Genomic DNA, 57,671 nt, shown 5'->3' with positions numbered 1-57,671 from the left:
TATTTGGGTGAGATAAGTAATATGTTCCGATGGCTGGGTTTAAGGTAAAACCATTTACACCGTGACCTGTTGTATATACAATCATAGTTGAAGTTCCGTAAACGATATATCCAGCAGCAACTTGATTGATTCCCGGTTGAAGAAAGTCTTCAATAGTTACAGGAGTTCCTGTAGGAGTTACTCTTCTAAAAATGGAGAAAATAGTTCCAACCGAAACGTTTACATCAATATTTGAAGAACCGTCTAAAGGATCCATCAAAACAACGTATTTATTGTCGTTTTTTTCGTTTCTGCCTTTAATTGTAATAAAGTCGTCTTCTTCTTCACTTGCAATCCCGCAAACTATTTCGCGATTTGTAAGTGTGTTTATAAAAACTTCGTTTGCAAAAACATCTAATTTCTGCTGATCTTCACCTTGTACATTATGATTTCCTGCAGTACCTAATATGTCTACTAATCCGGCCTTATTAACTTTGTGGTTTACCACTTTAGCCGCCAAACGGATTGAATTTATGAGTCGTGAAAGCTCACCTGAGGAATACTTGAATTCTTCTTGATTTTCAATTATAAATTCGCCAAGAGATTGATTTATTTTTGCCATTGTGATGTAGGGGTTCCTGAATTTCACGCAAATATCGGGATTTTTAAGAAATTGAACCGATATTTGCAAGAAGAAACTTAACTCGATTTTGAAAACGAGTAAAATAACGTGAATGGAGGTTAGAAAAGCGAATAAAATGGATATGCCACAGGTTCTAGAACTTATTAAAGAACTTGCGGTTTTTGAAAATGAACCAGATGCTGTTGAAATTTCGGTTGAAGTTTTAGAGATTAATGGTTTTGGCGAAAATCCACTGTTTACTTGTTTTGTTGCAGAAATTGATAATGTAGTGGTTGGAGCAGCGTTAATTTATTACCGTTTTTCCACTTGGAAGGGACGCACGCTTCACCTAGAAGATTTAATTGTAAAAGAAAAACATCGCGGCAAAGGTATTGGGGAGGCTCTTTATACCGAAGTTATGAAATTTGCCTACAATCAAGGGTTAAAAAGGGTTGCATGGGATGTACTAGATTGGAATACTGGAGCAATTCGATTTTACGAACGCAGTGGCGCAAATATTATGAAAGAATGGCGCGTTGTACATATGGATGAAAAAGGACTAAAAGCCTTTATTGAAAAATAATGTAGTAAACACTATTTTCAGTATTCATTCGTGTTAAAGAGATTGATATAAAAAATTTATGAGAATATTCAAGTTTGGAGGAGCATCTGTAAAAGACGCAGATGGTGTAAAAAATGTTGCTGAAATACTTAAAGCTACAGAAGAAAAGAATATTGTAGTTGTGGTTTCTGCAATGGGAAAAACTACCAATTTACTTGAAAATGTAATAGCTGAATATCTAAAAAATAACACTACTACTTGTAACGAATTTGTTGCAACGTTTAAAGAGTATCACCTAGAGATAGTTAATGGATTATTTGAGAATACAAACCACCTTATATATCAAAAAATAGCTAAGTTATTTGATAAGATGGTATCCTTTTTAAAAGTAAACAAATCTAAAAATCACGCTTTCGTTTATGATCAAGTAGTAGGATACGGAGAATTAGTTTCAAGCACTATAGTTTCTGAATACCTTACAGAATTTGGATTAAAAAACGAATTAATAGACGTTCGCAAATGCATAATTACCGATGACAACTATCGAGATGCTAGTGTAGATTGGAAATTAACGCAGCAAAAAATATCAAGAAAAGTAAATACTTCGGGACTTAGTGTAACTCAAGGTTTTTTAGGTTCAGAAAACACAAACAACTTCACCACTACTCTAGGTCGAGAAGGGAGTGATTACACTGCTGCAATTTTTGCCTATTGCTTAAATGCAGAAAGTGTAACTATTTGGAAGGATGTTCCAGGAGTTTTAAATGCAGACCCGCGATATTTTACAAAAACATTACTCTTAAATCGCATTAGTTATCGTGAAGCTATAGAGCTTGCATTTTACGGGGCATCGGTAATACATCCTAAAACCTTACAGCCACTGCAGCGCAAAGAAATTCCACTTTTTGTAAAGTCCTTTCTAAATCCTACAGCTCCGGGAACTTGTGTTGGGAAAGGAGACAGAATAGATCCAGAAACTTCTTGCTTCATATTAAAGAAGGACTTAGTGCTAATTTCCTTATCATCGTTAGATTTTTCATTTATGATGGAAGACAACATTGGCGATGTGTTTAAATGGCTTCATACCTATAAAATGAAAGTAGAGCTAATTCAAAATTCTGCTATAAGTTTTTCGGTTTGTGTGAACGATAAATTCGGTAATTTAGAAATTCTATTAGCAAAATTGCGAGAAAAATTCCGTGTGAAATGGAATGAGAACGTCACACTATACACAATTAGGCATTTTAACCCAACTGAGGTTAAGGCACTTGCTGAAAATAAAAACGTACTTTTAAAACAAGAAAGCAAAGAAACGGTGCAATTGGTAATTAAGGAGTAGTATCAATCGGTTTCGCTATATTTGTTGGATATAAACAGCTAAAATATTTCATGGGATTAGTCAACGCAAAGGAAGTTGCAAAAGCAATAAACGTAGATAAATTCGGCTTTCTAGGCACATTTATGGGCTGGTCTTTAATGAAGATTTTAAACATTACCACGCTGAATAAAATTTACGATAGAAACAAGCATCTCCAGGATCTTGAATTTGTAAATGCACTGCTTGAAGAGTTTGAAATAAAATTCGAAATTCCCGAAGAAGATCTTCGTAGAATCCCTAAAACAGGGGCTTTTATAACCATTTCCAACCACCCATTAGGTGGAATCGACGGGATTCTTCTGTTAAAATTACTGTTAGAACACCGCCCCGATTTTAAAATTATTGCCAACTTTCTTTTACATAGAATCGAGCCTCTAAAGCCCTATGTAATGCCTGTAAATCCTTTTGAAGATAGAAAGGATGTAAAGTCTAGTGTTGCAGGTTTTAAAGCAGCTATTACACATCTACGAGAAGGTAATCCGCTAGGAATTTTTCCTGCCGGAGAGGTTTCGACCTATAGGGAAGAAAAACTTTTGGTTGATAAGCCTTGGGAAGAAGCTGCGATGAAATTGGTTAAAAAAGCCGAAGTGCCGGTTGTCCCGATCTATTTTCACGCAAAAAACAGCAAGTTGTTTTACCGTATGGCTAAGATTAGTGACACCTTACGTACAGCCAAGCTTCCATCAGAACTTCTTACCCAAAAAGAGCGATTAATAAAAGTTCGAATTGGAAATCCAATTTCTGTAAACGACCAAAAAGAACACGAATCATTATCAGATTTTACCGAGTTTCTTAGGAAGAAAACCTATATGCTTTCTAATCCTTTTGAGAAGAAAAAGCTATTGGACAGCATCCCAAAAACATTAAAATTTCCAAAACCACCTAAAAAAATTGCTGGGCCAATTCCGCTGAAAGCAATGGAAGCCGAAATTGAAAAACTTCGTAATGCTGATAAACGTCTCTTAGTAAGTAAAAATTATGAGGTGTTCTTAGCGCAGGCAGATTCCATTCCTTATATCTTACAGGAAATTGGACGGTTACGTGAAATTACTTTTCGCGAAGTAGGTGAAGGAACAAATAACAGTACTGACCTCGATAAGTTTGACAGCTATTATCACCATATGTTTTTATGGGATAATGACGCTCAAAAAATGGCAGGGGCTTATCGCATGGGCTTAGGTTCAGAAATATTTTCTCGATTTGGAATTAACGGTTTTTACTTGCAGGATCTTTTCCGTTTTGAACCTGAATTATATGAAATGATGAGCAAATCCATTGAAATGGGCCGTGCTTTTGTTATTAAGGAATACCAATTGCGGCCAATGCCATTGTTTTTACTTTGGAAGGGAATTGTTCATACCACCCTGCGCTATCCAGAGCACAGCTACTTGATTGGAGGAGTGAGTATTAGCAATAAGTTTTCAGAGTTTTCGAAAGGTTTGATGATAGAGTTTATGAAATCGAACTACTACGATCCATATGTGGCGCAATACATCAATCCGAAGAAAGAATACAAAGTAAAATTGAAGGATGCCGATAAAGACTTCATTTTTGATGAAAGTGAGGCGGATCTCAATAAATTCGATAAAATAATTGACGAAGTGGAGCCTGGAAGTCTTCGATTGCCAGTTCTTATTAAAAAATATATCAAGCAAAACGCCAAGGTTGTTGCATTTAACGTGGATCCTTTGTTTAACAATGCAGTGGATGGTTTAATGTATATTCGTATTGCAGATTTGCCAGAAAGCACTGTAAAACCGGTTATGGAGGAATTTCAAGCTGAGTTAGAGAAAAAGTACTCGGAAATTACTGATAATGATGCAGGTGTTGAAACAAAAGAGAAGGAGTCAAAAAATTAGGTCATAAAAAGGCACTGTCAACAGGTTCCCAAAGTTCAATTTTATTTCCTTCAGGATCTAAAATCCAACCAAATTTCCCGTACTCGAATTCTTGCATTTCACCTACAATTGTCACCCCTTCTGCTTTTAATACTTCTAAAAGTTCTTCTAAATTTTCCACGCGATAGTTGAACATAAAGTCTTTTTCGCTTGGAGAAAAATATTCGGTATCGGCTTTAAAAGGGCTCCATTGTGTAGAGCATTTGTTGCCGTTTTCATCCGTCCACCAAAAGGTACAACCGTAATTATCTGTGTTTAATCCCAAGTGGTTTTTGTACCATTCCTTCGTTTTGTCTGGGTCTTTTGTCTTAAAAAATAATCCTCCAATTCCTGTTACTCTATTCTTCATCTCTAATTTTTAAAAGTTCTAATAATTTTTTCAGCAATTACTGTAGCGAGTTTCTCCTTGCTTTCCACCGTCCAACCCGCAATATGCGGACTTAAAATTACATTGTCCATTGCAAAAAGCTCTTTCAATGAATTTGGTAGATTATCTGAATCAAAAAGTGTTTCAAAAGAGAGTTTTTCAAATTCTAATACATCCAATCCTGCACCCAAAATTTTTCCAGATTTTAATGCTGAAACTAAATCTGAAGTAACTACACTTTTTCCCCTCGCGGTGTTAATAAGCCAAAAGGGTTTTGAGAAGGCATTTATAAACTCAGCATCAATCATTTTATCAGTTAAAGGGGTCCAAGGTGTATGAAGGCTTAGGACATCTGCTTGTTGCTGAAGTTCTTTTAATGAAACCTGTTTTGCATTATCATCCCCTACATTTTCTTTTATATCATAACAAAGTACTTCGCAATCAAAACCGCTAAGTTTTCTGGAAAATGCTTTCCCCATATTGCCATAACCAATGATACCAACAATTTTTCCGTCTAGTTCTATTCCACGATTGGCTTCTCGATTCCAAAGACCGTTTTTAACCTCCTTATCGGCCTTGTTTAAGTTATTGATTAGCGAAAGAAGCATCCCGAGTGAATGTTCGCCTACAGCGTTTCTATTGCCTTCTGGGGCGGCAATTAGCTTCACTCCGAGCTTTACTGCGTAATCGATGTCGATACTCTCAAGTCCAGCGCCAACTCGAGCTATAAATTTCAGGTTTTTGGCAGCATCGAGAAACTGCTTGTCAATGTTGAAACGGCTGCGGATTACAATACCATCATATTCTGAAATAATTTCCTCTGTATCGGCTTTAGAAATTGTGTAATTTTCTTCGTTCGTAAATCCGGCATCCTTCAACATTTTTAATAGTAAAGGATGATTGTTATCTAGGTGAAGGATTTTCATAATAGGAAGGTATTATAATTTCAAGAAGTTTTCTTTTCAGATTGGTTCATTATTGAATAGAAATTAGTGGTGTCCGGTTAACACGTAAGACCGTCTCGATAGCTATCGGGACTGAAAGACATAAGACGTAAGACTCACTCCTTAGCAGGATATAGCTATCTATTCGTGCTGATTTGGATTAGCCTGAGGATACGGAATCATATCTCTTTGCGAAATATTTCCGATTTTATAATAATTCTTTTTTCCACCATACCAATATTCAACTACCGCCTCGTTATCTTTCAATTGAAATGGAAATTCGTCTGAAATAGTGTTTTTGGCTTCTTTCATTGGGTCTGCATCCATAATTACGTCTCGTTTAGTGTTATTGTTGTGATACCCTACGAACTTATTAGGCGCGTTTATGTTTCCTTTGGCTTCTAGGATAGCATTTCTGAAGTAGATATTTTGAATCAATACATCGGCATCTTTTTCACTAAAAGTAAGGTGGATATTAACTCCCGAACCGCCTTCTTCTACTCCGGCTACCCAATTTTGGTAGAAGGCTTCAATTACTCTAAAAGGAGGGTCTTGAACAAGTTTTTTGCTGTTCGTATTCTTCATTCCTCCGCAGCTAGAAAGGCTAAAGAGAATGATTGGGAGGGTCAGTATTATAGTTATTTGCTTTATCATATTGGAAAATTACGAATTTTATTGAACAAAAAACCTACCAACATAATATTACATAGATAGGTTTAGGAAAAAATTAATATTTATGAACTAAAAAAGCCTTCCGATTTCGAAAGGCTTTTAAATAATTTATAATAACAAAGTTAGCTGAGTTTCCCGAATTAATACGGGATAAACCGAGGCTCGGTAACTAAGCGCAGCCGAAGCTATCCTGCCAATGCCTCTGCACCACCAACAATCTCAAGGATTTCATTGGTAATAGCTGCTTGACGTGCTTTGTTGTATTGAAGTTTTAATGAATCGCGAAGCTCGGTTGCGTTGTCGGTTGCTTTGTGCATCGCAGTCATACGTGCACCGTGTTCACTAGCAACACTATCACGAAGAGCTTTAAACAACTGAGTTTTTAAGCTTTTCGGAATTAAAGATTCAACAATTTCTTCTTTGAAAGGTTCAAAAATGTAAGCTGTTTCAGTTGTGCTTGCTGCTTCACCTTCAATAGCTTTTGGAGGTAAAATAGGTAAAAACTGCTCAGTCATTACTAACTGTGTAGCCGCGTTTTTGAAATGGTTATAAACCACTACAATTTTATCGTACTTGCCTTCAGAGAATAAATCCATTAGGTTTTGAGCAATTTCTGAAGAGTTTTCGAAGGTTAAGTCATCAAAAATATTGTTGTTATTTTCGATTACCGTTCCGAATTTTTTCAGAATGTCATTCCCTTTTTTCCCAAGCGTCATAAAATCTACTTGCTTCCCAGCATACGTTTCAGCTGCCAAGTTTCTAGCTTGTTTTATGATGTTTGAGTTAAAAGCTCCCGCCAAACCACGATTACTGGTAATGGCAACCACCAAAACTTTATTTACCTCGCGTTGGTCTGAATATTTGCTTCCGCTGTCTTCTCCAAGCGTTGCACTTAAATTTTGTAAAAGTTCAGTAAGTTTTTCAGAATAAGGACGCATTGCTGTAATTGCATCCTGAGCCTTCTTCAATTTTGCAGCCGATACCATTTTCATGGCACTAGTAATCTGCATCGTTGAACTAACGGATGATATTCTGTTACGTATTTCTTTTAAATTCGCCATTTTTTCAATTATGAATTATGAATTCAGAATTATGAGTTTTTTATAATCGACACTAACAATCTCATTAATTCATCACAATCTTCGTACATTCCTTTTGGAACTGGATAGATGTTTGTTTCATCAATGATATCTAACCAATATTCCGTTTCTTCAGCTTCTTTCAAAGCAATTCCCAGCTTATTTTTAAAATCTTTTGTGCTAACGCTACGTTGGGATTCTCTTACGTTTGCACCTATACTCGTTCCAGATTTTAAAATTTGATTGGCTACTTCGTAATAACGATTTGCCTTTAACTCCTCTGAATAAACAACAATTTTACAAGCAAAATAAAATGACTTGTCAACAATTGCATTATTTCGAGGCTTATACGCCATTCTATCAAATATGAATTTAGAATTCAGAATTATGAATAAATTGATAATTCATAATTCCGAATTCATAATTCTGAATTACTTTTTATATTTCGCAGACACGTCGTTAGCAACAGACACCATTACGTCAATTGCTTCGTCTGTAAGCTTACCAGCTTTTAGTGCATCTAGAGTATCTCTGTGCTTTAGGTTAAGCATTTCTAGATAATCTCTTTCAAATTCTTTTACCTTTTCTACTGGTACGTTACGCATCAAGTTTTTAGAACCTGCATAGATAATTGCAATTTGATCTTCTACTGTGTAAGGATCGTTTTCAGATTGCTTTAATATCTCTACGTTACGTTTACCTTTTTCAATTACATTTAAAGTTGCAGCATCTAAGTCTGAACCGAATTTTGCGAAGGCCTCCAATTCACGGAAAGCTGCTTGATCCAGTTTTAATGTACCTGCTACTTTTTTCATCGATTTAATCTGAGCGTTACCCCCTACACGAGATACCGAAATACCTACGTTAATAGCTGGACGAACACCAGAGTTAAACAAATCACCATCAAGGAAAATCTGTCCATCTGTAATCGAAATAACGTTTGTTGGAATATAAGCAGAAACGTCACCTGCTTGTGTTTCAATAATTGGAAGAGCAGTTAAAGAACCACCACCTTTTACGATTCCTTTTAATGAATCTGGAAGATCGTTCATTTCTTTTGCAATATCGTCATCAGCAATAACTTTTGCTGCACGCTCAAGTAATCTTGAGTGCAAGAAGAAAACGTCTCCAGGGTAAGCCTCACGTCCTGGTGGACGACGAAGAAGAAGCGACACCTCACGGTATGCTACCGCTTGTTTAGATAAATCATCAAATACAATCAAGGCTGGACGACCAGTATCACGGAAGTACTCACCAATTGCAGCACCTGCGAAAGGAGCATACACCTGCATTGGAGCAGGATCTGATGCGTTTGCCGCAACAATAGTTGTATAAGCCATTGCACCTTTTTCTTCTAGTACGTTTGCAATGTTTGCAACAGTAGAAGCTTTTTGTCCAACAGCAACATATATACAGTATACAGGCTCACCTGCATCATAAAATTCTTTTTGATTCAAAATGGTATCAATACATACTGTAGATTTACCAGTTTGACGGTCACCAATTACAAGCTCACGTTGACCACGGCCAACAGGAATCATTGCATCGATAGACTTAATACCTGTTTGAAGTGGCTCAGTAACCGGCTGACGATAAATAACTCCTGGTGCTTTACGCTCCAAAGGCATTTCATAAGTTTCACCAGTGATAGGACCTTTACCATCGATAGGCTGACCCAATGTGTTTACCACACGACCAACAATACCTTCACCTACATTAAGCGATGCGATACGCTGAGTACGTTTTACTGTTGAACCTTCTTTTACTTCTTTTGAAGGACCTAAAAGTACGATACCTACGTTGTCCTCTTCAAGGTTCAATACAATACCTTCAAGACCACTTTCAAAAGCCACCAATTCACCATATTCGGCGTTTGAAAGTCCGTATGCGCGAACAATACCGTCACCTACGGTTAAAACAGTTCCTACTTCATCCAGGGAAGCAGTTGCTTCGTAACCTGTAAGTTGTTGCTTTAAAATTGCTGATACTTCAGCTGGTTTTACTTCTGCCATTTTTATCTAGGTTTTAGGTGGTAGTTTTCAGGAATGTGGCCTTAAAAACCTGCACCAGTAAATTTTAATTATATTGATTTTGAAAATTCTCTTTTTAAATTTCCTAATTGGTTTGAGATACTCGCGTTGTATTGAATATCGCCAACCTTAAGGATAAACCCACCAATTATTGCGGGATCAACCTCACTTTTAAGTGTTACTTTATCACTACCCGTTAACTCTTTTACTTTAGCCATTACATTAGCTTCAAGTTCAGAGGTAAGTGGTACTGCTGTTATAACAGTTGCGGCTTTTACACCTTGATGGTCGTTATAAATATCTATATAGCTTTTTGCCACAGCTCTTAATAATGGTGCACGTTTATTATCCACCAATACATTAATTAGAGAGTGTGTAGCTTCTGATTGACCACTGAATATTTTTAGCAAAGCTTCCTTTTTATCGTTGGCTTTTATAACAGGACTTTGAAGTACTGTTTGCAATTCGCGACTGCCTTCAATGGTTTTATACACAGATTGCATATCGCCAAAAACAACAGCCTCGGTGTTGTTCTGGTTTGCCTTCTGCAAAATTGCTTTCGCGTATCGTATAGCTGCTCTGCTCATTGAATATTAGTTTAATTTTGCGTCACTTAACATTTCATTTACAAGCTTCATTTGCTTGCCATTGTCTGAAAGTTCGCTTTTTACTACTTTTTCAGCAATTTCTAAAGATAGTGTTGCTACCGTTGCTTTCATTTCAGCAATTGCAGCTTTTTTCTCACTCTCAATAGCTCCTTGAGCTTGAGTAATCATTTTATCTGCTTCTTCTTTAGCTTCTTCTTTAGCGTCAGAGATCATTTTTGTTTTAATCTCACGAGCTTCTTTTAGCATAGCTTCACGCTCTGTACGTGCCTCCTGTAACAATCTTTCATTGTCCGCCTGAAGGTTTGCCATTTCAAGTTTTGCTTTTTCAGCAGCATCTAGTGCTCCTTGAATTCCTTCTTCTCTTTCATTTAATGAATTTAAGATAGGCTTCCAAGCAAATTTTACCATTAGTAAAATAAGCACTATTAATAAGACTGTTTGCATCATGAACAGCCCTGGAGAAAAATCGTTTAATAATGTTTCCATAATATTATTACCCTGGGGTAAAGATTTTTGTTATTAATTTTTTCTTTTAAAATTCACTTCCTGTAACCAACCGTTACAGGAAAGTGAACTTTGGTTTTTTTGGATTACTTTCCTAAGAAAAGTGCACCGAATGCTAAACCTTCTAAAAGTGCAGCAATAATAATCATCGCTGTTTGGATTTTGTTGGCAGCTTCTGGCTGACGTGCAATAGCTTCCATTGCGCTTCCACCAATCTTACCTAAACCAAGACCAGCACCAATTACGATAATACCAGCACCTACTAAATTTGGAATCATTGTTTCCATAAAAAAATGTATATAAATTAATTAAACAAAAAAAATACGCTACTATACTACTATATAAAATTCTCTCTTATATCTTCTGCATCTGGAATTTCATTTCCATGTGCATCGTGCTCATGATCGTGATCGTGTTCCGCAACAGCCATACCGATAAACAACGCTGAAAGCATAGTAAAGATATAAGCCTGTAAGAACGCTACTAAAAGCTCGATAACAGAGATGAATAATGATAAAACAAAAGATAACGCTGTTGAACCAACAGGAGTTAAATCTGCTTTTAAGTTTATCATAATCGCAATTAAACTCATAAGGATAATATGTCCTGCTGAAATGTTTGCGAACAAACGCACTAAAAGTGAGAATGGTTTAATAATTAATGTTCCAACCAATTCGATTACCGCTAAGATCGGACGAATTAAAATTGGCACACCTGGCATCCAGAAAATGTGACCCCAGAAATCTTTATTACCACTAAATACATAAATGATTAACGTTAACACAGCTAGTGCTGCAGTTACTGCAATCTGTCCCGTTACGTTAAACCCAAGTGGAGTTAATCCTATTAAGTTTAGAATCCAAATGAAAAAGAACACGGTTAAAAGGTATCCTGTGAATTTTCTGTATTTCTTTTCACCGATGTTTGGTCTAGCAATTTCGTCTCTTACATAAATAACCAACGGCTCTAATACACGACCAAATCCTTTTGGAATACTTCTCTTTTTATATTGTCTTGCCAATGATGAGAACCACCATAACATTAATAGACCTACTACTAAAATACCAAAAACACTTTTTGTAATCGATAAATCTAAAGGTTTTGAAGCATTTACCGGATGATGCGCTTCGTCAAACACAAGCTCAGTTGCACCTTCCTCCAACTCATAAATCTTACTGTGGTAGTTTACAAAACGGCTTCCATTTTTCTCTACAATCACCTTACCTTCAGAGTCGTGGTGAAATTCAGACGACATAAATGTAGTAAAGCCATCGTTTCCGTAAACGATAACTGGAAGTGGAAATCCAACATGTACACGTTCACCTGCATCATTAGTATAAGATACTAAATGAAAACCATGTGAGTCTTTTAAGTGATGAAGAATATATTCTTCGATTTCACTCGGAGTACTTACTCTTCCGTCGTCTTGTTGCGCTTGTTCATTGCTCTGATTAGCAAAAACATTGATAGTCAACAAACAAGTAAGTAGTAATCCGAAAAATTTAATTGAATAAATTGATGTTTTCATTGCTTCTCTTGAAAAAATAATGCCTGTCTAATTCGGCGGCAAAAGTAGGGAATTTCTATTTAAAATACCCACAACAATTGCAAATTTATATTTTAGTTGTTTCTATTCAGAATTTTAACAATAATCAGAACCTCTAAAAAGAGAAACAGAAATATTGGAATTAACAAAGAAAGACTGTCTGTTTTTGACAACACTAATGATGAAAAAAGAATACTATTAAAGAATAGACAAAATAATCCAACTTTTATAGCCATTGCTGCTAAATACAAAAAGCCTAACTGATCTTTTAATTGCTGTGATTTCTGTGAAATAAATTCAAAAGAAGCACAAAGAATAAGCGTCGCTATACCTTGAAATAGGTAAATATTCCAAAGATTAAATGGGTGTTCTACATTAAAGTGGTTAAGAATGAAGTTGTGAATTGCAAAACCTGCAACTAAAACCAATCCACATAATAAGGTGTAATGAAGTATTTTTTTCTGAAGCATTTACTTATTTAATTTATTTACACCTCTAATTACACTAAAAATAGACAAGAAAATTGCCAAGATAGTGATTGTAGGCTCTAAAAAGTTTAATTCGAAAGTGCTGTCTAGCCATTTACCTAATAGATTTCCAAGGAAAATGGTAAGCCCCATCTGAATCCCAATACCCGAAAGGGCAATCCATCTATTATTATTCTTGTTATCGGCAGACATAACTATAAGAGAGGGTTAGTCTGATTTTGGAAGAGCAGACGCTTCCTTAATTTTTTGTTGTTTGTTAAAAAGACGAGGCTGCGAATCTCCAGGTAACTTCGGAGCGTTTAGTCCAGCTTTAGGCGTACCATCTAGCATAACACAAGATGCATTTAAAACCGCTCCTGGTTCTACAGATAGTTTTCCCACAACAATTTCACCTTCTACTAAGGCTGTAGATCGAAGCGTTAAGGTTCCTGAAACTTGAAGACTTCCTTCAAACTTTCCTTCTAAATCGGCATTTTCACAACTAAGTGTCCCTAAAATAACTCCTGTTTTACCTAAAACCACCTTTGAAGGTGTATGCACATTTCCTTCTATAGTACCATCAATTCTAAAAAAACCTGTTGAAGAGATATCTCCCTTTAGTTTTGTGCCTTCATTTATTCTGTTTTGAGCCGAACTTGGTTCAACATTATTTTTCTTGGCTTTTTTTTCTGAAAACATGGACTTAGGTTTTAATATTTATTATACTATAGAATTTCAGGTTCTAATTAACTATTGTGCGGATGCTTCTTGCTTTAAGTAATCATCCAAGTTTTTATGAATTTGTACGATTTTATAATTATCGCTAGAAATTTCAAAATACGGACGCTTCACCTTATACTCTTTATTTTCTTCTAATAATTCGGCAAAACCTTTCGCACCACCTTTAGTGTTTAATCCGTGAACGATTACAAATTTACTTTGCGGATTGTAGTAATCAATAGAAGCAGTCATATTAACATAACGGTGATTTTCTATCGCTTTATCTAACTTTTCTTTTAATTTTTCAGCAGCTTCGCCCTCAGTATTTTCAAACTTATAAACTAGCTTCCAAGATTTAGCATCTTCATCTTTTCCGAAGTTTTTAAATTCTAATTGAGGCAACACACTGCTGTAAATCTGCTGAGCTTGTTTCCCTTCTGCTGTACTTGGGTAGTTAAGCGCAATAAAGTTTAAAGCTTTTTTATACACTTCAAAACCTTGCTGACGCCCCAGAGCTGTAGCTTTAAGTAATTCAAATTTTGGTACAATGTCATTTCCATTATACACCATCATATACTCATCGCATTTTTCAATTACCTCAGCGTATTTTGCAGCTTCAAATTCTTTATACAATTGCTTGTATTTAAATTCTGGGCTAGATTCGTCTGTTGGTAATTGCGAATTTGGATTGCGTAATATTTCCGCATAACGCGTATCAGCATGATTTGTTAGAATATCATTCTTATACTTTTCAGCAGCTGAAGCGTTATCTAGTTCTTCATAAATTTTAACCAAGTTATATTTAGAAGGAACCACTAACCTATCTTCAGGATTGTTGGTAAGCAATGTCTCTAATCTATTTGCTGCAAGGTTGTACTCCTTGAATTTCTCCTTATAAATAAGCCCTAATTGGTAGTAAGCAAAGTTTCTATCTTTTGCTAAACTATCGATTACTTTTTCATCGGTTGGGATTAAAGCAATATAGGTTTCTGGCTTAAACTTTTCGTTTTCAGAAATTGGAATAACCTCAGCTTCAATGTCTTCATCAGAAATTAACGAAGAATTCTTACTAGAAAGTCTCCAGTTATCTTCAAGCTTTCTGTCACCCCAAATTTTTCTAAACTCTCCTTTTCCGTATGCTATAGTTGAAGTGTTGTAGAAATAGAAGGTGCTACCTTTGTTTGGACCGGCAGCTGTATTATCTTTTTTATAAAATTCGTTATTGGCAATTCTCTGTTCTGTTTTTACAGCTTCAATTGAATCTAGTCGAGCTTGTTCTTTTAAAGCAGTAGTATACGTAACGAAAAACGCTTCTTGTTCTGCTGGGCTCATTTTCACTAGCCTCAACACACTGTCGTTTACCGCAGCGATGTCTTCATATTTAATTACATCGTCAAGATTTTCACGCTTTTTTGTGATTCTACGCCATTGACGACTATTTTGTTCAAGGAAAGTTAGGGTACTATCGTAATACGCTCCTGCTTTTTTGTACTCGGCATCATCAAAATTAATTTCAGCTAGAGTTTGGTAGTTTACCGCTTGTAGTACTCTATCCTGATTAAACGCTTGAATCGATTTGTTGTAATACTCTACTGCTCTTTCGATACTATCGCTATTGCGGTAATAATCTCCAAATTGATTATAGATTTTATCTAAAAACGGACGGTTTTCACGGTTTTCTGCTAGGTCGTTTAAAAGTGTTAAGAATGCAGTACGGTCTCCACTTTCGTAATCGAAATTCTTTCCTTTTTCAAGGTAAGCGTTAATCATATAAACACGAGAAGTTTTACGATTCATTGCAATCACCTCATCGAAAGCCATATTTGCGCTATCTTTTTCTTGCAAACGGTTGTAAAGCTGACCTTTTATAAAAGTGTATCTTCCTTTTAGCTCGTTATCCTGAACGTTATCTACAGCCATCTTCATATACTCTAGCGCTGGCTCTAATGAATCAAGATTGATAAATGCTTGCGCCATCATTGCAGCACCATCTGCTAATTCTTCTTCATTAAGATCGTCATCTCGGAACATTCTTTTTAGGTTCTCGATTGCGTACTCTTCGTTTTTTAAACGAATATTCGTCTTTGCCTTCCAAACTTTAGCAATATTAATGCTGTTACTAGTAGGGTAACGGTCTAAGATAAAGTTGAAAGCATCTAGTGCAGGAACAAAACGTCCGTCGTAGTAACGTGCTTTTCCTAAAAGAATATAAGCCTCATCTATCTGTGGGTTATGCTCACGGCCATCGATATACATCGAGTGTTTTTGGATTGCCTTGGCAGCTTTTTCTTCTGCTCTATTAAAATCGCCACTGTTATTTTTCCCTGGGGCTTTAATTTCAGCTTCCTTAATTTCGATACGTTCTACCGGTAAGATCTCCCAAAAGTTATCGCGATAACCTGCTGCAAGTCTGTTCTTACCATCGGTAAACGCTAAATCTCCATTGTACAAGGTGTTGAACTCAGCAGTAACCGCGTGAACATTACGGTTTATAAAAGTGTTCTTTTTACGTGAACAAGCTGCAAAAAATATTACAGCTAGAGTGAATAATGTAATTTTATAAGTGCCTTTCAAAATGATTTCAGTTTTTATGGTATTCTAACTTAAAAGGTTCTTTTTTAGTATGTAGAATCGCTAAAGAGCGGTAAAAATACGTTTCTTTTTATTATCTGCTTAATGAAACCCTGAAAAAATACATCACTTTAAAGTGGTTGAAACTTTATTTAACTGATATCATTTGTACTTTTGCAAAAAAAATTACGATTATGAGCGAATTTCACGCGCTTACCGTTTCTGAGGTAAAAAAAGAAACTCCAAATTCAGTTTCAATTAGTTTTCAAATTCCAGATAATTTGAAAGGTACATTTTCTTTTAAAGCTGGACAATATATTACAATCAAATACCTAGCCGATGGCAAAGAGATACGCCGCGCTTATTCCATATGTTCTTCCCCAAAAAGTGGAACACTAAAGGTTGGGGTTAAAAAAGTTGAAAACGGACTATTTTCACAATATGCAAATTCAGTTTTAAAAGCTGGCGACACTTTGCAAGTAATGCCACCAACAGGTAAATTTACTTTGGAGCCAAATATTAAAAACTATGTTGCTTTTGCTGCTGGAAGTGGGATAACCCCAGTGTTATCGCTTATAAAATCTACTATGGAAGAAATGCCTCAAAGCACTTTCTTACTTATTTATGGCAATAAAACCGTAGAAGAAACAATGTTTTACGATGAAATAGTAGCGCTTAAAGACCAATATCCGGATAGATTTTATGTTGAATTTGTTTTCAGTAGAAAAGAAGAAGAAGGTGCTAGATTTGGAAGAATAGACCGATCTATCACAAATTATTTCTTGAAAAATAAATATGGGGAAGATATACACGAAGCCTATTATTTGTGTGGTCCTGAAGAAATGATTGACGAGGTTTCGGCTACATTGAAACACAACGGAGTAAATTCAAAACAAATCCACCACGAACTGTTTTCAACTGCAGAAAAAGGACTTTTAGTAGAAGCACATGACGGTAATACTAGCGTGGTAGTTATGCTTGATGATGAGGAAGAAACCTTTGTTATGCCACAAACGAAATCTATTCTTGAAGCGGCATTAGACGAAGGCTTAGATCCCCCATATTCTTGTCAAGGAGGAATTTGCAGTACCTGTATCGCTCGCTTAAAAGAAGGAAAAGCCGAAATGCGTAAAAATCAAATCCTTACCGATTCTGAAATTGCAGAAGGTTTAATCTTAACTTGCCAAGCACATCCTACAACAGCTAAGATTGTTGTAGATTATGATGATGTTTAAAGCTTGAAATCCCAAATTTTGAAATCCCAAATTCCAAAAAAAAGCGAGAAGATAGGGCTAAAGACTTTATTTTTTAAAATCAAAAGATCACTGAAACTTAAAGCCTCAACTACTGTCAAAAAATCATTGCACAGTGAAGAAATACACAAGCCGAAGTAAAGGAACCATTCGTGGAATTTAAATAAAATAAGCTATTCCAGTACCTCAACAATTTTAATGACAACAGTTTGCGGTGCAATAGTCTTTATTGCATCTTCATACCCTTTCGGAAATTTATTTCCATAAATAGAAGTTGGAATTAAAGGAAATTTTTTTCGGTCAGCAAGTAATTGATTGCTTTCTGGCTGGCCAAAAGGCACAAAACCAGCATACGGATGTGTAACGCCCCAAAGCGTAATTACTGGAATGCCATACATTGCCGCCAAATGACCATTACCACTGTCCATAGAAAGCATTAAGTCTAAATTTGAAATTAGAGCTAACTCTTCTTCAAAGCTTAATTTTCCAGCTACGTTAGTTACATTAGCGAAAGGATTTTCAAGCTTTTTAAGTTGTTCAATTTCCTTCTTTCCTCCGCCAAAAAGAAAGATACGGTATTTATTGGTTTCATCTAGCTCTTGAATAACTTCAGTCATTAAGCTTAAAGGATACATTTTTCCGTCGTGAGCCGCGAAAGGTGCAATGCCAATCAGTTTTTTTTGCTCTACACCAATTAAGCCGTTGAGCTTAGGGGTTAGTTGCTTTTTAGGTGGCGCTACATACTGACTTAAATCTAACGGAAAGCCAAGTTTTTCAAAAACATCGGCATAACGTTGATGCGTTGTTTTTAATTGCGAAATACTTTTCCCTTTAGCGTTAACCAATGCTTTTTTCTCTGCTCTGCCCTTATCAATCTTAACCGATTTAATCCATTTAAAAATCAGATACTTAGTGATTATTTTAGAGCGTATAACATTGTGTAAATCTGCCACAACCTCGACCCCATTGGCTTTTGCTTTTTTAGCAAGCTTAATTAACCCCAAGTTTTTATGTTCGCCGTAAACGTCTGCCTCAAGAAATTCTAAATTTGGTATCCCCTCAAAAAAAGGTTTAAAATGCGGTCGTGATGCTACTGTAAGCTTTATATCGGGATGGGTTTGACTGAAAACCCGAAGGACAGGCACCGTCATAGCTACATCGCCCATTGCAGATAGGCGAATTACTAATATATGTTTTGGGTTTTTAGCCATGGGAATAAAGAAACCCTAACGAGTTATTAAAACCTATTAGGGTTGATTGTTAAATTATTTCTTTCCGCGAAGAACTGGATTTAGTTCATCGTCGTTGTACATTTTCATTTGTTTGTACACTTTCATATACTTTCTACCATTAGCAATATCGTCTAGCAATTGGTTAATCGCAGTGCTTAAATCCACACGCTGCTCCAACAGCACATTCAATTTTGCTTTACAAGCCATTTGATGTTCTTGTGATGCATCTTCACGCTCAGCTTCTTCATTCATATGGTAAACTTTCAATGCTAAAATTGAAAGACGATCGACACCCCAAGCAGGACTTTCGGTGTTAATAGTAGCATCGACGTTTACCTTTACGTCCTTATATTTTTCTAGGAAATAGCTGTCGATATATTCAACCATATCGGTTCTATCTTGATTAGAAGCATCTATCTGACGCTTTAATTTAAGCGCAGCAACAGGATCGATATTTGGATCGCGGATGATGTCTTCATAATGCCATTGAACAGTGTCTATCCAACATTTGCGATATAATAGATGTTCCAGTAACTGACTGTCTTTATCGTAAGGATTACTGAAAGGTTGATCTACAGTGTTTACTTCGTGGTATTTATTTATAACTTCTGCGAAGATTTTATTGGCTTTGTCTGAAAACATATTTTTTTATTTATCTAAGGTTTTTCGAACCTTGTAGGTTTATTATTGTTACTTAACTTAATTATTACCTAAAAGGCTTTAAAGACCTTGCAGGATAATGCTAAAAACGCTGCCAGAGTACAGGTTAATATCTTCAAATAAGCTCAGACACCGAGCTTATTAGGCGGAACCTATATAGATACCATCACAGGTTTTTGCTTAAAATACAAATGTATCAAATTTTGCCTTAGGATTTAGAAAATGATGTTTAGCTTCCTATCTTGTTATGACGAATAAACGAATATCACTTTCAGTATTTATTGTACAACTGGCTATTATAAAAACATAAATACGAAGGGTAATAAAACAACCATCCAAAGCAGGGTTTCCTTAAATCTATATTCGATAACGTCTTCTTTCACAAAACCTTTTGCGCCAAAATTTTCGATATAATTGGCTGCTATTATAGAGAGTGGAGCCATTATAAATAAAACTTCAGCTCCTGTTTTTTCTGGACCTAAAAGTGCTACCACAATACTCACCATACTCACGTAAAACAGCAACAGATAATTCGGTTTACTTTTAGAAGGTATACTCGCAATTTTAGCTGTTCTAGAAATCCCTGCCCATATATAGAAAGCTAGTAATACCGTTACTGGTACTAATATAGATGCCGAATTGTAATTTGAAAAGTCTAAACTTATTTCATCCCTCCAGCTAAAAAACCAAGCAAATGAATCGTTTGTTAGCAATTGATAGGTAGTATTCAAAATTACGACTGCAAAAAAGCCAATAAAAGGAATAAGCATTTGCTTATAATTGGTGTTTGGTTTTTGGATAATCGCTATATATAAAGGAACAATAAACAGAAGGCTCCAAAAGTAGTACAGGGATGCTGCTGTAATCCAAAAACTTGAGTCTAGAATTTTCTTTTCAGAATTAGTATCACTTCGAAGACTCATTATCCTGCGTAATGCTAATAGGATTAACAAATTTGCAAGGAGTATTTCGTGATTAAGAAAAACAACAGGAAGCATCACCATAAAGCACGAGAAAAACAAAATTGCGAAAGTGTTGTTTTTTGTGAGGTGATTTTTTCGGATGATAAAATCAAACAATAGCAAACTAAACACACTTAATGCTATAAATAAGGAATGCTTAAATAGCGAAGTAGAGCTTAAGTCTATATTCGACTCAGAAAATAAACCCAATAAATATCCAAATACAATAAACACAGAGAGTATTAAATAGTTTATAGGATTAGATTTCCCGAAAAAGCTTGTTAACATAGGGTTTTTTTATATTTTTGCTTTCTAAAAGTTTAAAGATATGGCCTTGAAAGATATTTGGGAAGGAATTGCTTCCTTTTTTGAAACCGTTTTATTGAATCCACTAGATGGTATGCGTGACTTTGAATTACAAACTTGGTGGGGCGCTAATATTATGTCTTGGATATTTCTTGTAATTGGTTCGGTAGCTTTTGTATACTGGTTACTTCAATTGAAAAAATACGACGAAAATACTGAAGACACACATACTTACGAGGAAACAGTATAATTGAGGTTTATTTTTAATCCAATATTTTTAGAGATATTGGATTAAAGATCAAACCCAATATCTCTACGATAATTCATCCTATCGAAACTTAGTTTATCTATGTTTTGATAGGATTTTTTTAGCGCTTTTCTGAAGTCATTATCCATTGAAGTAATTGCTATTACACGTCCTCCATTAGTAAGTACTTTTCCTGCTTCAGATTTAGTTCCAGCGTGAAATACGATTGAGTCTTCTATATTTTCCAATCCTGAAATTTCTTTACCTTTCTCATAATCTTCTGGATATCCACCCGAAACAAGCATCACAGTTGTAGCCGCTCTTTCATCTATTTCAATATCGATAGTATCAAGCTTTTGACGATAAGTAGCTTCCAATACATCTACAAGATCTGTTTTAATTCGCGGAAGAACAACTTCAGTTTCAGGGTCTCCCATTCTAACGTTGTATTCTATTACATACGGTTCGTTATTTACCTTAATTAACCCGATAAAAACAAAGCCTTTATAGTCTATGTTTTCTTCGCTTAGACCATTAACCGTTGGTTTTACAATGCGATCTTCTATTTTTTTCATCAACTCCTCATCTACAAATGGCACTGGAGAGATTGCTCCCATTCCCCCTGTATTTAAGCCTGTGTCACCTTCGCCTATACGCTTGTAATCTTTTGCTGTAGGCAGAACTTTATAATTTTTGCCATCTGTTAATACAAAAACGCTTAGTTCAATTCCATCTAAAAACTCTTCAATAACAACTTTAGAGCTAGCTTCACCAAACTTACTATGGGTTAGCATATTCTCAAGCTCTTGCTTTGCTTCGTCTAAATCGTTAAGAATTAAAACACCTTTTCCTGCTGCCAATCCATCAGCTTTTAAAACATAAGGAGGGTTTAATTGTTCTAAAAATGTTTTTCCAGCCTCTAGGGATTCTACAGTAAAGCTCTCGTAAGCTGCCGTAGGGATGTTGTGCTGCATCATAAACTCTTTTGCGCGCTGTTTACTTCCTTCCAACAAAGCGCCACGCTTAGAAGGCCCTATAAGCATAACGTTCTTCAGCTCTGAAGTTTCAGCAAAGTAATCGGCTATTCCTTGTACTAACGGATCTTCTGGACCTACCACAACCATTTCGATATTGTTTTCAACAACATAATTTTTTATGGCTTCAAAATCGGTTACATTTATTGCTACATTTGTTGCAATTGACGCTGTACCTGCATTTCCAGGTGCAACAAAAAGATTTGAACAACGAGAGCTCTGTGCTATTTTGTAAGCAAATGTATGTTCGCGACCGCCAGAACCAAGGATTAGAATATTCATAATTGAAAAAATTTATTTCGGCATCAAAAATAAATCATTTTAAAGCTAAAACAAGGCAATAGCTGATAAAACCTACCACATTTGTATGTATTTCTTTTCTCAGGTTTATCGATTGTATTTTTATTCTAAAAAAATGAGGATAAGGGTTTCAGTATATTTGTAAATTGAGGCTCTAATATTTACAAAATGAATTTGTTTGAAAACACATTGAAGTTAAATGGCTTTCCAATTTCTAAAGCAAAATCTTTGCTTAAAGAAATTCAGCAAATTCCAGAAAATAAATATGAAAATTATATTATTAATGCTCGAGAAAAAATAGTTACATATCATATTCAAAACAATCCTTTTTACAGAAAATTAATAGGCTCTAAAAATTATAGTTGGGAAGATATCCCCGTAATGACAAAAAGCGACCTTCAACAACCATTGGAAAACCGCCTTTCAAAAGGATTTAATCAAAAAAATATTTACATTAATAAAACATCTGGATCTAGTGGAACTCCTTTTGTTTTTGCCAAAGACAAGTTTTGTCACGCTTTAACTTGGGCAAAAATTATCGATAGTTTTGGGAGTTTGGGAATTGACTTTAATTCTTCATTACAAGCTCGTTTTTATGGAATTCCTTTAAATCCTAAAGGATATTATAAGGAAAGAATTAAAGATTATTTTAGCAATCGCTATAGATTTCCAGTTTTTGACCTATCAGAAGAAAAGTTAAATGAAGTTTTAAACAAATTCGAAACCAAGAAGTTTAATTATATAAATGGCTATACAAGTTCAATCGTACTTTTTGCGAAATTCCTAAAAGGGAAAAATATTATTCTCAATCAAGTTTGTCCAACTTTAGAATATTGTATTGTCACTAGTGAAATGCTTTTTAATGATGACAAAGCATTAATGGAAGCAACTTTTGGAGTGCCTGTTATAAATGAATATGGCGCATCTGAATTAGACTTAATTGCTTTTACAGATTACCAAGATGAATTTATTGTTAATAGCGAAACACTTTTGGTTGAAATATTAGATGAAAACAACCAAACTGTTCCCTATGGGAGTTCAGGACGTATTGTAATTACATCATTATATAATAAGGCTCAACCAATGATTCGCTATGATATTGGAGATATCGGAATATTATCAAAAGCAAGTACTTACAAAAAGCCAATTTTAGAAAAATTGATTGGACGTACAAATGATTTAATTACATTACCAAGCGGTAAAACTTTAGCAGGACTTACATTTTATTACGTAACTAAGAGTATTGTTTCTGATAACGGAAATGTAAAAGAGTTTATGATTGAACAAACCAAGATAGATACGTTTAAAATTAAATATGTGTCTAACAGAGAACTCTTTCCGAAGGAGAAGATTAAAATAGAGAAAGCCATAATTAAATACTTGGAAAATGACCTTACGATTGTTTTTGAAAGAGAAAAATCATTAAAACGGAGTAAAAGCGGCAAACTAAAACAATTCGTTTCCATGGTTAAACAATAATTATTCTGTAGTGTGCAAAAAGAAATTCTCTTAATAACAAACTATTTTCCACCCGAAAAAGGAGCTGCGGCAAACCGCATGCATAGCATTGCAGAGAACTTAGGTAAAGCAGGATATACTGTAAAAGTAATTTGTCCTTTACCAAACTATCCCAACGGAGAAATATTTGAAGGCTATCGCGGGAAATTGTCAATATCTGAAAAAACTCCTTTCGGAGAAGTTTCGCGTTTGTGGACATGGCCAAGTAATTCTACAAACAAGTTTATTCGGTTGCTTTCAATGCTTTCATTTTCATTGAGCTTAGCGGTATTTTTCCTTTTTAAAAAAACTCCAAAAAAAATATTTATCCAATATTCTCCAGTATTTGTTGGGTTTACAGCAGTTTGTTTGGGAAAAATATTTTCAAAAAAGATCATTCTAAACATATCAGACCTTTGGCCATTAGCAGGTTTGGAAATGGGTATTTTAAACAAGGGGTTCTATTATACGCTACTTTTAAAAATAGAGCGTTATTGTTACAAGAAATCCGACTTAATTATCGGTCAGTCTGAAGAAATCCTCCTACATATTTCAAAACTAGAAAATAAAAAGCCACTCTTTTTATATCGGAATATTCCGAATTTCAAAATGCCAAAAATCAGTGATAGAACTACTTCTAAGGAGGTGAAAATAGTATATGCCGGCTTGTTAGGCGTGGCTCAAGGAATTTTTGAAATCTGTGAAAAAATCACTTTTCCACAAAATGTAAGTTTTCATATCTATGGAGCAGGACCCGATGCAGAAAGGCTAAAATCGTTACAATCTAAAAACGTTTACTTCTATGGGGAAGTCGATAGAGCGGTGCTACATATAGAGCTTGAAAAATACGACATTGCATTTGTTCCTTTAACAAATAGAATATACGGGTCTGTACCTTCAAAAATATTTGAATATACACGCTTAGGACTTCCTATACTTTACTTTGCAGGAGGTGAAGGAGGGAAAATTGTAGCTAAAGAATCTTTGGGTTGGGTAATTCCTGTGAATAACACTAAGAAACTTCAAGAGTTTATTAATACTATTTCCGAAAACGAATTGAATATGTATCCAAAAGAAAAAATTCAAAATACCACAGTTTCAGTATTTAATTTTGAAAAACAATTTAAGGCATTTATAAGCGCAATTGAAACTGTTTAATACGCTTTTTCTTCTCCTCTTAGGGCATTGTAAATTGTTTGAAATACAATTTTTATATCCAAGAATAAGCTCCAATTTTCAAGGTAAAAAATATCGTATTTCACGCGATTAATGATATCACTTTCACTCTCTACCTCTCCTCTAAATCCGCTTACTTGTGCTAAGCCTGTAATTCCTGGCTTAATAAAATGACGAACCATAAATTTGTCTATACGCTCTGCATACATATGTGTATGGCTCACCATATGCGGTCTTGGCCCCACAACAGACATTTCACCTTTCAGAACATTGATAAACTGCGGCAGTTCATCCATGCTCGTTTTTCTAATTATTCGCCCTACTCGAGTAACTCTCTCATCCCCTTTTTTAATCTGATGTAAATCGGCCATAGGATTTGGTTTCATCGATCGGAACTTATAACAGTAGAATTCTTTGTAATCCAAACCGTTTCTTTTCTGTTTAAAAAACACTGGACCTTTCGACTCCAGTTTTATAAATAAGCCTAAAAGTGGTGTAAGCCATGAAAGTATCCCAACAATTACTAGTATTGAAAGTACAATATCAAAACCTCGTTTTATAAACTTATTAAACGGTTCATCCATCGGAATTTTTCGCATAGAAAGTATTGGAAGCACTCCGTAATATGTGAAATCAAGTTTTTTGGTATAAATCTCCTTGTTATCCGGAAGGAACTTTAATATTTTAAGGTTGTTATCTACAAAATCTATGAGCTTTATTAAATCCTTATTCCCTATTTCTGCAACCGAAGAATACACCTCATCGATATTTTCTTTAAGAATGTAATCCATACATTCTTCTATAGAAGTTTTATTAGGTCCTTTTAAATCAAATGTTTTAACCAGTTGATAACCATATACTGGATTTTCATTAAAAAACTTTCTCAGCTGATCTGTTTTTTGGTTAAGACCGATAATCACCACCTTTCTAACGTTTCCGCCTAAATAAAGTCGGTATTTTTTTAGAAGAAAATATATTCCAAACTTCACTGTTGATATGCTTAGCATTACAACAACTATATATTTGAAAATAAGTGATGCTGAAACTTCTATATCATTATAAAACCCAAAGAAGGAGAATACGATTAACGCCAAAATTATCCCTTGCTTACCTAGCAAAGACATTATTTTTGACATATGTGTAAAACGATAGATTTCATAAAATCCTGATCGTAGCGAAAGCAATATCCAAGCGAAGGTTAGGTAAATAATAAAGTTAAATAGCGGAATGCTATTATTGAAAAACTCGAAAGCCAAAAAATAGAGTAAGACAAGATCTAGTCCGTATGAAATAGGCCTTATAAATCCAGAATATCGTCCGCTTTTAAACATACTTACCCTCTATTGTGTTTTGAAAAATCTTTGTGTTCGCTTTTAAAGAGTTCTTCTGGTGATAAATTTTTAAAATATTCAAAGGTTATTCGCATACCTTCTGCTCGTGACACTTTTGGCTCCCATCCTAGTACTTCTTTCGCTTTAGAAATGTTTGGTTCACGCTGTAAAGGATCGTCTTGAGGTAAAGGTTTAAAAACAATCTTTTGACTTGTGTTCGTAAGTTTTATAATTTCTTTTGCAAAATCAAGAATTGTAATTTCTTCTGGATTCCCAATGTTTACAGGTAATGCATAATCACTAAGCAGAAGGCGGTATAAGCCTTCAACTTGATCGTCTACATAGCAAAACGAACGGGTTTGTAATCCATCCCCAAAAACGGTTAGGTCTTCTCCACGCAGCGCTTGACCTATAAAAGCAGGAATAACACGACCGTCGTTCAATCGCATTCTTGGGCCATAAGTATTAAAAATTCTAGCAATTCGCGTTTCTAAACCATGGAATCGGTGATACGCCATGGTTAACGATTCCTGAAATCTTTTTGCTTCGTCATAAACTCCGCGAGGACCAATGGTATTTACATTGCCATAATATTCTTCCGATTGTGGATGAACCAATGGGTCGCCATAAACTTCAGAAGTCGATGCTATTAATATTCTAGCTTTTTTCTCTTTTGCTAATCCCAAAAGGTTATGAGTCCCTAATGAACCAACTTTTAAAGTTTGGATAGGGATTTTTAAGTAGTCTATCGGACTAGCAGGAGAAGCGAAATGAAGAATATAATCTACTTTTCCAGGTACGTGCACAAACTTTGTAACATCGTGATGGTAAAACTCGAAGTCTTCAAGTTTAAAGAGATGTTCTAAGTTTTTTAGATCACCAGTAATAAGATTATCCATTGCGATAACGTGGAAGTCTTCAGCAATAAATTTATCACATAGATGTGAGCCTAAAAACCCGGCAGCACCTGTTATAAGCACGCGCTTTTTCATCTGAATAAATTATTTGAGAAAAAGTAATGCTTCGATTTCGCGCTGCATAGGGATAGAATACCCCAACTTACATTTTCTGTTATATTATAATTGAATATCGTGCACATCATAAGTTCACTGCTTTTCTCCCAATTGAAACATAAGTAAACCCTTCTGCTTCCATATCGTTTACATTGTATAGGTTTCTTCCGTCGAAAATCACAGGGTTATTCAATGAGTTTTTTAATCTAGAATAATCAGGGGTACGGAAAATACTCCATTCTGTACAAATTAAAAGTGCATCTGCCCCTTCAAGTGCTTCGTACATCGATTCTGAATAATGTAATTTATCTCCAAAGCGTTTTTTGATGTTAGGCATTGCTTCCGGATCAAACACCTGAAGTTTCGCATTTAATTCCAACAAGCCATTCATCATATCGATAGATGGTGCTTCGCGAATATCGTCTGTTTCTGGTTTAAAAGCCAAGCCCCATACTGCAATGGTCTTTCCTTTTAAATCGTTGTTAAAAAACTTCTCGATTTTTGGTAGCAAAATTATTTTTTGGTCTGAATTGATTTCTAAAACTGAATTCAGAATTTTAAAATTGTAGTTTTCATCTGCTCCAGCCTTTTTTAGCGCTTTAACATCCTTTGGAAAACAAGATCCTCCGTATCCTATTCCAGGGAATAAAAATCGCTTTCCAATACGGCTGTCTGTACCCATTCCTGCACGAACTTTATCTACATCTGCACCTACTTTTTCGCAATAATTTGCGATTTCATTCATAAAGGTAATCTTAGTAGCTAAAAATGCATTAGCCGCATATTTTGTAAGCTCTGCCGACTTTTCGTCCATAACGATTATTGGATTGCCTGAGCGCACAAAAGGGCTGTAAAGTCGTTTCATTAACGCTGTAGCTCTTTCACTGCTAGAACCAATGATAATACGTTCTGGTTTCATAAAATCGTCTACTGCAAAACCTTCTCGTAAAAACTCAGGGTTGGATACTACATCAAACTCACAAGGAGCATGTTTTGCAATTATAGCATATACTTTTTCTGCAGTACCTACTGGCACCGTACTCTTATCTACAATTACTTTATAATCTGTGATTTTTTTTCCTATTTGTTCAGCTACATTTAATACATAAGACAAATCTGCAGCTCCATCTTCATTTTCCGGCGTTGGCAGGGCTAAAAAAACGATTTCAGCATGTGCTAACCCTTCATCTAATGAAGTTGTAAACTTTAATCGATTTGCTTTAATATTTCTTTCAAAAAGAAGTTCTAGGTGCGGTTCATAAATAGGCACTTCACCATTGCGCATTCTTTCTACCTTAGCCTCGTCGATATCTACACAAATAACTTCGTTACCTGTTTCGGCAAGACAAGTTCCTGTTACTAAACCAACATATCCTGTTCCTATTACTGAAATTCTCATATTTATTCCTTCCGTTGTTATTTACCCTAAACGCTTTTAATTTAAAAAAGTGCTTAAGGATATTGAAAACGGTATTTTTTTAGATTTATTAATTTGCAAAAATACTATTTGCAAATCTTTTTATTCGATTTTTGCTTTGTTGTTTTTAAGGTGATTAGCACTTGATGTTAAAGCAATAATAATATACCCCAAATAATAGGCTCCAATCTGCCTGTGAAATACATTTTCAACCATACAATACACTACCAAAATTGTAAGCATTGCTGTAGGGAAAAATTGTTTTCTAACCCTCAAGAAGCTAAAGCTTATGAAAGCTAAAAACAATAACAGCGCAATAAATCCAGCGCTTATATAAAAGTCTAGAAATTGATTATGGGTATTGTATCGTTTTGTAGTAAAGCGTTCGCGTTTTTCAGGATTTGAAATTTGCGAATCGTAACAAGACACAAGCTTTTCCTTAGTATTATAAAATCCTATTCCGTTAAATGGAACCTCATCGTTATTTATTATTTGTTGCGCGCATCCCCAAACCACTGCTCTAAGCTCGTAAGTAAGTGAGTTTTCTATAAATGCCGGCGGATTATTTTTGCTTTCTTTAATACTAGTTTCAAAATCGGTGTCACTTTTTATCATAAAAAATAGCGCCACTACTGCTGCAATAGCCCCGAGCGCAATAGCAATTTTCCAAATTTTACGCTGCCCATAAAACTGCCCTACCAACAATAATACAAACAAGGTAACCATTGCAATTTTGGAAGCCATTAATACGATGAAAAGCGCATTAACCAATATGTTTGCTAAGTAGTAATTATTGTTAGGATGATATTTCTTTTTAATTGCTTGAAAAGAGATTAATATACTGAATGTACTCAGCATGCCTAAATACAACCTGTCTATCAATAAAGATTCAACAACTTGAGGAGATTCCCCTAAGGAGAAGCTTCCCGTAGCATCAGTTATTAAAACAAAGTTATATACTGAAAAGATGATAGCCGCCAAAGCTGAAAAAATGATGGCGCTGTTAATTTTTCCAGCCCATCCAGAAGACGGATTCACATCGGATACAGGAATATAAAGAACAGCCAACCCTAAAGCAACCATTACTTTATTAATAACAGTAATATCTTCATCAAATCGACCTGCAAAATACGAGTTGATTAGCAGGTAGACTATTAACCCAAGAAAGGCAAGAATAGGAAGCGATTTAAGTTTCTTAAAATCATCTTTCTTAACTACAAATGGAAAAGCAATAACTAAAACTGCTACTAAAATGTTTGGAAGTACCCTTATATAATTATCAAAAGGGATAATGAGGTATAGCAGCAAAAAGGCAAATGGGTATATGGCAGAGAGCAGAATCCTCATTGTGTATTTTGTGTATTTTGTGTTTTCTTATTAGTGTCCAACAATGACGTACGTCGTACGACTAAAACTATAACAGCCTGATAATTAAATTACTGTAGTTTTATATACAATCAAAACGTTTAGCATAAATTATAGTTTCAAGAGCATGCCGTCAAAATTTTTAATATTTCTCTAAAAGTGTACGATAATTGAAACAAATATGTCTTTAAGCTATTTTAATGAGACACTAGTATATTTTTAAAAAATTTAGGGGAAGATAGGAAAGTCTTGGGAGAAAATAGTAGTGAGAGGTGAGTTTTTAGTGCTTAGTCCCCCTCCAGCTCCCCATAGGGGAAGCGCGAATACAGTAATGAACTTTTTAAGCTTATTTAGAAAATCGCTCTTTCATTACGAGATAGATGAACTTTGAATTGCCAACTAAGTAGCGTTTCCACATACGTTTTGGTTCTTGTAGAAAACGATAGAACCATTCGAGTCCTGCGTTTTGCATCCAAATAGGGGCTCTTTTCGTTTTCCCAGCAAACACGTCGAAACTACCGCCTACGCCCATCTTGAAATTTACAGATTTTAAAACTTCTTTATTCTCGATTAAAAATTGTTCTTGTATAGGAGATGTTATAGCTACAAACAATAGATTAGCACCACTGTCTGCAATTTGCTTAGCAATAGAAGGAGCCTCATTATGTTTAAAATATCCATTTCTATACCCTGCAAGAATGTTCTCGCTATATTTAGAAACAAACTTGTTTACTACTTCTTTAACCACTTCTTCTTGTGCACCAAAAAAGAAAACTTTATGTCCGTTATTATAAGCTTGTTTTATAAGATTTTCAACTAGATCTACACCCGCTACACGTTCTTTTAGTGGTTTTTTCAATAATTGAGAAGCCCAAATTACTGCTTGTCCATCAGCTTGAATAATATCGCTTTGATCAACATAGCTTTTAAGTTGAGCGTCTTCACGAATTTGAATAATTTTTCCCGCATTAATATCAGTCAAAGTAATATCGCCTTGGTTTTCAATTGCGTTATTTACAAGGTCGATAGTTTCTTGCATAGTTAAATTATCTATGCTTAAACCACATATAGCTACTTTTTGATGGGTGTTTTGTATCACTTTGAGGCGGATTATTCTATTTATAATTACAAAAGAGAGTTATATAATTTTTCATACATCAGAGCATTCTTTTGCCAACTCTTTTCCTGCTGTACAAACATAAGGGCATTTTCTAAAACTTGAGATTTTTCATCATCTGAAAGCTGTAAAATTCTTTTAATGGTATTTTTTAGACTTTCTTTATTTTCTGATTTAAAAACAAATCCATTCTTGTCTGGTGATATTAACGCTAATATCCCTCCTACATCACTTCCTATGAATAGCTTTTTATACGCCATAGCCTCTAAAGGTTTTAGGGGAGTGACAGATTGTGTTACGTCATTATTTAAACGTGGATTAACAATAACATCAATTCCAGAGAAAGCTTGGGGGATATCATTTGGGCTTACTTTTCCCAAATATTTAATTGTATCAATATCTGGACGACTTTTAATTACATCTATTATTGCCTCTCTGCTAATGCCATCCCCATAAATCAACAATTTATTTTTTATCCCTAAATCGTATAACTCCTGAAAACATTCTACCAAAAACTCGATACCTTCATAAGCTGTTAATGTTCCTATATAACCAAACACTAACTCTTTACGATTTTCTAATTGAGCGTTTTTACTAGTAAGTTCCTCTATATGCGCTAAGTTTACAGCATTGTTAACTACATAACTATTCTTAAATTTATTTCCTTTCGCCTCAAAATAAGTTCTTAAATCATCGTTTAAAAATACTGCTGCATCTACTTGTTTAAGTGTAAAAGTTTCTAGGGAAACTAGAAAATTTTCAATTAGAAGATCTAATTTGGTTTTTTTAGTTGTTTTATTTTGAAACATCCACAGCGACCTAAATTCATAAACCACAGGAATTCTTTTTAATTTCCCGATAAGTATTGCTGGAATACCACAATAGAACATAGCGTGTGCATGGAGCACATCAGGTTTTTCTCTTTTTACACAATGGAAGAGTTTATAGGAAAATGAAACTATCGAAAATAACTTTTTAAGCTGAACTAAAATCCCCTTTTTATTATCTGTTATTACTGTTTCTTTTCTCGAAGTGGTGCGGATATATCGAATTCCATTGATAATATCTTCTTGACCACCATCAATACTCCCTTGAAAGTCTGAAGTGATAGCAACAACATCTAATCCGATGTTTTTTTGAGACATAAGCGTATCCCTACTTCTAATACTGGATCCTGATACCTGTGGTAGCGATTGGTAAAGAATATGTAATACCTTCATATAATTATTATTGATCCAAAATATTTAATGAAATTCAAAGTTGTATTTTTGGCAAACCAATCCCTACAAGAAACAGGGCAAATATAACATTTGAGAAAAGACTATGAAAAGATTTATTCTTTCAAAACAAGAGCTTATAACCTTCATTTTAGTATTAATAGTCTGTGTTACTTTACCTGTAAAAAACAACATCAATTCGCTATCGATGATACTTTTAGGAGCGTTTGCTGCTATTGTTCTCATTTTTAAGAAACAGTTTGACTTTAAGATACTTCGAAGGTTTATTCCTTTGATTTTATTTTACATAGTATGCCTTATCAGTGTTTTTTACTCAGAAAACCAAGATTTAGCACTAAAAATGATAGGAAGATTGGTCCCCTTTCTTACTTTACCCATAATTTTTTCTATTCTACCTCCATTGAAAAAAGAAAGATATCCTAGCCTTATGAAGTTCTTTATAGGGTCAATGGTAATTGTATGTATGTTTTCTCATACTCTTGTACTAATTAAGTTGTTAAATAACAACGATAGCCTTTACAACATATTTAATAGCCATTATTCTTATTTAAGTTTGTCTGAAGATACAATAGGCATGCACTCCACCTATTACGCTTATTTAATCATTCTCGCAGTGATGTTTGTGGTTCACTTTCTTTTTAGTGAAAGAAGATGGAAGTACCGTATTCTTTACTTTTTGTTGCTAGGGTATTTCACCTTTTTTGTATTTCATCTTTCTGCTAGATTACCCATAGCCGTTTTATTTCTGTTTTATAATATCGCTCTAGTATATTACTTTGTAAAACAGAAAAAAGTATTAAAAGGAGTATTATTTCTGTTGCTTTTATACATCATCACAAGTCTTGTTATTTACAATGTTAGGATAACTAGATATCGATTTCAACAGTTGGTAGGATTTACATATTCAGATGGTACTCATTATGATGATGGAAAAGATAAAATTTTTCAATGGAAAGCAGGGGCTTCAGCAAACAAAAATGTGTTGTTTGGAAATGGCATAGGCGATGCCAACCAGAGTATTTTTGATTCTTATAATAATAGCGGGCTCCATACCTATGCAGAAAGAAAATACAACGCCCACAACCAATACATACAAACTTTTGTAGGGATGGGTGTAATAGGGCTAATAACTCTACTATTTATCTTCTTCTATTACCTTCGGTTATTTTATCAACAGAAACACTTAATTGGATTTACTTTCCTCCTTCTTACTACTATTTTGTATTTAACCGAATCTTACTTGGAACGACACAATGGTATTGTAACACTGGTATTTATTATATGTTTGTTTGTCACTCAGAGTAGTATTAAGGATAGTTTATTAATATCTAAAGAAAATTATATAAAATAAAGCGTCAAGACAAGTTAGATTTTAAACCCATTACAATCACATCTAAACTTTTCAAAATACCCTCCACAAACAACAACAAATTTTTTCATCATCTTCTCTTTTATTGTTATCTTTAAATAACTGTTGAGCATTTTAATAAAAAAGATGTGTTGTGGGGCGAATAAATTTCATTTTTTTATCCATCAGATCAAGGGGTTTGTAAAAAGATTATTGACCAATATTTAAAATACGACTAATTATCTCGCTCTAACATTTTAGTACAAGGTCTCTATTTACATCCCTAATGCGGAAATCAATTTAATTACGTTTAATTCAGTAGAATCGTATTATATAAGAGATTTTCCAACAAAACGAATAACAATCTAAGTAGGCATAGTGTTATACTCTTCTCTTTTTAGGGAGGAGATATAAACATAAAACAAAACAATAGCATAAGCTACCAAATATTCTGGTTTAAAAAACCCTCTGTGATAAATATGAAAGAACTGAGTAATTGTTAAGGCATATAAAAGTTTATACATATCACTCCCCAATGATTTTTTATATAGAAAATAGATTATGAAACTGGTGAAGAATAAAATTGGAATCAACCAATCCCTATAATCTATATACAAAGCTCCAATTACTCCAGGAGTAATACCGCCCTCATAATTAGTTTGGTATAATCTTTTAGACAACACAATTCCTGGTGACGGTTGCTCTCCAGGTAAGATTGTCATCAATTCAGAAAAAAACATTGGATAATCAAAAAATGTATTTGATACATTTTCTTTGATTATTTTTTCGGTAATACCTACTGTTTCTCTTAATGAGAAATATACTGGCATAATTAGCATATTATACCAATTATCATTTCCAAAATAACGTATTGCTAATTCAGATGGAGATAAAAAGGTTGTTGACACTAACCTTCTTGTGTAATACACTATTTGAAACAGAATCAGGCCTATAAAACACGTTAGATAAACCCAATGTTTATTATTTCTCCACGCTTTACTGTTCTTTAAGTAATATTTTTCGCCAATATTTATGTTTTTTAATAGATAAAGAACCAATACACTAATTATAATCATAATAACAGTCCCTCGACTTCCTATAAAAAAAGCAGGAAAAAGGGGGAGTATTATAAAAAGTAAAATATTCTTCTTCGTGAATTGACTGCGCTCGAAAAACAATGTAAAAAGAGGAATATAAAGTGTAGATTTTATTAAGTACGACATCATCGGGCTCATAAAAAACCTCAATTCCTGATGAACCAAAACATTCCCGACAGTTACAAAAACATACGCTACCAGTAAATAAACAATTATAGTTTGTATGATTACGACATTGACAAAAAAAGGTGTAATAGCGATTTTTTTATATTTTACTTCATTCTTTTTAAAAACGTTTTTACTAATTGTAAAGAGGAGAGGTAAAATCAATGCAAAATTAGCATAAGTATAAATTTGTAAAGTATAAAAGCTAATGGTTCCCCTATACGTGGATATATTAAAAAATGGAATGAAATAGTATAAGAATAAATAGAATCCAAAAATTTTTGTGTTTATGGATTGCCTTGTAATGGCAACAAATAATAATAATAGTGAAAAGGTAAGATGTGTAAATTCATACGATTTTAAATATAGAGCAATACCAGTCAATAATATTAAAACAAAAACAATACTATCTTTAAACGATTTTGGAATCATAATTCAACTCTTTTAAAGGCGTCCTCTCTTAAAACACTTAAAATAATTAATAAATACAGTACGATAGGGGCATTATTTAAAAAATTACCTGAGATTAAAGCAGTAAGCATCAATATTCCCATTTGAACTTTTCCAAAACGCTTCATTTTATTAAAGTTCATTATATTTTTAAAATAAAAGAATAGATAAAGAAGCATTCCAACTATTCCAAAAAACAGAAAAACATCAAAAATTTCAAACTCTACGCGATATATTTCGAAATCGGTTCCTCCAAACAAAAAATTATATAAACTCCATTTTTCTGATATAACTGGAAAAAAATTATTTCTAAAATTAACATCCCTCAACGATGTCAATGAAGATATAAGGCCGCGTTCTTCATAAACAACAAGCAGCGGTTTAAAATTAACTAATATAAATTCTGTAATCTTATCTTTTAATAAAATCAACAACACTATGAGCCCAAAGAAAAACATATAAAAGCTTTTTTTAGCATATAGCCTTTGCAATAAAGTAAAATGAAATAATGTCAAAAGAAAGAAGAAAATTAATGCTTTAGTCCCAGTTAAGAAGCATACTATACTAACCAAAATTAATTCAATTAAGTTTTTTCTTTTATTGATATACTTATGTAAAAAATAGGTAAGAGCAAAAGCATTAAAGTAGGTAATCATGCTAGGTGTCATGAATGCACCACTAGAACCAAAACGATTATAATAGGTTTTAAAAATAGGCAAGTCGAAAACAATAGTAGTGATTACAATAATACTGTTAAGTATTACTATTTTCTCATATACGTAATAAAATTTTGGTGAAAAGGAATGCTTATTATTTACTAAAAACAGCATTACAAAAAACACAAAAATATAACGCCCAAAGTAAATGCAATTTTCTAAAAAATTTGGGCCTAACGTAAAGTTGTTAAAACTTAATTGTCCTATAAAAAAAACACCTGAAATCCCTATTAAGAACAATACAATGTTTTTATGTGTTTTAAAGTTTTTTAATAAATCAAGAGCAACATACGCTATAAATAAAGCTTTAACTACAAGGCTAAAGTTGTAGAAACTCATTCTCGTATCGTATGCAATCGTCGTACTGAGTTCTGATAAAAAAAACAGTATTAATACAATTACGGGCAAGTTTTCCGCTTTGCAAAATAACTGGGTTATCGAATTGAGATCTCTACGCATATTTCAAATAAATAAATGCACCTCTAGCCGCAAAGATTATAATTAACCCTAGAACAACAAGGTTCACTGTTATTCCTAATAAAAAAAGGAGCGGCAGTAAAATAGCAAGCAAAATAAAAGTGAAAATATTTATTAAATATATATCTTGATACTTCGCCTTGGCTCCCATTAAAGCCGAAAAGAGACCATATACTAATTTAATAATCCCCAAAGCAGACAATAAAATTACTAATGTAAGATTGGTTTTAATATCTATTGTTAAAAATGTTCCGCCATCTATTTTAACTATTAAAATTACAGCTGCAACAATTAGGGCTCCACCAACAAATATTTTTAGTAGTTTACTGTGTAGTAATTTTTTATTTACTCCTTCTTTAAAATATACAAGTTCTTTAAAACCTACGTAATATTGTAGTAAGGTTAAGGGGAATAAAAAGATTGTAGAATAATAAAAATAATTTCCAAAGACTTCTTCTCCCAACTCATTGGCAATTAAAATCCGCTCCCCATAGGAAAGTGCAGTCAATAAAGCCATATTAATTGAAAAGGAGAAAAAATAATTCAAAAGAGAACTAGTTCTTTCTTGTGAAATACTGATATTTTGATAAATATTCCAAAATGCCAATATTCCAAAAACAAAAAGTATAGCGGTGGCAACTAAAACAATATAATCTACTTTGAATGCTATAAAAAAATATAACATAACAAAAGTTAATAAAAACACCACTTTGTACCCATTGTGAAAAAGTTGCGATTTTAAAAAGTTTTTATTTAACCTCAACGTATTATAGGCTAGTATCATTGAGTTTATTGACAGTCCAGATATGGTTAAGAATATAAAGTGAAGGGATTCATATCTTAAACTGAAATAATACGAAATAACTATAGGAGCAACTACCCCACAAACTAAAATAGAAATAAAAACATCCTTTGATATTACTGTTTTTTCTGCCTCAATTTTGGACAACCGTAACATAATTTGATCAAACCCTACTAGCCCAAATGAAACTATTATTGATAAATAAGTTATATAAAGTGAATACGTATTAAAGGATTCTGGAATGAATTTCTTTATAAATAAAATCAATACAAAGTTACTCAACGCACCCAATACCACTACAAGTAGAGAAACATTGTTAAAAATTAGGGGTTTTATTCTACCTATCAGTTTCAAATTTCAAAACCTTTAATGTTTGTAGTGTGTTTTATCATCAAAAAGAATGTGTTTAACCTACTTATGCGTTATTACACACAAGGTTTTGGTACTAGAACATGTTGTGAACTTATATAATCACTATAAAAAGATAATAGTATAAATTAACACACCATTCATCTTAATAATTTAAAATTGAAAGCAATTAAACTTTAAACTACCTTTTAATTACACTTTAGTTATTTAAGACAGTAATGGGTTACAAAACTATGTAGCCAAAAGCTTTTACCTTCTAAACAGGTATTATTTATTAATATACATTTTACTCTTGTTCCGCGTACTGTCGTAAGTATTTAAAAGCATAAATTATAAAAGCTCCTAAAGAAAATAAGAAAATAAAAATTATAGGATATTTAATTTTATTTGAAAAGTGGTGTATTTCTTTATTGTAATCCATACTTACCAATCGAACAATATCTTTGTAATCAACCCTTTTCTTTTCGGCTTCTAAAACCTTATTTAGCATTTCTTCCTTTCTATCGAATAAGGCAAATAGACTACTATTTTCATTTATAACAACACCTGAAGAATTTACATTTTGGTTACTGTTAACAACACTTGACATGATAGAGTCGATTTGTAAATTCATTTTATTATATTCCTTAACTTGAAAAATAGCATTTTCCTGATATAAAGCACTATACTCATCGTATAACTCGTTGCTATTCCAATATTTTAAAACTTTTTCAATTACATTTTTCGAATTAACTTCTCCCCTTGTAACGATATTTAATTTGTGATATTTAAAATACTTACTATTTGAAATATCCTCAAAGAATTTATCTAAGTCCTGATTTTGAAATAAAATTCTAAAAACATCTATTTGTTCACGTGACTTCGTCATCGTATTATAAACATCAGAAATTGGTTCTATTTCAATTTTCTTAATTGCTTCAAAATCTTCTGCAAGAACTTGTTTTAAGAAAACAGTATCTCGCGTTTTAATCTTGTTATTAATGTATTCTATATTGTTATATAAATAATCAACACTTTCAAAGTTTGGAATAATAATTCCTTGGTTTTCATATTCTTTTTTAGCATTACTATCTAAATAGAACCCATAAGCCACCCCTAATAGAATTAAGGCTAATACAACTATCCAAAATTTTAAATAAAAATCTAAAACTTTAAAGACGAGTTTAATTAAATTTTTTGAGGTCTCTTTAAGTTTTTTAAACAGATATCCTAAATCTATTTCCTCTACTGATTGTTGCTGCGCCATAAAATATAATATTATGAATTATTTCGACTTAAAATATTTAAAACTGATGCAAATCTATCGCATAAGTTTCTATATGATATTAAATATTAAACTAAACCCTTTTAACAATGTTTCTTGAATTGTAAAATTAGGGTAAGATTTGCATTTAACAAGAAATCTTTTTTAATGATTACAACTAGACTCAAATTAAGTGTTTCTTGAGAAATAAATGTTAACTTCTAATCCCACAAAAATCTAAAACCTGCATATCTATCTCTCCATTTAAACCTTTAAACTCGTTGTGAGCTACTAAGAATACCATAATATCACATTTCTTCTTTGCATCTGATAAAGATGTCAATTCGTATACACTATGTTCCCTTAAATTTGGTTCAACAAATAAAACATTAAACCCGTCTGTACTAAGTTGATCTGCTACATGCAACGCTGGCGATTCTCTTAAATCGTCAATATTAGGTTTAAAAGCAAGGCCCATACAGGCTATTACTGCATCTCTTCCGTTATCAATTTTAAACTGAAGTGCAGCATTTTTCACTTTCTCTATCACCCACTCAGTTTTGTAGTTATTTATCTCACGTGCAGCGCGTATCATTTTTGCTTCTTCAGGAAATTCTGAAACAATAAACCACGGATCTACTGCAATACAGTGACCTCCAACCCCTGTTCCTGGTTGAAGAATATTTACTCGAGGATGTTTATTGGCTAATCGGATTAATTCCCAAACATTGATGTCTGCTTTATGACAAATCATTGATAACTCATTTGCAAATGCTATTTGAACATCTCGAGATGAGTTTTCAACCAATTTGCACATCTCTGCAGTTTGTGAGTTAGTTTTATGTAATTCTCCTTTTACAAAGTTTTTATAGAAACTTACAGCTTTATCCGTAGAAGCTTCATCAATTCCCCCTATCGCGCGATCATTTTGCTCAAGTTCATAAATTACATTCCCTGGCAATACGCGTTCTGGACAATAAGCAATGTAGATTTCATCTTTTAAGTCAGGACGTTCCTCGTAAATTATTTCTCGAATTTTATGAGTAGTTCCTACCGGACTAGTAGATTCTAAAATTACCAAGGCACCTTTTGTAAGGGTAGGTATTATATTCGTTACGGCACTTTCAACATAAGCGAGATCAGGCACGTGTTTTCCTTTAAATGGAGTTGGCACTGCAATCAAATAAACATCTGCCGTTACAGGCTCTGTAGATGCCTTTAATAGGCCATTCTTCACTACGTGATGCACTAATCCGTCTAATTCAGGCTCAACAATATGGATTTTACCTTCATTTATTGTATTGACTACACTTTGACTTACATCAACACCTGTCACATTTATTCCTCTACTAGCTATTAAGGCTGCTGTTGGCAACCCTATATAACCAAGTCCCATCATTACTACTGTGGGTTTATTATCCATATTATTTCTTTTCAATAAAATTAACGATTCTTTCAGATGCCTTTCCATCTCCATAAGGATTGTGCAACATACTCATCTCGTTATAGTATTCTGTATTATTTAATAGTTTATTCGATTCTTCAACAATTCTATCTGTATCGGTTCCTAATAAAATAACAGTCCCTTCTTCAACCGCTTCGGGGCGTTCTGTTGTTGTTCTAGTAACTAATACTGGTTTACCAAGACTAGGTGCTTCTTCTTGAATACCACCACTATCTGTAATAATTAAATACGATTTTTCCATCAACCAAATAAAAGATGGATAGGCTAATGGTGGCACTAAATAAATATTAGTAATTCCAGAAAGAAGTTCGTTTACAGGTCCCTTTACATTTGGATTAAGGTGAACTGGGTATATTATCTCTACATCGGGATTATTCTCTGCAATTGTTTTTAACGCAGAACATATTTTTATAAGCCCATCTCCATGATTTTCTCTTCTATGTCCTGTTACCAGAATTATCTTTTTCTGAAAGTCTAAAACTGTTTTTAAGTTCTCGATTTCATCATCCTTAAAATCGGCTGCATTTACCTTTTCGATTCCGTAAAGCAGCGCATCAATAACAGTATTCCCTGTTACTAAGATGTTTTCTTCTTTAGTGTTTTCAGCTAATAGGTTGTTTTTTGAAAGCGCTGTTGGAGAAAAATGAAAATCTGCAATTTTTCCTGTTAACTGACGGTTAAACTCCTCTGGGAAAGGATACTGCCTGTTAAATGTACGAAGTCCAGCTTCTACGTGGCATATTTTTGCGCCGCTATAAAATGCTGCAATACCAACTGCCATAGAGGTGGTTGTATCTCCATGAACGTAAACATAGTCTGGCTTTAACTCATCTAGAACAGGCTTCATATTTTCTATTATGGAAGCCGTTAAAGTATAAAGGTTCTGATTAGGGCGCATTAAGTTTAAATCGTAATCAGGTTTAATTTCGAAGAATTCAAGTACCTGATCTAGCATTTCACGATGTTGAGCCGTAACGCAAACAGTTGTTTCAAAATTGTCGTTTTTTAAAAACTCCTTAACTAACGGAGCCATTTTTATAGCTTCTGGGCGAGTTCCGAATACTATTAAATTTTTTATCTTCATTTAAATCTATCTCAAAATTATTACTAATCATCATTTTTCTTGTTAGCGTTTGCAAGCTTTCCTGCCAATTTGGTTGTTTTAAATTCAAAACATTTTTTGCTTTTGTATTGTCTAAAACACTATACGCTGGCCTTGCGGCAAAAGTACTGTAATGGTTGGTTTTTGCAAGATTTGTTTCTTCTAATTTTTTGGTTTGCAGTAGTATTGCTTCTGCAAAACCATACCAAGTTGTTTCACCTCCATTGCTGTAATGATAAACGCCATACTCTGTGGAATCTTGTGCAATTATTTGCAATAAGGCTTCCGCCAAATTATTTGCATTGGTAGGGGTTCCCATTTGCTCTGTGGTTATGGTGAGTGGTGTACCTGCTTCAGTGTATTTCAAAATAGTTTTAAGAAAATTATGGCCATATTGCGAATAAAGCCACGAAGTGCGTAGAATAAAGAATGCACTACAGATTTCTTGTATATACCTTTCTCCCTTCAGCTTTGAAGCGCCATAAACATTAATCGGGTTGGTAACATCATTCTCTGAATACGCTTTGTTTTTTTTGCCATCAAAAACGTAATCTGTAGAAATGTGCAATAAAACAACATTGTGCTTTGTGCAAATTGAAGCTAAATTTTTAACAGCTTCTGCATTAACAGTAAAGGCTTTTTCGGCCTCGCTTTCTGCTTTCTCTACATCGGTGTATGCTGCTGTGTTTATGCAATGAGTGAAGTTATTTTCGCTAAAATATTTCTTCAGCAACTCTGGGTTTTCAATATCTAATTCTTGCTTAGTAACAAAGACAAATTCAAAGTCGGAAAATTCGGCTGCCGCATCTTGTATGCATTTTCCCAATTGTCCGTTTGCGCCTGTAACCAGTATTTTTTTCATGAAATAGCTTCCTTAAAACTAGGAAGTTCTTGATCTTTTGATGAAACAATAAATTCTTCCTTTGGAAGATGCCAATCTAGCGCTAAGGTTGCGTCGTTATAGATAATTCCACCTTCCGAAGCCTTGTCGTAAAAATTATCGCATTTATATGAAAAAATCGACTGCTCCGAAAGCGTTATAAATCCGTGTGCGAAACCTCTAGGTACGAAGAGTTGTAAGTTTTCAACATCGTCTAATATTATTGAAAATGACTTACCAAAAGTTTCAGAGTTTTTTCTGATGTCCACAACTATATCTAACACTTTCCCCTTAGCCACCCGAACCAACTTTGCTTGAGCCATATCACCTCGTTGAAAATGAAGTCCGCGTAAAACACCTTTTGATGAAATAGACTGATTATCCTGAACAAAATCAATGTTTAATCCGGTTATTTTCTGAAATAATTTTTGGTTGTATGTTTCATAAAAGAATCCGCGTTCATCTTGAAAAACGCTAGGTTTCAATATAAAACAATCTTTTAAAGGGGTTTTTAGTAGTTCCAAAGTTTAATCTAGTTGAAGTAAATGTTTTCCATAGCCGCTTTTAAGTAAAGGTTTTGCTAAGGCTATTAATTGTTCTTTTGAAATATATCCCATTTCGTAGGCAGCTTCTTCTATGGCGCCAATTTTTAAACCTTGACGTTCTTCTATAACCTCAACAAATTGTGCGGCTTGCATTAAAGAAGCAAATGTTCCTGTATCCAACCAAGCGGTACCCTTATCCAGAATACTTACGCTTAGTTTTCCCTGTTTTAAATATTCGTTATTAACATCGGTAATTTCTAATTCGCCGCGGGCACTAGGCTTTATATTTGCAGCAATTTCAACCACACTATTGTCGTAAAAATAAATTCCAGGAACAGCGTAATTCGATTTTGGAGATTTTGGTTTTTCTTCTATGGAAAGCGCTTTTCCCGACTTGTCGAATTCCACAACACCATAACGCTCGGGATCTAAAACGTGATACGCATAGATAACGCCTCCATCAGGATCATTGTTTGATTGTAAAAGTTCTTTTAATCCTGAGCCGTAAAATATATTGTCACCCAGGATTAAGGCAACCTTGTCGTTTCCTATAAACTCTTTTCCTATAATAAAAGCTTCTGCTAGTCCATTTGGATTGGCTTGTTCGGCATATTGAAAGTTACATCCCAGTTTTTTACCGTCCCCTAACAATTGCTCAAAAAGAGGAAGGTCTTGTGGCGTAGAAATAATCAAAATATCTTTAATTCCCGCAAGCATTAAGGTTGATAACGGATAATAGATCATCGGTTTATCATAAACAGGCATAAGTTGCTTGCTTACAGCCAAGGTTATAGGGTGTAACCTTGTTCCTGAACCACCTGCTAAAATTATTCCTTTCATATATTTTTCTTTATTAAAACAGATCGGAATGAAACCGAGTAATTTGTTCTAAGATATTTTTTTAAAAATTACTATCGCTCTTCAAATTTAAATAAGTGAAAAACATTAGACCTCTAATTCCCTTTTTTTAAGGATTTTATCCATTTATCGTAACTCTGCACCGCATTAATATCCGCATCATTCTCTGAGTCATAGTTAGATTCTTCAGGAGCGTTGTTCAAATAGTTTTCCAAATCCTTGTGCAGTAATACCTCAATATAATTATTTAAACTTCTTTTTTGAGATTTTGCTTTTTTCTTAGCCGCATCAAGTAACTCTTTATCCAATCTGAATGCTGTTTGAACTCTCATACTTAATCATATTTTCACTTGAACTGTCAAAACTACCAACTAACAGAGTGTTATACAAGTGTTATTAAAGTCTGTCTTGATTGTTTAAATACCAAGCAATTGTTTTTCTAATCCCTGTTTCAAAATTTTCATCTGCTTTCCAACCTAGCTCATTTTCAATTTTTGAAGCGTCAATTGCATACCTAAAATCGTGGCCTGGCCTATCGGTTACAAAAGTAATTTGTTCTTTATACGAAAGATTTCTGGGACGCATTTCATCTAGCAATCCGCATATTACATTGGCTATATACAGATTTTCACGTTCGTTGCGACCTCCAATATTATATGTTTCCCCGAGTTTTCCATTTTTTAGCGCTAAATAAATTCCGCTGCAATGGTCTGTAACATACAACCAATCCCGCACGTTTTTACCGTCTCCATAAATTGGAATTGGCTCTCCTGAAATTGCCTTGCGAATAATTGTTGGAATAAGTTTTTCTTTATGCTGATTCGGGCCGTAATTGTTAGAGCAATTTGTGGTTACTACTGGCAATCCATAAGTGTGAAAGTAGCTGCGAACTATAAAATCGGAAGAAGCTTTAGACGCACTATATGGGCTATTTGGTGCATAAGGTGTTTTTTCGGTAAAAAGTCCCGTTTCTCCTAAGGTACCGTATACCTCATCTGTGGAAATGTGAAGAAAACGTGCATTATCAAATCCATCCTTAAATTCGTTTGGGCTAAACATCCAAGTTTTGTAAGCACTTTGTAGCAAATTAAAAGTGCCTACAATGTTTGTTTGAATAAACGCTCCAGGACCAGAAATTGAATTGTCCACATGACTCTCTGCTGCAAAATGAACTACCTTATTAAACTGATATTTTTCGAATAAATCATGAACTAATTTGGCATCACAAATATCGCCTTCTATGAAGGTTATTTTTTGTAAAACACTCTCCAAATTCTTCAAATTTCCGGCATAAGTTAGCTTGTCCAGCACGAAAATTTTGTCTTCTGAATTTTTTAGGACGTATTCTACATAATTAGAACCTATGAATCCTGCACCACCGGTAATCAGTACTTTATCGTTTATCAAAATTATTTTTTAGGAGTGTCTAATATTTGTTTTAACATTTTTTCGGTGATTAAATACGTTGGTTTTACACCAGTTGTACCCAAACCACCAGAAGCTAAAGTACTTCCAGTTTCTAATGGATTATCTGAAGCATAATACGCATATCTAACCTGTACTTTTGAACTAATACTTCGCCTAATTTTTGCCGCTGCTTGAATAGCTTTTTGGTAATGGGCACCTTCCATTTCTAGACCAATAACATTCCAAGTTGAGTTGTGAAAAAATTTAAGTACATCTCTATTTTGAAGTGAAGTTCCCAACACCGAAATCATCGTTCCTGTGTACACATTTACATCGTGATTTTTAAAATCGGACTTGTCTAGTCTGTTTTTAAATGGATAATTATCTGCTGTTCCCTCGAAAACGTGCGCAGAAGGAATCATAATATCTCCTTTTCCGCCTTCAAGAATTCCTGCTTTCCCCATAATAGAAACAGAAACTACATTCAATAAATGACGAATATTATTAGCGTCTTCAAATGGTTTAAGCAACTCGTCCATCGTTTCATAAGCCTGCTCGCCAAAAGCGTAGTCCATTACAACAATTACAGGTTTCTTATTATCAACAACATCGGCTAATCCCTCAACATATGGGCTATTCTTGATTTTGGCAGTGTCTATAATCTGAACATCTATATTGGTACCACTTTGATCTTCAATAAAAATCATGCCTTCAGAAAGTGCTGTTTTGTTTACTTTCTCCCGCATTTTGGTATTAATAGGGCTACTTAAAGCTTCGTAAACCTGTAGTGGCTTTTTCTTTGAAAACTCGGTAGGCAGTGCTTTTTCGGCATATAAAGTGTTCATTACACTATGCATATTTGCACTTATTATGTGAACAGGACGCTCTAAAAGACCTTCCTTTTGCAGCACTTGCTTAATTTTATAAGCCCATTCTTCACCGTGTATATGATGCCCTAAGCGTTCACGCAATACAGGACTAAATGTGATAAGACGTTTATTGTTTTCAGTAACCTCTTCCATCGCTAATTTCCCCATAAAGTAAATTATGTTGAAAAAGCGATTCTCGTTGCTTTCAGTGGCAAAATATGGGAAGATGTTTTTTACTTCTTCAAAAGTTCTTCCTAAGAAGTTTGCAGTATGTGTAAGTGTTACTTCTTTTTCTTCTTGGGTAAGTTTACCTTTTTTAAACACAGCTTGCTCTAGCTTCTTCCAATCGCGAATTACCTCTCCAGAATGTTCAATAAGCACTTGCTCCATTATTTTGTGCGATTCAATAAAAAGGAAGGTTAAATGCGTTAGAATATCGTAAATCTCCGACCTACCTCGGGTAATTTCTATATTCATCTGTTCATCGTCTATGCGATAACAGTTTCTACGACGTTTTAACGGAATTATGGGCTTAAAATGTGAGTCTTTGTAGCCTTCATCGCTAGTAAGATTAATAAATCTACATTCTTCAATGCCTTCAGGCAAACGATCCATAATGTAGAGCAAACCTTGTAATTCGGTTTTTTCTTCTGTTAACGATCCATAAATTTCGGGACGTAGTGTTAACAGTGACTCTCGAAGCGATTCTCCCGATACGCCCATTGGTTTATAAAAACCTCTATTAAAGAGGTGGCGCATTGTTATATATAGCCTCTCGATGGCTCCTGTGCTTTCTTGAGCACGTGTTCTAGTATGTGATTTTAATTTATTCATTTAGAGCAAATATAAGACTAATTTTAAGGTTGAATTTCGAGCAAAGCATCTGCTATTTTACGATCGTTAGAAAGGCGAGGCACTTTATTTTGACCGCCTAGCTTTCCCTGAGATTTCATATAAGCTTGAAAACTATCTTTTGTAAGTGAAGATACTTTTAAAGGTTGAAGAATTTTTCCTTCAATTAAATCGAAGTAATACGAATTTTGACGTTGCATTTCAGCATCTAAGAAAGCAACAACTTTCTCAGTATTTTCGGGGGGTTCAGAGAATTCTACCAACCATTCGTGATAGGGTAACGACCCGTCAGGAGGTGTAATTTGTGGGGCTACAGTAAATTCAGAAATGGAAAAATTAAACTTTGCAATTGCTTTGTTCATCGCTTCTTCTACTTCTTTTCCAATCACGTGTTCGCCAAAAGCAGAGATAAAGTGCTTAATTCTACCAGACACAATTACCCTGTATGGTTTTGTGGAAGTAAATTGTATAGTATCTCCCAAATTGTATCCCCAAAGTCCCGCATTTGTTGAAATTATCATTACATAGTTAACGCCAATTTCAACTTCACCAATGGTAAGCCTTTTAGGGTTTTCATCAAAGAATGTTGAGGCTTCTATAAATTCATAAAAAATACCTGAATTAAGGAGCAGTAACATACCCTTGTCGTTTTGACTGTCTTGATAAGCAAAAAAACCTTCACTTGCGGGGAATAGCTCTATACTATCAACTTTTCGTCCGATTAAAGTTTCGAATTTTGCTCGGTAGGGCTTAAAATTTACCCCTCCATAAATAAAGAGGTTGAAGTTTTTGAAGAGATCGCCTACTTTTTTCCCCGTATTGCCTTGAAGCTTTTCAAAATACATCTGAACCCAAGAAGGAATGCCGCTAATTACGGTCATATCTTCATTCTTGGTCTCTTCAACAATAGCATCTACTTTCGACTCCCAATCTTCTATGCAATTAGTTTCCCAACTTGGCAGACGATTTTTTTGAAGGTATGCCGGTACATAATGCGCAACAATTCCTGAAAGTCTTCCTAGTTTAATCCCATTTTTTTCCTGCATTTTTGGGCTACCTTGAAGAAAAATCATCTTCCCATCTACAAAATCGGCTTTTCCAGTTTCGTTTATATAGCACAGTATAGCGTTTCGAGCCGCCTGAATATGAAATGGCATAGACTCCTTTGTAAGCGGAATGTATTTGGCACCAGAGGTTGTTCCTGAAGTCTTTGCAAAATACAACGGTTTATTGGGCCAAAGTACATCTGCTTCCCCAGAAACGGTTCTATCTACATAAGGTTTTAGTGCTTCATAATCTCGCACAGGAACTCGAGTGGCAAAATCCTGAAATGTTTTGATATTCCCAAAGTCGTGGTCTTTTCCAAAGGCTGTGTTTTTTGCCTGAGATATCAAACTATTAAAAACTTTTTGCTGTGTTTCAACAGGGTTTGACGCCCATTTCTTTATTTGAAAAACAACAATCTTTGAAAATATTTTAGCAGAAAATGATTTTATAGACATAGGAAATTAATCAAAATCGATGAAACTTGTTGGATTAATTGGAAAACCGTCTCGCCACAATTCAAAATGCAGGTGTGGTCCAGTGGTCAGTTCGCCTGTATTACCTACAATGGCGATTACTTCACCACCCTTTACAACTTCCCCCTGCCCTTTGGTTAACAATCCGTTGTGCTTGTAAACAGAGATTAAATCGTTGCCGTGTTTAACGATAATCACATAACCTGTGGCAACAGTCCATTCGGCAAAAATAACCGTACCGTCTGCTACCGCTTTTACGGGTGAGTCTTTTATAGTAACCACATCCACAGCATAGTGTTTTGCCTTAGAATCATATGGCTCTGTTATGGTTCCTTTTACAGGGGCAAATAGCACGTATTTCTGAACTTGTTGAGCAGCTAGAGGGTTGTATTTATCTTCCTTTTCAACTTGTTCCCGTAATAGAGAATCTTTTCTAGATATACGAACCAATACCGAAGGGTCTGTTTTGGCAACTTCAATAATTGAATCCTTATTAAACTCAACCGTTTTTACGTCTCCTGTTAGCACTTTTTTTATCGAAGCAAGGTATTGATCATTTACGCTAATAACTTGCTGTAGCGAGTCTGTTTGATATGCTAGCTTTGCAGCCTTCTTCTTTAAAGTGGTAGAAGAATAACCAGGTATATATTCACGTAAGGGAGTGAAAGCGATAATTACTGTTGTAGTTATTATTAAGAAAAGAGAAGAGAGCACAGTAAAGATAAATACGTTTAGTCTATTAAGCTTAAATGAAAAGCGCTCTTCAAATGTTTCTTCATTCAAGATTACCAAACGGTATTTATGTAACAGTTTCTTCTTGAACTTCTTGGTTCTTTTTTCTTTTATGGACATATTTTTTATTTGTAATTGCCTTTAAATCCTTTAAAGGAATGACGAGTTTAAGGTTCTTATAACGCAAGGCTAATCCTTTCAATTATCTAAATCTACAAATCATTTTTAATCTTACGTCTTATGGCTTTATAGTCATATTTCCCATAAAGGAATTTTGAGAGTACAATCCATTTGCTTTCTACAAATATAAATTATTATAAGGACGTATAATCTTTAGATAAGGGATATAAGGTTAAATTTAAATATAAGAGGGCTTTTAGAAATTGGAAAGTAAGAGTAAACAAACACTATTTAAACAGAGTTATATCGAAGTTGCCCACATATTTAGATTACTATAGAAGTTTATTAGCTCTTTACTTTACACATATAAAGAAAATATAAGCCAATGATGCTAAAATTGGATTGAAAACGTTCTATCTAAACAATTCTTGTTACCTTTGCCAAACTAAAATCTATGAATTATGACTAGTTTATTTTTACCTTTTATCGCTATAGGGCCTTGGCAGATTGTATTGATTGTTGTGATTGTACTACTGCTTTTTGGTGGAAAGAAAATCCCAGAGCTTATGCGCGGTTTGGGTAGTGGTCTTAAAGAATTTAAAGACGCTTCCAAAGAAGACGAAACTCCAGAGAAAAAAATTGACGAAACCAAATAACTTTCGTTGTTATATTTAATAAAAAGAGCCTTTCAGTTTAAAATTGAAAGGCTCTTTTTGTATTTATGCTCTTCCAGTGTTTTTAATACAGGAAGCGTTTTAATTTTTTACTCAAACTTAGCTGTATTTAAAATAGATTCTAGCTCAAATTGTAGATCTCTCTTAGATGCTCGAGGCGCATAGGTAAAACCTTCTAATATTAAATAGCGATTGTTCTTTTCATCTTTAACCGCATAGTTAATAAATGGCCCGCCCATCCAAGCATCTTTCACCTCCCAAGTTCCCTTGGTCTCATAAGCAAATTTGCCGTCAATAGTCGTTTTAAACAAATATGGGGCGTAAGCATCTTCGGTAATAAAAGCACTATCGTCTTCAACAGGTAGTAATTTACTTCCTATCGAATCGCGAATGTTTATAATATCTCCTACAGCCGTACTGTCGTTCTTAATCATATCTAACGGTACAGGATAGATTAATATGTTGGTAGTTCCATCTTTTAAATCCTTTCGAAGCCAGAAAAACTCATCTGTTGCTTTTGCAATGCGATATGCCGTAGGAACTTTTAAACTAACCCCCATCAAACTCTTTAAAGTGTCTAATTTTAGCAATGAAATTGAGGTTCTTCTTTGACGTTCTTTTATTTCGGACTTATAAAAAGATTCGATAATCTTATCGGCGTTTTTATTGATAAGCTCTACCAATTTTTCTTCTGAAGTAGCCTTTATTATGGCCCCTGTTTGCGGCTTGGCATATTCATTAGTAGCAAGTGTAACCTTATCCTCATTTCCTAAGGTAACATATAGAAAAAGCCTGTTACTACGTGCAAAACCAGTAAATATTTCAGGCTGCAATTGATTCATTGAAAACAATGGCTCATCTTGAGGAAGGCCATCTGCAGGAGCTGCAAAATGTTTGCGAATTGCCTCCCCTGTTGCACCATTCCACAAGTCGTTAGGAGTTATAACTTGAAGAGCGTTTATATTCCCAACAGAATCAGGAACAAGGGATTTGTCTTTCTTTCCATTGTCGGTACAAGAGGTAAAAACAAATAAAAACGAAAGCAGTAATACGAATGTTGATCTCATTAAAAGGATATTTTAGGGAACTATCCTTTATAAATTTTAAGTTTAGTTCCGGGCTTTATATTATTACCACTAATATCGTTCCATTTTTTGAGGTTCTGTACTGAAACACCAGGAAATTTTTGAGAAATAGTCCATAATGAGTCACCACTTCTAACTGTGTAAGTTTTTTCGGCCGTGTTAGTTCTTTTTGCAGGCGCATTGCTTGCTATGTCTTGAGGGTTCTTTTTAGGATAAATAATTAAATTTTGACCTACTTTCAAGTTGTTGCTTCGCATCCCATTCCAATTCTTAATTTGGCTAACTCCTACACCATATCGCTGGGCAATTTTTCCTAAGAAATCTCCTCTTCGTACGCGATAACGAACCTTTTCAGGTTGATCGTACATTTCTGGAGCCTCTTCTTCTACATTTTCCTGTTCTTTATTAAGATGTGCATAAATAGCATCTTCATTGTTTACAAACGTACCAACTGATGTTAATGGCAATCTAAGAGTATAGTTTTCTCCTTTAACTACAGGAATAATCCCTAGTTTATAGGCAGGATTTAAAAACTCCAATTCTTCTATGTCTAGGTTTGTGAATTTTGAAACTTGATCTAATGTAATTTGTTGCTTTACTCTAATAGTATCTGTAGCTACGTATGGTATCCTCGCTGCTTGCTTTTTAAAACCGTGTTCTTCGGCATATTCAAAGATGTACATTGTCGCTAAGAAAGCAGGGACATATCCCGCCGTTTCACGTGGAAGAAAGCTGCGTAAATCCCAATAGTTTGTTCTTCCGCCAGAACGACGGATTGCCTTTGATACATTCCCAGGTCCTGAATTATAAGCTGCAAGTGCCAAATCCCAATCATTAAAACTGTTATTTAGGCTTTTTAGGTATTTACAAGCTGCCTCGGTAGAACGAATAGGGTCTGATCGCTCATCTACGTATGAATTTACATCCAATCCAAACATCTTTCCTGTAGGATACATAAACTGCCATAACCCGGTTGCCCCAACCCTAGACTTAGCCGATGGATTAAGCGCAGATTCAACAATTGCTAAGTATTTTAATTCTAACGGAAGATTGTGCTTGTCTAATTCCTGTTCAAACAGTGGGAAGTAGTACTCACTTAAACCCATTAATCGCTCAATTCCGCGACGTCTGTTTTTTAGGTATTGCTTAATCACACTTTCTAATGAAGGGTTGTACTCAACATTAAAAGGTGTGCGAGCATCTAGCTCTTTTAAACGTTGCTTTAAGACTTCAGTAGGAAGTTCTTCGTATTCAACAGGCTCGTATTCTTGGTTTACAATGCTATTATAGATATCGTCAAAAAGATCGGATTTGTAAAGCTCCTTAAGCCACAAACTATCCTTTTTTCTGGCCAATGCCATATCTTTTAGATTGTATACAATACTATCTTTAACTCCTGTAGCAACAATTGTGGTTGGTAAATCACTAGAAATTTTAGTGACTTTAATAGAGTCAACAACTTTGATTTTTTTAGTATCAATACTTTTGCTCTGTTTCTTTCCTTGTTGTGCAAAACTCATACTGAAGGCTAGCATCAACATGAGTGGAAGGATTTTATTAACTTTCATTAGCTTGGTGCAATAATAATTTCGGCAAATTTGCCTGATTAATTTTTAAGCAGAATTGTTTATCAATACTCAAGTATAGATAACGCAAATTATGCCATTTAATTATTTCAAAAATAACGTTTTTGCGAAATTATGCAATTTTAGCGTTTCGAGCTACTAAGTATTTGATATTTAACGTTTCTACATTAAAGCTTTTATACCCGGTAAACTCTTACCTTCAAGCATTTCTAACATTGCTCCACCTCCTGTAGAAACATAACTTACTTTGTCACTTAATTTAAATTTGTGAACTGCAGCAACAGAATCACCTCCTCCAACTAATGAAAAAGCACCGCTTTTTGTTGCTTTGGCAATATTAAAGCCTAAGGTTTTAGTACCTTCTTCAAATTTTTCCATTTCAAAAACTCCTACAGGACCGTTCCACAGTATCGTTTTTGATTCAGAAATTACGTTACCAAATAACTCATTGGTTTTAGGACCAACGTCTAACCCCATCCATCCGTCAGGGATATTGTTTACTTCTTCAATTTTAGTATTGGCAAATTCAGAAAAACTATCAGCAATTACAGCATCTACAGGTAAATGCACTTGTACCGATTTACTTTTTGCCATTTCTAAAATTTCAAGGGCAAGGTCTTGTTTGTCTTCTTCTACTAAAGAGCTTCCAATTTTTCCACCCTGCGCCTTTATAAATGTAAAAGCCATACCTCCACCAATAATCAAATGGTCGATTTTATCTAGTATGTTTTCAATAATTGTAATTTTTGAGGAAACCTTAGCACCACCAATAACCGCTGTTACCGGTTTTACATTTGTTTCTAATACTTTTTTCACGTTTTCAACTTCGGAAGCAAGTAGTAGCCCAAAACATTTATTTTCAGGGAAAAAATCTGCAATTACCGCTGTTGAAGCGTGAGCGCGATGCGCAGTTCCAAAGGCATCATTTACATAAACATCGCCAAGCTTTGACAACTTTTCAGCAAATTCGCGATCGCCCTTTGTCTCTTCTTCATAATATCTAAGATTCTCTAACAAAATAATTTCGCCAGATTTACAGTTATTAACCGCTTCCTCAGCTTTTGGACCTATACAATCATCAACAAATTGAGCTTGTACTCCAAGAATTTCAGATAAGGTTTTTACGATATGTTTTAATGAAAACTCCTCTTCTCTATTTTTTGGTCTTCCTAAGTGAGACATTAAAATACAACTTCCACCATCTTCCAATATTTTTAATATAGTTGGTTTTGATGCACGAATACGTGTTGTATCTGTTACATTGAAGTTTTCGTCGAGTGGTACATTGTAGTCAACTCGAATTAATGCTTTCTTTCCTTTAAAATTGATATCGTTTACAGTTTTCATAAGCTGAATTTTGAAATGCAAATATACCCTTTTAGAAGATTTATGCGGAACGAATTACTTTCATTTTCCCATTTGTAAGAAATAGGACTCGGAAAAACTTCAAAATGAAAAAAAACCGTAAAATTGATTAGATTTGCGAATGGATTTTTCAGAAGTAATAGGACAAAAGCATTTAAAGTCGCATCTTATAAAAACCATTGAAAATGGTCGTATTCCACACGCACAATTATTTGAAGGTGTAAACGGAAGCGGATTACTCCCTATGGCAATTGCTTACGCTGCCGAATTGCTGTGTATTAATTACGAAGAAGGAAGTCCAGAATATACTGCTTGTAAGAGCAAGGTTTCAAAATTATCGCATCCTGATTTACATTTCGTATATCCAGTAAATACTAGTGATATAGCAAAAAAGAATGCTATTTCTGACAATTACTCAGACGAATGGCGAAAATTTGTTTTGAACAATCCATATGCCTCACTTTTTGAGTGGTTACTACACATTGGTATTGAAAAAAAACAAGGTAACATTAGTAAGTATGAAGCGGAAAATATCGCGAAAAAACTCTCTTTAAAATCCTTTCAAGGTGGTTATAAAGTGATGATAATTTGGATGGCCGAGAATATGAATGTCGAATGCGCCAATAAAATTTTGAAACTAGTTGAAGAACCTTCAGATAAAACTGTTCTTCTCCTACTAACCGAACAAGAGGAACAAATAATAACGACTATTAGATCTCGTTGTCAAAAGCTTTCCTTTCCCCTTCTTTCTGAAGCCGATATTTCTGAAGAATTAATTCTAACCCAAAATATTTCTGAATCTTTAGCACAAAATACTGCGCGTAAAGCCCAAGGAGATTACAACAAAGCTTTACAACTGCTAGATGAAAGTGGGGAGGACGAGATTTTTGAAAAATGGTTTATCACATGGGTTCGAACTGCATTTAGAGCTAAAGGAAACAAGGGTGCTATAAATACATTATTGTCTTGGAGTGATGAACTTGCTGGACAAGGACGTGAAACTCAAAAGAAATTTTTGATGTATTGTAATGAAGTGTTTAGACAAGCTCTTCTAAAAAACTACCAAGCTGAATCACTTTTATTTTTTGAAGCTAAGGACAAAACTTTTTCTCTTCCAAAATTTGCTCCCTTTGTTCATCAGAATAATATTTTTGAAATTAATTCTGCACTTGAAGATGCTTCTTATCATATTGAGCGAAATGGAAATGCAAAAATTATCTTCACCGATCTTTCTATAAAATTAACCCGACTTATTCACCGCTCCGAGCAAGCATAAATATTTTTTATTAAAATTTAATTTTAATTGATATTTATTATTAAAAACGGCTTCGTTAGGCTGTTTTTAACGAAGAAACGAAAATTTTTAAAGGCAATAACCGTATGCAGCTTGAAAACGCATTAAAAGCGCTTATTTTGCTTTTTTGAAGGAATAAATGTGCGAAGAATACTCTTTAGAATGTTTAGCGCTTAAATTTGACTTAAGTCCTATCCAAAAAGCTTTTAATGAAAATTTATTTCCTGTTTTATATTTCTCGGAAAGTAGACTCACGTAAAACGAATCGAATATCATCGGTTTAATTTTATGAAGCGTAAACTCGTTAGCAAATATTTTTTCAATTGAAGTTTTTGAAAAATGCCAAAGGTGACGAGGCACATCATAAGCAGCCCAATATTCTTTATAATATTTGGCATCGTAACTTTTGAAATTAGGAACTGCAATTATTAAAGTTCCATTCGGTTTTACCAAATTGGATAATTTGATAACCGTTTCCTCCAAATTAGGAATATGTTCCAAAACGTGCCAAAGTGTAACGACATCAAATTGATTTCCGACAAATTTATCTAAATTGGATTCTAATTCGATCCCTTTTTCGGAAGCTAACTTTAAAGCATTTTTATTAGGTTCGACTCCGGAAACTTTCCATCCATTAGTTTTAGCTGCAATCAAAAAATCTCCCGTTCCTGCTCCTACATCCAATAATGAACCAACGCCATTATTTTCCGTAGCAATTAAATTTGTCTTATTTTTTAAAGACCATTTTTTTACAGTTTGATATAGAAATGAAAGTACTCCCCTTTTCTCATCGGTGTGCGAAATGTACTCTTCGCTTTCATAATATTTATGAAGATCTTCTTCCTTAGGTTGTGGTACTGTTTTCAGAAAATCTAATTCTTCATTATATATCAAATTAAAGGTCTCTCCTGAGACCAAATAATCTTTTACCGATAAGTGTATTTTAGAATTAGTTTCCAATCAAAAACGAATTATATTAAATAAGATATTAGTGTTCCACGTGAAACAATGTTGTTATCGTCCCATATATACTAACAAAACAGAAACGTCATTTGGAGAAACACCGCTAATTCTTGAAGCTTGTGAAACGGTAGCTGGTCTTATTTTGGTAAGTTTTTCTCTTGCTTCATAAGAAAGAGATTTCAACTTTGAATAATCAAAAGACTCAGGAATTTTTAAACCTTCTAAACGATTCAATTTATCGGCGTTATTTTTTTCCTTAGCAATATACCCTGAATACTTAACTTGGATTTCTGCTTGTTGAATCATTTCAGAATCTAATTCATTTTCTTGAATAAACTCCTTCACCGATTCAATTTGCTTCATATCCTCCATTGTTATTTCTGGACGAGAGAAAAACTTAAACATCTTATCACTCTGAGTAACTAGGGCAGAATTCTTTTCTTCGAAAATAGGATTAATTTCTTCTGGTGCGGAACTTGTCTCCTTAAAAAACTGAACAAAAGCTTCAGACTTTTCTTTTTTATCTTCCATCTTTCTCATACGACTTTCGTCGGCCAAACCAATCGCAAAGGATTTTGGTGTTAAACGGAAATCGGCATTATCTTGTCTTAATAACGTTCTGTATTCTGCACGAGAAGTAAACATTCTATATGGCTCTTCTGTACCTTTTGTAATTAAGTCGTCTATTAAAACACCAATATAAGCCTCGTTACGTTGAAGAATAAAAGGATCTTTTTCATTAATTTTTAGGTGAGCATTTATCCCAGCCATTAGTCCTTGAGAAGCTGCTTCTTCATATCCAGTTGTACCGTTTATCTGGCCAGCAAAATATAAACCAGAAACAAGCTTAGTTTCTAGGGTGTGTTTTAATTGTGTTGGTGGGAAATAATCGTACTCAATAGCATAACCTGGACGGAAAAATTTCACATTTTCAAAACCTCTAACTTGGCGTAAGGCTTTAAACTGAATATCCTCAGGTAAAGAAGTTGAAAAACCATTGATATAATATTCAACAGTATTCCATCCTTCGGGCTCTACAAAAAGTTGATGTCTGTCTTTATCAGCAAAACGATTTATCTTATCTTCTATTGAAGGACAATAACGCGGACCAGTACTTTGAATCGCTCCGTTAAACATTGGTGATCTATCAAAACCTTCTCTTAAAATATTATGTACATCCAAACTTGTATGACTCATATGACAAGATCGTTGTTTGGTTAAAGGTTTTGTTAGGTCTGTAAATGAAAATTTTTCTGGCACATCATCTCCAGGTTGAGGAATCATTTTGGAAAAATCTAACGATCGACCATCTACTCTAGGTGGGGTTCCTGTTTTCATTCTTCCTGCTTCAAAACCTAAATCGGTTAAATCTTTAGTTATTCCTGTCGATGCTTTTTCACCAGCTCGTCCTCCTCCAAATTGTTTTTCACCGATATGAATTAAACCATTTAAAAAAGTACCATTTGTAAGCACAACACTTTTGGCTTTAATTTCTAAACCTAGAGAAGTTCTTACTCCTTTTACAATTCCATTTTCAACTATAATACCAGAGATCATCTCTTGATAGAAATCTAGATTTGGAGTTTGCTCTA

Annotated in this window: 54 protein-coding genes (2 of these 54 running past the window's edge); 10 read left to right on the top strand and 44 right to left on the bottom strand. The window is 34.2% G+C overall.

Annotated elements, in window-relative coordinates; genetic code table 11:
* On the bottom strand, nucleotides 1-601 hold the 5' portion of the coding sequence (gene fbp / locus H4O20_RS11270) for a class 1 fructose-bisphosphatase (RefSeq protein WP_139854228.1). 407 nt of this gene lie to the left of the window's left edge; 601 of the gene's 1,008 nt are visible here — the first part of the coding sequence; its start codon is at nucleotides 599-601; the stop codon falls past the left edge of the window.
* Between the two features lie 112 nt (nucleotides 602-713).
* Between fbp and H4O20_RS11265 the strand changes: the two genes are divergently transcribed.
* From H4O20_RS11265 to H4O20_RS11255, 3 genes are read left to right on the top strand one after another with little or no spacing between them, the layout of a single operon-like run.
* Nucleotides 714-1,184 carry a GNAT family N-acetyltransferase gene (locus tag H4O20_RS11265; protein ID WP_139854227.1) on the top strand — a complete coding sequence of 157 codons (471 nt, stop codon included), beginning with the start codon at nucleotides 714-716 and terminating at the stop codon, nucleotides 1,182-1,184.
* Between the two features lie 58 nt (nucleotides 1,185-1,242).
* Nucleotides 1,243-2,502, top strand: coding sequence for an aspartate kinase (locus tag H4O20_RS11260; RefSeq protein ID WP_139854226.1), 1,260 nt, complete (start codon nucleotides 1,243-1,245; stop codon nucleotides 2,500-2,502).
* A 50-nt stretch (nucleotides 2,503-2,552) separates the two neighbouring features.
* Nucleotides 2,553-4,400 (top strand): lysophospholipid acyltransferase family protein, encoded by a 1,848-nt coding sequence (locus H4O20_RS11255; protein ID WP_185099300.1) that lies wholly within the window; start codon nucleotides 2,553-2,555, stop codon nucleotides 4,398-4,400.
* Nucleotide 4,401: 1 nt separating this feature from the next.
* Here H4O20_RS11255 and H4O20_RS11250 read toward each other — a convergent pair whose 3' ends face one another.
* The 14 genes from H4O20_RS11250 to H4O20_RS11185 all read right to left on the bottom strand — a co-directional run bounded on the left by H4O20_RS11250 (nucleotide 4,402) and on the right by H4O20_RS11185 (nucleotide 15,950).
* Nucleotides 4,402-4,788: a VOC family protein gene (locus tag H4O20_RS11250; RefSeq protein ID WP_139854224.1), complete on the bottom strand. Its 387-nt coding sequence runs from the start codon at nucleotides 4,786-4,788 to the stop codon at nucleotides 4,402-4,404.
* A gap of 2 nt (nucleotides 4,789-4,790) precedes the next feature.
* Complete coding sequence (locus H4O20_RS11245) at nucleotides 4,791-5,732, bottom strand: 2-hydroxyacid dehydrogenase (RefSeq protein ID WP_185099299.1); 942 nt, start codon at nucleotides 5,730-5,732, stop codon at nucleotides 4,791-4,793.
* Between the two features lie 159 nt (nucleotides 5,733-5,891).
* Complete coding sequence (locus H4O20_RS11240; RefSeq protein WP_185099298.1) at nucleotides 5,892-6,335, bottom strand: hypothetical protein; 444 nt, start codon at nucleotides 6,333-6,335, stop codon at nucleotides 5,892-5,894.
* Nucleotides 6,336-6,607: 272 nt separating this feature from the next.
* Complete coding sequence (atpG, locus tag H4O20_RS11235; protein WP_185099297.1) at nucleotides 6,608-7,483, bottom strand: ATP synthase F1 subunit gamma; 876 nt, start codon at nucleotides 7,481-7,483, stop codon at nucleotides 6,608-6,610.
* 29 nt (nucleotides 7,484-7,512) lie between these two features.
* Nucleotides 7,513-7,857, bottom strand: coding sequence for a four helix bundle protein (locus tag H4O20_RS11230; RefSeq protein ID WP_185099296.1), 345 nt, complete (start codon nucleotides 7,855-7,857; stop codon nucleotides 7,513-7,515).
* 75 nt (nucleotides 7,858-7,932) lie between these two features.
* Entirely contained in the window at nucleotides 7,933-9,513 is a 1,581-nt protein-coding gene (gene atpA / locus H4O20_RS11225) for a F0F1 ATP synthase subunit alpha (protein WP_139854219.1), read from the bottom strand.
* 68 nt (nucleotides 9,514-9,581) lie between these two features.
* Complete coding sequence (gene atpH / locus H4O20_RS11220) at nucleotides 9,582-10,118, bottom strand: ATP synthase F1 subunit delta (RefSeq protein WP_139854218.1); 537 nt, start codon at nucleotides 10,116-10,118, stop codon at nucleotides 9,582-9,584.
* A gap of 6 nt (nucleotides 10,119-10,124) precedes the next feature.
* Complete coding sequence (locus H4O20_RS11215; RefSeq protein ID WP_139854217.1) at nucleotides 10,125-10,625, bottom strand: F0F1 ATP synthase subunit B; 501 nt, start codon at nucleotides 10,623-10,625, stop codon at nucleotides 10,125-10,127.
* 104 nt (nucleotides 10,626-10,729) lie between these two features.
* Entirely contained in the window at nucleotides 10,730-10,930 is a 201-nt protein-coding gene (gene atpE, locus H4O20_RS11210) for an ATP synthase F0 subunit C (RefSeq protein WP_179951766.1), read from the bottom strand.
* Nucleotides 10,931-10,980: 50 nt separating this feature from the next.
* Nucleotides 10,981-12,171: a F0F1 ATP synthase subunit A gene (atpB, locus tag H4O20_RS11205; RefSeq protein WP_139854216.1), complete on the bottom strand. Its 1,191-nt coding sequence runs from the start codon at nucleotides 12,169-12,171 to the stop codon at nucleotides 10,981-10,983.
* Nucleotides 12,172-12,263: 92 nt separating this feature from the next.
* Nucleotides 12,264-12,659, bottom strand: a complete 396-nt coding sequence (locus H4O20_RS11200; RefSeq protein WP_139854215.1) for a DUF6168 family protein — start codon at nucleotides 12,657-12,659, stop codon at nucleotides 12,264-12,266.
* The gene (locus H4O20_RS11195; RefSeq protein ID WP_139854214.1) at nucleotides 12,660-12,869 is read right to left on the bottom strand and encodes an AtpZ/AtpI family protein; all 210 of its coding nucleotides are present in this window, start codon (nucleotides 12,867-12,869) and stop codon (nucleotides 12,660-12,662) included.
* Between the two features lie 15 nt (nucleotides 12,870-12,884).
* Complete coding sequence (locus H4O20_RS11190; RefSeq protein ID WP_185099295.1) at nucleotides 12,885-13,355, bottom strand: polymer-forming cytoskeletal protein; 471 nt, start codon at nucleotides 13,353-13,355, stop codon at nucleotides 12,885-12,887.
* A 51-nt stretch (nucleotides 13,356-13,406) separates the two neighbouring features.
* Complete coding sequence (locus H4O20_RS11185; RefSeq protein WP_185099294.1) at nucleotides 13,407-15,950, bottom strand: hypothetical protein; 2,544 nt, start codon at nucleotides 15,948-15,950, stop codon at nucleotides 13,407-13,409.
* A gap of 191 nt (nucleotides 15,951-16,141) precedes the next feature.
* Between H4O20_RS11185 and H4O20_RS11180 the strand changes: the two genes are divergently transcribed.
* Nucleotides 16,142-17,182, top strand: coding sequence for a ferredoxin--NADP reductase (locus H4O20_RS11180; protein WP_139854211.1), 1,041 nt, complete (start codon nucleotides 16,142-16,144; stop codon nucleotides 17,180-17,182).
* A gap of 191 nt (nucleotides 17,183-17,373) precedes the next feature.
* On the opposite strand, the gene H4O20_RS11175 is transcribed toward H4O20_RS11180, so the two are convergent.
* The 3 genes from H4O20_RS11175 to H4O20_RS11165 form a co-directional block, all read right to left on the bottom strand.
* On the bottom strand, nucleotides 17,374-18,411 hold the full coding sequence (locus H4O20_RS11175) for a glycosyltransferase family 9 protein (RefSeq protein ID WP_185099293.1): 1,038 nt from the start codon (nucleotides 18,409-18,411) through the stop codon (nucleotides 17,374-17,376).
* Nucleotides 18,412-18,465: 54 nt separating this feature from the next.
* Nucleotides 18,466-19,074, bottom strand: a complete 609-nt coding sequence (locus H4O20_RS11170; protein ID WP_139854207.1) for a DUF4254 domain-containing protein — start codon at nucleotides 19,072-19,074, stop codon at nucleotides 18,466-18,468.
* A 314-nt stretch (nucleotides 19,075-19,388) separates the two neighbouring features.
* Nucleotides 19,389-20,342, bottom strand: a complete 954-nt coding sequence (locus H4O20_RS11165) for a DUF6427 family protein (protein WP_139854206.1) — start codon at nucleotides 20,340-20,342, stop codon at nucleotides 19,389-19,391.
* Between the two features lie 40 nt (nucleotides 20,343-20,382).
* On the opposite strand from H4O20_RS11165, the gene H4O20_RS11160 reads away from it, so the two are divergent.
* Complete coding sequence (locus tag H4O20_RS11160; RefSeq protein ID WP_306785648.1) at nucleotides 20,383-20,610, top strand: uracil phosphoribosyltransferase; 228 nt, start codon at nucleotides 20,383-20,385, stop codon at nucleotides 20,608-20,610.
* Between the two features lie 41 nt (nucleotides 20,611-20,651).
* On the opposite strand, the gene purD is transcribed toward H4O20_RS11160, so the two are convergent.
* The gene (purD, locus tag H4O20_RS11155) at nucleotides 20,652-21,923 is read right to left on the bottom strand and encodes a phosphoribosylamine--glycine ligase (protein WP_139854205.1); all 1,272 of its coding nucleotides are present in this window, start codon (nucleotides 21,921-21,923) and stop codon (nucleotides 20,652-20,654) included.
* Nucleotides 21,924-22,109: 186 nt separating this feature from the next.
* Between purD and H4O20_RS11150 the strand changes: the two genes are divergently transcribed.
* Both H4O20_RS11150 and H4O20_RS15265 read left to right on the top strand, forming a co-directional pair.
* Nucleotides 22,110-23,420, top strand: coding sequence for a phenylacetate--CoA ligase family protein (locus H4O20_RS11150; RefSeq protein WP_185099292.1), 1,311 nt, complete (start codon nucleotides 22,110-22,112; stop codon nucleotides 23,418-23,420).
* A 12-nt stretch (nucleotides 23,421-23,432) separates the two neighbouring features.
* The gene (locus H4O20_RS15265; protein ID WP_185099291.1) at nucleotides 23,433-24,596 is read left to right on the top strand and encodes a glycosyltransferase family 4 protein; all 1,164 of its coding nucleotides are present in this window, start codon (nucleotides 23,433-23,435) and stop codon (nucleotides 24,594-24,596) included.
* On the opposite strand, the gene H4O20_RS11140 is transcribed toward H4O20_RS15265, so the two are convergent.
* The 6 genes from H4O20_RS11140 to H4O20_RS11115 all read right to left on the bottom strand — a co-directional run bounded on the left by H4O20_RS11140 (nucleotide 24,593) and on the right by H4O20_RS11115 (nucleotide 32,077).
* Entirely contained in the window at nucleotides 24,593-25,945 is a 1,353-nt protein-coding gene (locus tag H4O20_RS11140) for an exopolysaccharide biosynthesis polyprenyl glycosylphosphotransferase (RefSeq protein ID WP_185099290.1), read from the bottom strand. The two genes, H4O20_RS15265 and H4O20_RS11140, sit on opposite strands and share 4 nt — an antisense overlap.
* A 2-nt stretch (nucleotides 25,946-25,947) precedes the next feature.
* Nucleotides 25,948-26,937 (bottom strand): UDP-glucuronic acid decarboxylase family protein, encoded by a 990-nt coding sequence (locus H4O20_RS11135; RefSeq protein WP_139854201.1) that lies wholly within the window; start codon nucleotides 26,935-26,937, stop codon nucleotides 25,948-25,950.
* Between the two features lie 106 nt (nucleotides 26,938-27,043).
* Nucleotides 27,044-28,357 (bottom strand): UDP-glucose/GDP-mannose dehydrogenase family protein, encoded by a 1,314-nt coding sequence (locus tag H4O20_RS11130; RefSeq protein WP_165145522.1) that lies wholly within the window; start codon nucleotides 28,355-28,357, stop codon nucleotides 27,044-27,046.
* Between the two features lie 120 nt (nucleotides 28,358-28,477).
* The gene (locus H4O20_RS11125) at nucleotides 28,478-29,722 is read right to left on the bottom strand and encodes an O-antigen ligase (protein ID WP_139854199.1); all 1,245 of its coding nucleotides are present in this window, start codon (nucleotides 29,720-29,722) and stop codon (nucleotides 28,478-28,480) included.
* 364 nt (nucleotides 29,723-30,086) lie between these two features.
* Nucleotides 30,087-30,839: a WecB/TagA/CpsF family glycosyltransferase gene (locus H4O20_RS11120; protein WP_246051379.1), complete on the bottom strand. Its 753-nt coding sequence runs from the start codon at nucleotides 30,837-30,839 to the stop codon at nucleotides 30,087-30,089.
* Nucleotides 30,840-30,865: 26 nt separating this feature from the next.
* On the bottom strand, nucleotides 30,866-32,077 hold the full coding sequence (locus tag H4O20_RS11115) for a glycosyltransferase family 4 protein (RefSeq protein WP_139854198.1): 1,212 nt from the start codon (nucleotides 32,075-32,077) through the stop codon (nucleotides 30,866-30,868).
* A gap of 103 nt (nucleotides 32,078-32,180) precedes the next feature.
* Between H4O20_RS11115 and H4O20_RS11110 the strand changes: the two genes are divergently transcribed.
* Nucleotides 32,181-33,446 carry an O-antigen ligase gene (locus H4O20_RS11110; RefSeq protein WP_185099289.1) on the top strand — a complete coding sequence of 422 codons (1,266 nt, stop codon included), beginning with the start codon at nucleotides 32,181-32,183 and terminating at the stop codon, nucleotides 33,444-33,446.
* Nucleotides 33,447-33,808: 362 nt separating this feature from the next.
* Here H4O20_RS11110 and H4O20_RS11105 read toward each other — a convergent pair whose 3' ends face one another.
* The 14 genes from H4O20_RS11105 to H4O20_RS11040 form a co-directional block, all read right to left on the bottom strand.
* Nucleotides 33,809-35,137 carry an O-antigen polymerase gene (locus tag H4O20_RS11105; RefSeq protein WP_185099288.1) on the bottom strand — a complete coding sequence of 443 codons (1,329 nt, stop codon included), beginning with the start codon at nucleotides 35,135-35,137 and terminating at the stop codon, nucleotides 33,809-33,811.
* Entirely contained in the window at nucleotides 35,134-36,330 is a 1,197-nt protein-coding gene (locus H4O20_RS11100; RefSeq protein ID WP_185099287.1) for a hypothetical protein, read from the bottom strand. Before H4O20_RS11100 ends, H4O20_RS11105 begins: the two co-directional genes overlap by 4 nt.
* On the bottom strand, nucleotides 36,323-37,297 hold the full coding sequence (locus H4O20_RS11095; RefSeq protein ID WP_185099286.1) for a hypothetical protein: 975 nt from the start codon (nucleotides 37,295-37,297) through the stop codon (nucleotides 36,323-36,325). Before H4O20_RS11095 ends, H4O20_RS11100 begins: the two co-directional genes overlap by 8 nt.
* A 508-nt stretch (nucleotides 37,298-37,805) precedes the next feature.
* A complete protein-coding gene (locus H4O20_RS11090) occupies nucleotides 37,806-38,765 on the bottom strand; it encodes a hypothetical protein (RefSeq protein ID WP_185099285.1) in 960 nt (319 codons plus the stop codon).
* A gap of 211 nt (nucleotides 38,766-38,976) precedes the next feature.
* Nucleotides 38,977-40,185, bottom strand: a complete 1,209-nt coding sequence (wecC, locus tag H4O20_RS11085) for a UDP-N-acetyl-D-mannosamine dehydrogenase (RefSeq protein WP_221442823.1) — start codon at nucleotides 40,183-40,185, stop codon at nucleotides 38,977-38,979.
* Between the two features lies 1 nt (nucleotide 40,186).
* Nucleotides 40,187-41,311, bottom strand: coding sequence for a non-hydrolyzing UDP-N-acetylglucosamine 2-epimerase (gene wecB, locus H4O20_RS11080; protein WP_185099284.1), 1,125 nt, complete (start codon nucleotides 41,309-41,311; stop codon nucleotides 40,187-40,189).
* Entirely contained in the window at nucleotides 41,244-42,191 is a 948-nt protein-coding gene (rfbD, locus tag H4O20_RS11075) for a dTDP-4-dehydrorhamnose reductase (protein WP_185099283.1), read from the bottom strand. The genes wecB and rfbD overlap by 68 nt, the downstream gene beginning before the upstream one ends.
* A complete protein-coding gene (gene rfbC, locus H4O20_RS11070; protein WP_185099282.1) occupies nucleotides 42,188-42,733 on the bottom strand; it encodes a dTDP-4-dehydrorhamnose 3,5-epimerase in 546 nt (181 codons plus the stop codon). The genes rfbD and rfbC overlap by 4 nt, the downstream gene beginning before the upstream one ends.
* 3 nt (nucleotides 42,734-42,736) lie before the next feature.
* A complete protein-coding gene (gene rfbA / locus H4O20_RS11065) occupies nucleotides 42,737-43,594 on the bottom strand; it encodes a glucose-1-phosphate thymidylyltransferase RfbA (protein ID WP_185099281.1) in 858 nt (285 codons plus the stop codon).
* 113 nt (nucleotides 43,595-43,707) lie between these two features.
* Nucleotides 43,708-43,920, bottom strand: a complete 213-nt coding sequence (locus tag H4O20_RS11060) for a hypothetical protein (RefSeq protein WP_158319106.1) — start codon at nucleotides 43,918-43,920, stop codon at nucleotides 43,708-43,710.
* Nucleotides 43,921-44,008: 88 nt separating this feature from the next.
* Entirely contained in the window at nucleotides 44,009-45,019 is a 1,011-nt protein-coding gene (gene rfbB / locus H4O20_RS11055; RefSeq protein ID WP_185099280.1) for a dTDP-glucose 4,6-dehydratase, read from the bottom strand.
* 2 nt (nucleotides 45,020-45,021) lie between these two features.
* Nucleotides 45,022-46,722 (bottom strand): hypothetical protein, encoded by a 1,701-nt coding sequence (locus tag H4O20_RS11050; protein ID WP_185099279.1) that lies wholly within the window; start codon nucleotides 46,720-46,722, stop codon nucleotides 45,022-45,024.
* A 23-nt stretch (nucleotides 46,723-46,745) separates the two neighbouring features.
* The gene (locus tag H4O20_RS11045) at nucleotides 46,746-48,242 is read right to left on the bottom strand and encodes a GH3 auxin-responsive promoter family protein (protein WP_185099278.1); all 1,497 of its coding nucleotides are present in this window, start codon (nucleotides 48,240-48,242) and stop codon (nucleotides 46,746-46,748) included.
* 6 nt (nucleotides 48,243-48,248) lie between these two features.
* Nucleotides 48,249-49,112 (bottom strand): M23 family metallopeptidase, encoded by an 864-nt coding sequence (locus tag H4O20_RS11040; protein ID WP_139854183.1) that lies wholly within the window; start codon nucleotides 49,110-49,112, stop codon nucleotides 48,249-48,251.
* A gap of 461 nt (nucleotides 49,113-49,573) precedes the next feature.
* Between H4O20_RS11040 and tatA the strand changes: the two genes are divergently transcribed.
* Nucleotides 49,574-49,768: a twin-arginine translocase TatA/TatE family subunit gene (gene tatA / locus H4O20_RS11035; protein WP_139854182.1), complete on the top strand. Its 195-nt coding sequence runs from the start codon at nucleotides 49,574-49,576 to the stop codon at nucleotides 49,766-49,768.
* Between the two features lie 107 nt (nucleotides 49,769-49,875).
* On the opposite strand, the gene H4O20_RS11030 is transcribed toward tatA, so the two are convergent.
* The 3 genes from H4O20_RS11030 to pgk form a co-directional block, all read right to left on the bottom strand.
* A complete protein-coding gene (locus tag H4O20_RS11030; RefSeq protein WP_185099277.1) occupies nucleotides 49,876-50,853 on the bottom strand; it encodes a DUF4837 family protein in 978 nt (325 codons plus the stop codon).
* A 20-nt stretch (nucleotides 50,854-50,873) separates the two neighbouring features.
* Nucleotides 50,874-52,439: a LysM peptidoglycan-binding domain-containing protein gene (locus H4O20_RS11025; protein ID WP_185099276.1), complete on the bottom strand. Its 1,566-nt coding sequence runs from the start codon at nucleotides 52,437-52,439 to the stop codon at nucleotides 50,874-50,876.
* 180 nt (nucleotides 52,440-52,619) lie between these two features.
* Complete coding sequence (gene pgk, locus H4O20_RS11020) at nucleotides 52,620-53,804, bottom strand: phosphoglycerate kinase (RefSeq protein WP_139854179.1); 1,185 nt, start codon at nucleotides 53,802-53,804, stop codon at nucleotides 52,620-52,622.
* A 139-nt stretch (nucleotides 53,805-53,943) separates the two neighbouring features.
* Here pgk and H4O20_RS11015 point away from each other — a divergent pair, with 139 nt between their 5' ends.
* Nucleotides 53,944-55,098, top strand: coding sequence for a DNA polymerase III subunit delta' (locus H4O20_RS11015; RefSeq protein ID WP_139854178.1), 1,155 nt, complete (start codon nucleotides 53,944-53,946; stop codon nucleotides 55,096-55,098).
* Nucleotides 55,099-55,230: 132 nt separating this feature from the next.
* On the opposite strand, the gene H4O20_RS11010 is transcribed toward H4O20_RS11015, so the two are convergent.
* Together H4O20_RS11010 and mnmG are read right to left on the bottom strand one after the other, a co-directional pair.
* The gene (locus H4O20_RS11010) at nucleotides 55,231-56,076 is read right to left on the bottom strand and encodes a bifunctional 2-polyprenyl-6-hydroxyphenol methylase/3-demethylubiquinol 3-O-methyltransferase UbiG (protein ID WP_185099275.1); all 846 of its coding nucleotides are present in this window, start codon (nucleotides 56,074-56,076) and stop codon (nucleotides 55,231-55,233) included.
* A gap of 54 nt (nucleotides 56,077-56,130) precedes the next feature.
* On the bottom strand, nucleotides 56,131-57,671 hold the 3' portion of the coding sequence (gene mnmG / locus H4O20_RS11005) for a tRNA uridine-5-carboxymethylaminomethyl(34) synthesis enzyme MnmG (protein ID WP_185099354.1). The gene runs 331 nt beyond the window's last position; only the last 1,541 of its 1,872 coding nucleotides appear in the window; its start codon lies beyond the right edge, outside the window; the stop codon is at nucleotides 56,131-56,133.

The organism is Aequorivita sp. 609, from assembly GCF_014212065.1.
GTDB classification, from domain to species: domain Bacteria; phylum Bacteroidota; class Bacteroidia; order Flavobacteriales; family Flavobacteriaceae; genus Aequorivita; species Aequorivita sinensis.
This window is presented reverse-complemented; position numbering and strand designations above follow the sequence as displayed.

Excerpts from the sequence above, each read along its gene's own strand:
- H4O20_RS11265 (WP_139854227.1), top strand. The coding sequence starts at position 714 with ATGGAGGTTAGAAAAGCGAATAAAATGGATATGCCACAGGTTCTAGAA.
- H4O20_RS11260 (WP_139854226.1), top strand. The coding sequence starts at position 1,243 with ATGAGAATATTCAAGTTTGGAGGAGCATCTGTAAAAGACGCAGATGGT.
- H4O20_RS11255 (WP_185099300.1), top strand. The coding sequence starts at position 2,553 with ATGGGATTAGTCAACGCAAAGGAAGTTGCAAAAGCAATAAACGTAGAT.
- H4O20_RS11250 (WP_139854224.1), bottom strand. The coding sequence starts at position 4,788 with ATGAAGAATAGAGTAACAGGAATTGGAGGATTATTTTTTAAGACAAAA.
- H4O20_RS11245 (WP_185099299.1), bottom strand. The coding sequence starts at position 5,732 with ATGAAAATCCTTCACCTAGATAACAATCATCCTTTACTATTAAAAATG.
- H4O20_RS11240 (WP_185099298.1), bottom strand. The coding sequence starts at position 6,335 with ATGAAGAATACGAACAGCAAAAAACTTGTTCAAGACCCTCCTTTTAGA.
- atpG (WP_185099297.1), bottom strand. The coding sequence starts at position 7,483 with ATGGCGAATTTAAAAGAAATACGTAACAGAATATCATCCGTTAGTTCA.
- H4O20_RS11230 (WP_185099296.1), bottom strand. The coding sequence starts at position 7,857 with ATGGCGTATAAGCCTCGAAATAATGCAATTGTTGACAAGTCATTTTAT.
- atpA (WP_139854219.1), bottom strand. The coding sequence starts at position 9,513 with ATGGCAGAAGTAAAACCAGCTGAAGTATCAGCAATTTTAAAGCAACAA.
- atpH (WP_139854218.1), bottom strand. The coding sequence starts at position 10,118 with ATGAGCAGAGCAGCTATACGATACGCGAAAGCAATTTTGCAGAAGGCA.
- H4O20_RS11215 (WP_139854217.1), bottom strand. The coding sequence starts at position 10,625 with ATGGAAACATTATTAAACGATTTTTCTCCAGGGCTGTTCATGATGCAA.
- atpE (WP_179951766.1), bottom strand. The coding sequence starts at position 10,930 with ATGGAAACAATGATTCCAAATTTAGTAGGTGCTGGTATTATCGTAATT.
- atpB (WP_139854216.1), bottom strand. The coding sequence starts at position 12,171 with ATGAAAACATCAATTTATTCAATTAAATTTTTCGGATTACTACTTACT.
- H4O20_RS11200 (WP_139854215.1), bottom strand. The coding sequence starts at position 12,659 with ATGCTTCAGAAAAAAATACTTCATTACACCTTATTATGTGGATTGGTT.
- H4O20_RS11195 (WP_139854214.1), bottom strand. The coding sequence starts at position 12,869 with ATGTCTGCCGATAACAAGAATAATAATAGATGGATTGCCCTTTCGGGT.
- H4O20_RS11190 (WP_185099295.1), bottom strand. The coding sequence starts at position 13,355 with ATGTTTTCAGAAAAAAAAGCCAAGAAAAATAATGTTGAACCAAGTTCG.
- H4O20_RS11180 (WP_139854211.1), top strand. The coding sequence starts at position 16,142 with ATGAGCGAATTTCACGCGCTTACCGTTTCTGAGGTAAAAAAAGAAACT.
- H4O20_RS11175 (WP_185099293.1), bottom strand. The coding sequence starts at position 18,411 with ATGGCTAAAAACCCAAAACATATATTAGTAATTCGCCTATCTGCAATG.
- H4O20_RS11170 (WP_139854207.1), bottom strand. The coding sequence starts at position 19,074 with ATGTTTTCAGACAAAGCCAATAAAATCTTCGCAGAAGTTATAAATAAA.
- H4O20_RS11165 (WP_139854206.1), bottom strand. The coding sequence starts at position 20,342 with ATGTTAACAAGCTTTTTCGGGAAATCTAATCCTATAAACTATTTAATA.
- H4O20_RS11160 (WP_306785648.1), top strand. The coding sequence starts at position 20,383 with ATGGCCTTGAAAGATATTTGGGAAGGAATTGCTTCCTTTTTTGAAACC.
- purD (WP_139854205.1), bottom strand. The coding sequence starts at position 21,923 with ATGAATATTCTAATCCTTGGTTCTGGCGGTCGCGAACATACATTTGCT.
- H4O20_RS11150 (WP_185099292.1), top strand. The coding sequence starts at position 22,110 with ATGAATTTGTTTGAAAACACATTGAAGTTAAATGGCTTTCCAATTTCT.
- H4O20_RS11140 (WP_185099290.1), bottom strand. The coding sequence starts at position 25,945 with ATGTTTAAAAGCGGACGATATTCTGGATTTATAAGGCCTATTTCATAC.
- H4O20_RS11135 (WP_139854201.1), bottom strand. The coding sequence starts at position 26,937 with ATGAAAAAGCGCGTGCTTATAACAGGTGCTGCCGGGTTTTTAGGCTCA.
- H4O20_RS11130 (WP_165145522.1), bottom strand. The coding sequence starts at position 28,357 with ATGAGAATTTCAGTAATAGGAACAGGATATGTTGGTTTAGTAACAGGA.
- H4O20_RS11125 (WP_139854199.1), bottom strand. The coding sequence starts at position 29,722 with ATGAGGATTCTGCTCTCTGCCATATACCCATTTGCCTTTTTGCTGCTA.
- H4O20_RS11115 (WP_139854198.1), bottom strand. The coding sequence starts at position 32,077 with ATGAAGGTATTACATATTCTTTACCAATCGCTACCACAGGTATCAGGA.
- H4O20_RS11110 (WP_185099289.1), top strand. The coding sequence starts at position 32,181 with ATGAAAAGATTTATTCTTTCAAAACAAGAGCTTATAACCTTCATTTTA.
- H4O20_RS11105 (WP_185099288.1), bottom strand. The coding sequence starts at position 35,137 with ATGATTCCAAAATCGTTTAAAGATAGTATTGTTTTTGTTTTAATATTA.
- H4O20_RS11100 (WP_185099287.1), bottom strand. The coding sequence starts at position 36,330 with ATGCGTAGAGATCTCAATTCGATAACCCAGTTATTTTGCAAAGCGGAA.
- H4O20_RS11090 (WP_185099285.1), bottom strand. The coding sequence starts at position 38,765 with ATGGCGCAGCAACAATCAGTAGAGGAAATAGATTTAGGATATCTGTTT.
- wecC (WP_221442823.1), bottom strand. The coding sequence starts at position 40,185 with ATGGATAATAAACCCACAGTAGTAATGATGGGACTTGGTTATATAGGG.
- wecB (WP_185099284.1), bottom strand. The coding sequence starts at position 41,311 with ATGAAGATAAAAAATTTAATAGTATTCGGAACTCGCCCAGAAGCTATA.
- rfbD (WP_185099283.1), bottom strand. The coding sequence starts at position 42,191 with ATGAAAAAAATACTGGTTACAGGCGCAAACGGACAATTGGGAAAATGC.
- rfbA (WP_185099281.1), bottom strand. The coding sequence starts at position 43,594 with ATGAAAGGAATAATTTTAGCAGGTGGTTCAGGAACAAGGTTACACCCT.
- H4O20_RS11050 (WP_185099279.1), bottom strand. The coding sequence starts at position 46,722 with ATGAATAAATTAAAATCACATACTAGAACACGTGCTCAAGAAAGCACA.
- H4O20_RS11045 (WP_185099278.1), bottom strand. The coding sequence starts at position 48,242 with ATGTCTATAAAATCATTTTCTGCTAAAATATTTTCAAAGATTGTTGTT.
- H4O20_RS11040 (WP_139854183.1), bottom strand. The coding sequence starts at position 49,112 with ATGTCCATAAAAGAAAAAAGAACCAAGAAGTTCAAGAAGAAACTGTTA.
- tatA (WP_139854182.1), top strand. The coding sequence starts at position 49,574 with ATGACTAGTTTATTTTTACCTTTTATCGCTATAGGGCCTTGGCAGATT.
- H4O20_RS11030 (WP_185099277.1), bottom strand. The coding sequence starts at position 50,853 with ATGAGATCAACATTCGTATTACTGCTTTCGTTTTTATTTGTTTTTACC.
- H4O20_RS11025 (WP_185099276.1), bottom strand. The coding sequence starts at position 52,439 with ATGAAAGTTAATAAAATCCTTCCACTCATGTTGATGCTAGCCTTCAGT.
- pgk (WP_139854179.1), bottom strand. The coding sequence starts at position 53,804 with ATGAAAACTGTAAACGATATCAATTTTAAAGGAAAGAAAGCATTAATT.
- H4O20_RS11015 (WP_139854178.1), top strand. The coding sequence starts at position 53,944 with ATGGATTTTTCAGAAGTAATAGGACAAAAGCATTTAAAGTCGCATCTT.